The 41,721-nt window shown below is 68.0% G+C and carries 38 protein-coding genes; 22 read left to right on the top strand and 16 right to left on the bottom strand.

What is annotated here, in order from left to right; translation table 11 throughout:
- Positions 1-210, top strand: a 210-nt coding sequence (locus Q7P21_RS03150; RefSeq protein WP_304175691.1) for a hypothetical protein, incomplete at its 5' end; no start/stop codon positions are given.
- Here the strand turns inward: Q7P21_RS03150 and Q7P21_RS03145 are convergent.
- The gene (locus Q7P21_RS03145; protein WP_304175689.1) at positions 191-1,702 is read right to left on the bottom strand and encodes a CoA-acylating methylmalonate-semialdehyde dehydrogenase; all 1,512 of its coding nucleotides are present in this window, start codon (positions 1,700-1,702) and stop codon (positions 191-193) included. The two genes, Q7P21_RS03150 and Q7P21_RS03145, sit on opposite strands and share 20 nt — an antisense overlap.
- Positions 1,703-1,783: 81 nt before the next feature.
- On the opposite strand from Q7P21_RS03145, the gene Q7P21_RS03140 reads away from it, so the two are divergent.
- The 3 genes from Q7P21_RS03140 (at position 1,784) to Q7P21_RS03130 (ending at position 4,286) form a co-directional block, all read left to right on the top strand.
- On the top strand, positions 1,784-2,692 hold the full coding sequence (locus tag Q7P21_RS03140) for a LysR family transcriptional regulator (protein WP_304164511.1): 909 nt from the start codon (positions 1,784-1,786) through the stop codon (positions 2,690-2,692).
- A gap of 62 nt (positions 2,693-2,754) precedes the next feature.
- Complete coding sequence (locus Q7P21_RS03135; RefSeq protein ID WP_304175687.1) at positions 2,755-3,366, top strand: glutathione S-transferase family protein; 612 nt, start codon at positions 2,755-2,757, stop codon at positions 3,364-3,366.
- A 110-nt stretch (positions 3,367-3,476) separates the two neighbouring features.
- Positions 3,477-4,286, top strand: a complete 810-nt coding sequence (locus Q7P21_RS03130; protein WP_304164513.1) for an alpha/beta fold hydrolase — start codon at positions 3,477-3,479, stop codon at positions 4,284-4,286.
- Here Q7P21_RS03130 and Q7P21_RS03125 read toward each other — a convergent pair.
- A complete protein-coding gene (locus tag Q7P21_RS03125; RefSeq protein ID WP_304164514.1) occupies positions 4,283-4,945 on the bottom strand; it encodes a glutathione S-transferase family protein in 663 nt (220 codons plus the stop codon). The genes Q7P21_RS03130 and Q7P21_RS03125 overlap by 4 nt on opposite strands.
- A gap of 181 nt (positions 4,946-5,126) precedes the next feature.
- Here Q7P21_RS03125 and Q7P21_RS03120 point away from each other — a divergent pair, with 181 nt between their 5' ends.
- Complete coding sequence (locus Q7P21_RS03120) at positions 5,127-5,708, top strand: ureidoglycolate lyase (RefSeq protein WP_304164516.1); 582 nt, start codon at positions 5,127-5,129, stop codon at positions 5,706-5,708.
- A 4-nt stretch (positions 5,709-5,712) separates the two neighbouring features.
- On the opposite strand, the gene Q7P21_RS03115 is transcribed toward Q7P21_RS03120, so the two are convergent.
- Positions 5,713-6,240 (bottom strand): hypothetical protein, encoded by a 528-nt coding sequence (locus tag Q7P21_RS03115; RefSeq protein ID WP_304164518.1) that lies wholly within the window; start codon positions 6,238-6,240, stop codon positions 5,713-5,715.
- Between the two features lie 194 nt (positions 6,241-6,434).
- On the opposite strand from Q7P21_RS03115, the gene Q7P21_RS03110 reads away from it, so the two are divergent.
- Positions 6,435-7,670: an MFS transporter gene (locus Q7P21_RS03110; protein WP_304175685.1), complete on the top strand. Its 1,236-nt coding sequence runs from the start codon at positions 6,435-6,437 to the stop codon at positions 7,668-7,670.
- A 94-nt stretch (positions 7,671-7,764) separates the two neighbouring features.
- Positions 7,765-8,616 carry an alpha/beta hydrolase gene (locus Q7P21_RS03105; RefSeq protein WP_304164521.1) on the top strand — a complete coding sequence of 284 codons (852 nt, stop codon included), beginning with the start codon at positions 7,765-7,767 and terminating at the stop codon, positions 8,614-8,616.
- A 7-nt stretch (positions 8,617-8,623) separates the two neighbouring features.
- On the opposite strand, the gene Q7P21_RS03100 is transcribed toward Q7P21_RS03105, so the two are convergent.
- Positions 8,624-8,950, bottom strand: a complete 327-nt coding sequence (locus Q7P21_RS03100; protein ID WP_304164522.1) for a hypothetical protein — start codon at positions 8,948-8,950, stop codon at positions 8,624-8,626.
- Between the two features lie 147 nt (positions 8,951-9,097).
- Here Q7P21_RS03100 and Q7P21_RS03095 point away from each other — a divergent pair, with 147 nt between their 5' ends.
- From Q7P21_RS03095 to Q7P21_RS03060, 8 genes are all read left to right on the top strand, one after another.
- Positions 9,098-10,582 (top strand): tannase/feruloyl esterase family alpha/beta hydrolase, encoded by a 1,485-nt coding sequence (locus Q7P21_RS03095; protein WP_304164523.1) that lies wholly within the window; start codon positions 9,098-9,100, stop codon positions 10,580-10,582.
- Positions 10,569-11,204 (top strand): isochorismatase family protein, encoded by a 636-nt coding sequence (locus tag Q7P21_RS03090; RefSeq protein ID WP_304164524.1) that lies wholly within the window; start codon positions 10,569-10,571, stop codon positions 11,202-11,204. Before Q7P21_RS03095 ends, Q7P21_RS03090 begins: the two co-directional genes overlap by 14 nt.
- A gap of 82 nt (positions 11,205-11,286) precedes the next feature.
- The gene (locus tag Q7P21_RS03085) at positions 11,287-13,071 is read left to right on the top strand and encodes a tannase/feruloyl esterase family alpha/beta hydrolase (RefSeq protein ID WP_304175682.1); all 1,785 of its coding nucleotides are present in this window, start codon (positions 11,287-11,289) and stop codon (positions 13,069-13,071) included.
- Positions 13,072-13,189: 118 nt separating this feature from the next.
- Positions 13,190-13,813 carry a glutathione S-transferase family protein gene (locus tag Q7P21_RS03080; RefSeq protein ID WP_304164527.1) on the top strand — a complete coding sequence of 208 codons (624 nt, stop codon included), beginning with the start codon at positions 13,190-13,192 and terminating at the stop codon, positions 13,811-13,813.
- 10 nt (positions 13,814-13,823) lie between these two features.
- Complete coding sequence (locus Q7P21_RS03075; RefSeq protein ID WP_304164529.1) at positions 13,824-14,705, top strand: hypothetical protein; 882 nt, start codon at positions 13,824-13,826, stop codon at positions 14,703-14,705.
- 124 nt (positions 14,706-14,829) lie between these two features.
- On the top strand, positions 14,830-16,371 hold the full coding sequence (locus tag Q7P21_RS03070; RefSeq protein WP_304164531.1) for an MDR family MFS transporter: 1,542 nt from the start codon (positions 14,830-14,832) through the stop codon (positions 16,369-16,371).
- A gap of 157 nt (positions 16,372-16,528) precedes the next feature.
- Entirely contained in the window at positions 16,529-18,253 is a 1,725-nt protein-coding gene (locus Q7P21_RS03065; protein WP_304175680.1) for a tannase/feruloyl esterase family alpha/beta hydrolase, read from the top strand.
- On the top strand, positions 18,250-19,638 hold the full coding sequence (locus Q7P21_RS03060) for an MFS transporter (RefSeq protein ID WP_304164535.1): 1,389 nt from the start codon (positions 18,250-18,252) through the stop codon (positions 19,636-19,638). The genes Q7P21_RS03065 and Q7P21_RS03060 overlap by 4 nt, the downstream gene beginning before the upstream one ends.
- Before the next feature lie 33 nt (positions 19,639-19,671).
- Here Q7P21_RS03060 and Q7P21_RS03055 read toward each other — a convergent pair whose 3' ends face one another.
- The 11 genes from Q7P21_RS03055 to Q7P21_RS03005 form a co-directional block, all read right to left on the bottom strand.
- Positions 19,672-20,439 (bottom strand): hypothetical protein, encoded by a 768-nt coding sequence (locus Q7P21_RS03055; RefSeq protein ID WP_304175679.1) that lies wholly within the window; start codon positions 20,437-20,439, stop codon positions 19,672-19,674.
- 17 nt (positions 20,440-20,456) lie between these two features.
- Complete coding sequence (locus Q7P21_RS03050; RefSeq protein WP_304175677.1) at positions 20,457-21,962, bottom strand: NAD-dependent succinate-semialdehyde dehydrogenase; 1,506 nt, start codon at positions 21,960-21,962, stop codon at positions 20,457-20,459.
- 2 nt (positions 21,963-21,964) lie between these two features.
- A complete protein-coding gene (locus Q7P21_RS03045) occupies positions 21,965-22,825 on the bottom strand; it encodes an oxaloacetate decarboxylase (protein WP_304164542.1) in 861 nt (286 codons plus the stop codon).
- Positions 22,826-22,837: 12 nt separating this feature from the next.
- Positions 22,838-23,455, bottom strand: a complete 618-nt coding sequence (leuD, locus tag Q7P21_RS03040; protein WP_304175674.1) for a 3-isopropylmalate dehydratase small subunit — start codon at positions 23,453-23,455, stop codon at positions 22,838-22,840.
- A gap of 2 nt (positions 23,456-23,457) precedes the next feature.
- Positions 23,458-24,858 (bottom strand): 3-isopropylmalate dehydratase large subunit, encoded by a 1,401-nt coding sequence (gene leuC / locus Q7P21_RS03035; RefSeq protein WP_304164546.1) that lies wholly within the window; start codon positions 24,856-24,858, stop codon positions 23,458-23,460.
- Between the two features lie 4 nt (positions 24,859-24,862).
- Positions 24,863-26,365: an aldehyde dehydrogenase gene (locus Q7P21_RS03030; protein WP_304164549.1), complete on the bottom strand. Its 1,503-nt coding sequence runs from the start codon at positions 26,363-26,365 to the stop codon at positions 24,863-24,865.
- A gap of 41 nt (positions 26,366-26,406) precedes the next feature.
- The gene (locus Q7P21_RS03025; RefSeq protein WP_304164552.1) at positions 26,407-27,780 is read right to left on the bottom strand and encodes an MFS transporter; all 1,374 of its coding nucleotides are present in this window, start codon (positions 27,778-27,780) and stop codon (positions 26,407-26,409) included.
- A 205-nt stretch (positions 27,781-27,985) separates the two neighbouring features.
- On the bottom strand, positions 27,986-28,735 hold the full coding sequence (locus Q7P21_RS03020) for a hypothetical protein (RefSeq protein ID WP_304164555.1): 750 nt from the start codon (positions 28,733-28,735) through the stop codon (positions 27,986-27,988).
- Positions 28,736-28,772: 37 nt separating this feature from the next.
- On the bottom strand, positions 28,773-29,975 hold the full coding sequence (locus Q7P21_RS03015) for an NAD(P)/FAD-dependent oxidoreductase (RefSeq protein WP_304164558.1): 1,203 nt from the start codon (positions 29,973-29,975) through the stop codon (positions 28,773-28,775).
- Positions 29,976-30,229: 254 nt separating this feature from the next.
- Positions 30,230-32,569, bottom strand: a complete 2,340-nt coding sequence (locus Q7P21_RS03010) for a TonB-dependent receptor (protein WP_304164561.1) — start codon at positions 32,567-32,569, stop codon at positions 30,230-30,232.
- A gap of 534 nt (positions 32,570-33,103) precedes the next feature.
- Positions 33,104-34,264: an iron-containing alcohol dehydrogenase gene (locus Q7P21_RS03005; protein WP_304164563.1), complete on the bottom strand. Its 1,161-nt coding sequence runs from the start codon at positions 34,262-34,264 to the stop codon at positions 33,104-33,106.
- Positions 34,265-34,482: 218 nt separating this feature from the next.
- Between Q7P21_RS03005 and Q7P21_RS03000 the strand changes: the two genes are divergently transcribed.
- On the top strand, positions 34,483-35,406 hold the full coding sequence (locus tag Q7P21_RS03000) for a helix-turn-helix domain-containing protein (RefSeq protein ID WP_304164565.1): 924 nt from the start codon (positions 34,483-34,485) through the stop codon (positions 35,404-35,406).
- Between the two features lie 2 nt (positions 35,407-35,408).
- Here the strand turns inward: Q7P21_RS03000 and Q7P21_RS02995 are convergent, their stop codons facing one another.
- Positions 35,409-36,302: a LysR family transcriptional regulator gene (locus tag Q7P21_RS02995; protein WP_304175672.1), complete on the bottom strand. Its 894-nt coding sequence runs from the start codon at positions 36,300-36,302 to the stop codon at positions 35,409-35,411.
- 233 nt (positions 36,303-36,535) lie between these two features.
- Between Q7P21_RS02995 and Q7P21_RS02990 the strand changes: the two genes are divergently transcribed.
- The 6 genes from Q7P21_RS02990 to Q7P21_RS02965 all read left to right on the top strand — a co-directional run.
- Positions 36,536-37,444: a phytanoyl-CoA dioxygenase family protein gene (locus tag Q7P21_RS02990; protein WP_304164570.1), complete on the top strand. Its 909-nt coding sequence runs from the start codon at positions 36,536-36,538 to the stop codon at positions 37,442-37,444.
- An 87-nt stretch (positions 37,445-37,531) separates the two neighbouring features.
- Entirely contained in the window at positions 37,532-37,999 is a 468-nt protein-coding gene (locus Q7P21_RS02985; protein ID WP_368670078.1) for a (2Fe-2S)-binding protein, read from the top strand.
- Complete coding sequence (locus tag Q7P21_RS02980) at positions 37,989-40,124, top strand: xanthine dehydrogenase family protein molybdopterin-binding subunit (protein WP_304175670.1); 2,136 nt, start codon at positions 37,989-37,991, stop codon at positions 40,122-40,124. Before Q7P21_RS02985 ends, Q7P21_RS02980 begins: the two co-directional genes overlap by 11 nt.
- A gap of 88 nt (positions 40,125-40,212) precedes the next feature.
- Positions 40,213-41,064 carry an alpha/beta fold hydrolase gene (locus tag Q7P21_RS02975; RefSeq protein ID WP_304164577.1) on the top strand — a complete coding sequence of 284 codons (852 nt, stop codon included), beginning with the start codon at positions 40,213-40,215 and terminating at the stop codon, positions 41,062-41,064.
- A 4-nt stretch (positions 41,065-41,068) separates the two neighbouring features.
- Complete coding sequence (locus tag Q7P21_RS02970; RefSeq protein ID WP_304175668.1) at positions 41,069-41,407, top strand: cytochrome c family protein; 339 nt, start codon at positions 41,069-41,071, stop codon at positions 41,405-41,407.
- 111 nt (positions 41,408-41,518) lie between these two features.
- The coding region (locus Q7P21_RS02965) for an acyl-CoA dehydrogenase family protein (RefSeq protein WP_304175666.1) at positions 41,519-41,721 on the top strand (203 nt) is incomplete at its 3' end.

The raw sequence follows: 41,721 nt of genomic DNA, 5'->3' as shown, positions 1-41,721 counted from the left end.
GGGCCGCAGGGCGTCCGGGTGGTCGCGCTCGATGATCCGGCGCTCATCCATCTCGCCCCGGCGCTGATCGCCTGGCTGGATGCGCGAGACGCCCTAGCCGTGCTGGTGCGGCCCGACCGCTATGTGTTCGGAACCGGCGCGCCGGAGGCCCTGCTCGACGCCTATGCGGCCCAGCTGGGCCGCGCGGCCGTCACGACATCGTCGGGATGACGAAGGATGCGTCTGTGACGTCGCCCTCGGGCCATCTTGCGGTGACGGTCTTGACCTTGGTGTAGAAGCGGACGCCCTCCATGCCGTGCTGGTTGGCGTCGCCGAAGGCCGAGCGCTTCCAGCCGCCGAAAGAGTGATAGGCCACCGGCACCGGGATCGGCACATTGATGCCGACCATGCCGACATTGACCCGGGCCGCGAACTCGCGGGCGGCGCGGCCGTTGCGGGTGAAGATGGCCACGCCGTTGCCGTACTGGTGGGCGCTGGGCAGGGCCAGGGCCGCCTCGAAGCTTTCGGCCCGGACGATCTGCAGCACGGGGCCGAAGATCTCCTCCTGATAGGTCTTCATCGTGGGCTTCACCTGGTCGAACAGGCTGGGGCCGATGAAGAAGCCCTTCTCATAGCCCTGCATCGAGAAGCCCCGGCCATCGACCACCAGCTCGGCGCCCTCGTCGACCCCCAGCTGGATGTAGTCGCTGATCTTCTGGCGGTGGGCGGCGGTGACCACCGGGCCATAGTGGGCGGCCGGGTCGGTGGAGATCCCCACCTTCAGGCTGTCGATCTCGGCGATCATCCGCTCGCGCAGGGCCTCGGCGGTCTTGGCGCCCACCGGCACCACCACCGGCAGGGCCATGCAGCGCTCGCCGGCCGAGCCGAAGGCCGCGCCGGACAGGTCCTTGACCACCTGGTCGAGGTCGGCGTCAGGCAGGACGACGCCATGGTTCTTGGCCCCGCCCATGGCCTGGACCCGTTTCCCGTTCGCGGTTCCCGTCAGATAGACATAGTGGGCGATGTCCGAGGAGCCGACGAAGCTGACGGCCTTGATGTCCGGGTGCGCCAGGATCGCGTCGACCGAGACCTTGTCGCCGTGCACGACGTTCAGCACGCCCTTCAGGTCCATGCCCAGATTGGCGCCTGCCTCCATGAACAGCTCCCCCAGACGCACCGGCACGCTCGGATCACGCTCCGAGGGCTTGAGGATGAACGTATTGCCGACCGCGATCGCCACCCCGAACATCCACATCGGGATCATGCCGGGGAAGTTGAACGGAGTGATCCCCGCCGCCACGCCCAGGGGCTGGCGCATCGAATAGACATCGATGCCGGGTCCTGCGCCCTCGGTGTATTCCCCCTTCAGCGCATGCGGTATGCCGCAGGCGAACTCGATCACCTCCAGGCCCCGCTGGATGTCGCCCTTGCTATCGGCGACCACCTTGCCGTGCTCGGACGACAGCAGGTTGGCGAGCGCGTCCATGTGCAGCTCGACCAGCCGCTTGAACTCGAACATCACCCGCGCCCGGCGCTGGGGATTGGTCGCGCCCCAGGCCCCTTGCGCCCGCACCGCCGCCTGGACGGCCAGGTCCAGCTCCCCCGCCGTCGCCAGCTGAACCCTCGCCTGGATCTCACCCGTATTGGGATCGAATACGTCGCCGAAGCGACCCGAAGCACCGGCCAACGCCGCGCCGTCGATGAAATGGTGAATCTCGCGCATGGCCACTGCTAACCGCCACGACGCAGGAGAGAAATGGACAATTGTCTGTTTTAGAGCTGCGAAAATGCAGTACTGAGGGTCATGCTCGATTGGGACGATCTCAGGGTGTTCCTGGCCTGCGCCCGCACCGGCTCCTTCAAGGAAGCCGCCCGCCGCCTGGGCCTGGACCCGACCACGGTGGCGCGGCGCGTGCAGAGGCTGGAGGATGAGTTGCGAACCACCCTGGTGGTCCGCTCGACCCGTGGCATGCAGCTGACGGCCGCCGGCGCCGCCCTGAGCGAGGCCAGCCAATCGGTCGAGACCGCGGTCGAGGCGGTGGGCCGCGTCGAAGGCGGCGAAAGCGGCGTGGTTCGGCTGAGCGCCTCCGAAGGCTTCGGCGCCCATGTCCTGGCGCCTGCTGCGCCGGCCCTGATGAACCGCCACCCCGGCCTGCAGCTCGAACTCGTCGCCAATGCGGGCTTCCTGTCGGCCTCCAGCCGCGAGGTCGACATCGCCGTCACCCTCGCCCCGCCGACCTCCTCAAGGCTCTCGGTGGAACGGCTGACCGACTATGGCCTGGGCCTCTACGCCTCGCCCGCCTACCTGGACGCCGCCGGCTGTCCCGCTGGCCTGGACGACCTGCCCGCCCACCAGTTCGTCGGCTATATCGATGACCTGATCTATGCGGGCGAGCTGCGCTATCTAAGCGATGTCCACCCCGCCTTGCAGGTGCGGACCACCAGCTCGTCCATCCGGGCCCAGCTCGAACTCACGCGAGCGGGGGCCGGCCTTTGCGTGCTGCCGCATTTCATGGCCCGCAATTCCGAAGACCTCTGCGGGGTCCTGCCAGACGTCGTCAGTCTCACCCGGACCTTCTGGATCTCCGTGCACCGCGAACTCCAGGCGACCCGCAGAATCCGGCTGGTCCGCGACTGGCTCATCCGAACCGTGACCCAACAGGCGACCTTGCTGCAGCCCGCCCCACAGGGACCGCCACCGGACATGCGCTGAGCGCATGCGGCTTGGCCAGAACGGCGTTGGACGGACGCGGGGGTCCACGCCATCTCTTCAGCATGCCTCTGACCCTCTATGACACCGTTCATTCCGTCTACGCCCGCCGCGTTCGCCTGTTGGCGGCCGAGCTCGACATCCCGATCACCCGGGTGAGCCTCGACTACGGCAAGGGGGACATGAAGACCCCGGCCTATCTCGCCAAGAACCCCGGCGCGCGGGTCCCGGCCCTGGAAGACGGCGACTTCGTGGTCTGGGAATCCCTGGCGATCCTCAACTACCTGGCGTCCCTGCGGCCCGAGCGCGGCATGTCGCCCGATAACGCCAAGGCACGGGCCGTCATCGATCAGTGGGCGGCGTTCTGGCTCTGCCAGCCAGCCGCGGCGATAGGCGCCCTGGCCCAGGAGAAGATCGTCAAGCCGATGCGCGGCCAACCCAGCCACAACGAGACCATCGTCGCGGGCGCCGAGGCCATGCTGGCCCGTGACCTGCCGGTCATCGAGGGCCAGCTGGCGGGCCGGGACTATCTGCTGGGCGATCTGGGAGTCATCGACTTCCTGATGGCGCCGCAGATGGAGGCGCTGCCCCGCCTGGATATCGACTTGGCGGCCTATCCCAACATCGCCGCTTGGCTGACGCGGATCAGCGCCAAACCCTATTGGGCGACGGCCTAGGGCCTCGACGAGGCTTTCGCAATAGTGCGCGGCCCATGAGAAATCCGCGCGTTTCGGCCTCTCAGCGCGCCCGTAGGGTCTTCTCCTCCCCACGTTCAAGGATGCGAAGCATGGCGACCGTCGACCTGCCCACGGGCGAAACCATCTGGTACCGCAAGCTCGGTTCGGGGGCGCCCCTCCTGCAGATCCATGGCTCCGCCTTTGGTCACCGCAATTTCGAGAAGATGACCCCGCTCATGGAGCCGCACTTCGAGGTCATCGACTTCGACCTGCCCGGCTATGGCGAAAGCAAAGGCCTGCCGGCGCCGGATATCGCCGGGATCGCCGACCAGGTGTTCCATTTCATCCGCGCCGCCGGCTACGAGAAGGTCAGCGTCCACGGCACCTCGTTCGGGGCCATGGTCGGCCTGGCGCTCGCCGCCAAGCATCCCGAGGCTGTCGACAAGCTGATCCTCAGCTGTTTCCTGGCCCGCTACGACAACGCCGCCCGCATGATGCGCGCCACCTGGAAACGCGCGGCGCGCGAGATCGGCATGGACGCGGTCGCCGACCTCACCTCGGTGGCCGGCTTCGCCCGCAGCTTCTATGAGCGGCCGGAAGCCGAGGCGCAGTTCGCCTCCATGCGCGAGGCCTTTTGCAAGAACACCCCGGAGGCCTTCATCGCCGGGACCGAGGCGATCGAGCGCACCGACCTGACGCCCTTCGCCCCCATGGTGAAGGCCAAAACCCTGCTGGTCGCCGGCGCCGACGACAACATGACCCCGTTCAACCCCCCGGCCAGCGGCGCGGGCTTTGAGCAGATCCGCAAGATGATGCCCGACGCCCAGCTGATCATCGTGCCCGACTGCGGCCACTACCTGGTGATCGAGCAGCCCCAGGCGGCCTCTGACGCCATCGTCGCCTTCATGGCCGCGCCCTAGGTCACGATGATGCTGCGGCCGGTCGCCCTGACCAGGGCCGCAGCCCGTGGCGGTTCGGGGACCAGCATGCCGCGCTGAACCGCAGGCCGGGCGGAGAGTTCCGCGAACCAACGCTCCAGGTTCGGATAGTCGGCGAGCGTGATCTCGGTCCACTCATGCTGCGCGACCCAAGGGTAGCAGGCGATGTCGGCGATCGAGTAGTCGCCCGCGACAAAGGCCTCGCGACCCAGCTGCAGATCCAGCACCCCGTAGAGCCGGCGGGTCTCTGCCTGGTAGCGACTGATGACCGACGGAATCGTCTCGGGAAAATAGCGCAGGAAGACGTTGGCCTGACCCTGCATGGGCCCCAGGCCGCCCATCTGCCACATCAGCCACTGCAGGGTCTGAGACCGGGCCTTGGGCGCGGCCGGCAAGAGACACCCCGCCTGCTCGGCCAGATAGATCAGGATCGCGCCGGACTCGAAGATGGCGAAGTCATCGGCCGCCCGGTCGACAATGGCTGGGATGCGGCCATTGGGCGAAATCGCCAGGAACCAGGGCTGCTTCTGCTCCTGCTGGCGCAGCGCCAAGGGGTGGGTCTCATAGGCCAGGCCCAGTTCCTCCAGGGCGATGGAGACCTTGCGGCCATTGGGGGTGCTGGCGGTGTAGAGGTCGATCATGGAGGCTCGCCCCGGGTTGGCCCTGGCCGCCAGTCTGACGCCCCCGGCCGCGCCGTGGCGCCCGCCTTGGGCGCACCGGCCGCATAGCGATCACCGCGCGCGCGACGCGATCACCCTGCGCCCGGCTTGGCTAGGCTGGCCCCAGCCACGCCGCCGCAGGCGCGCGCAGGAGGACCATCCCATGCCCAACCGGATCCTCACTCCCGTCCTCGCCACGCCTGAGAGTCTGGCCGGCTATGGCTGGCTGATCGGCGAGCCCGAGGGGCCTGCCCGCGACCGCATCGACTTCTATGGGAAGGAGGTGGTGGTCCATCAGCCGGCGAGGTTTCACGGCAATGACGACCTGACCCTCAACCTCGTCACCTTCGCCCGGCGGCCCCTGGAGGTGAAGTGGATGGAGTATCACGCCAAGCACACCCAGACCTTCATCCCGCTGGGCGGGCGGCCGTTCTGGATGGTGCTGGGCAAGCCGACCCGGCTGGGCGCCGATGGCGTCATCGACGAGACCCGGGAAGCCCTTCCGGATCCGGACAATGTCCAGGCCTTCTATTTCGACGGCTCCGGCGGCTTGGTCATGGATGTGGGCGTCTGGCACGAGGTGCCCTTCCCTGCCGAAGCGGGCGCCAACTTCGTCGTCATCTGCACCAACGAGACCAACGACAACCTGGAGGCCCAGGGCGCCGACGGTGAATGCGATGGCGGCGACCTGGACAAGAAGAACATGACCAAGCGCCTGGGCTACACCTTCGAAATCCGGCCCTGACCGCTCAGTGCGCGGGAGCTGGCGTGTCGGTCGCCGGGGCCACTGGCGGAGTGGGGGCGATCGACAGGGTGACATAGCCGCAGGGGCCGCTGCGGCCGCCATGCCCGGTCTTGGACGCCTGGTCCTCGAAGACCGCCAGAACGCCCGGCGCGATCTCACGCTCCTCGCCATTGGGCAGGGTGACGAAGGATGATCCCGCCAGGCCCAGGAACATGCCGGGTCCGCCCGGACGCGCTGGCCAGGCCTGATCGGCGGGGCCTGAGACCAGGCTGACCTTGGGCGACGGCCCGAAGATGTTCTGGGCTACCAGCTTGTCGGTCTTGAAGAAGGGATGGGTCACGCCGCGCGTGACCTTGTCCTCGAAGTGGCTCTCGCCGTCGGCGCCGGTATAGACGCGAATGGTCCTGATCACCTCGACGCCCGCGGGAAACAGCGGCGGGGTCGGCGCGTCGCACCGTGCGGCCGCCTGGGCCGCCGACAGGGCCGCCAGGCTCGACGCCACGCCCAGAACCATCGCCTTCAATCGCGCCATGTCCGCCCCCACCCTTGATGGACGCAGCCTGGGCTGGGCGGCCCCGGGTCCGCCAACGGGAAAAGCGCATCGCCCCATGCGGCCTGTGCATACCGACAGCGGGAAAACGTCCGCCATCCGGTCGGCGACGGTCGGCGCATTGCCTCGGGGTCCCCGCCACCCGATGCTCGGCGGAGCCGAGGGGATCGCCGACCATGACACGCGGGGCAGAGTTGCGCGCCAACTGGCGGCTGGTGGTGGCCGGCGCCCTGGGCTTCGGCTTCGGCCTGTCAGGCCTGCCATTCTACACCTTCGGGGTCTTTGTCGAGCCGCTCAGCCACGCCTTCGGCTGGAAGATCGCTGCGATCCAGGCCGGACTGACGGTCTCCTATCTGACCACCATGCTGCTGCTGCCGACCATCGGCGGCCTGGTCGACCGGCTGGGACCACGACGGGTGGCCCTCACCTCGGTCTGCCTGTTCAGCCTGGCCTTCATGCTGCTGGCCGTTCAGACCGGCAGCCTGTGGCAGTTCTATCTGACCTGGTTCCTGATCGCGCTCAGCGGCACCGGAACCCTGGCCGTCACCTGGAGCCGGGTGACCAACGGGGCGTTCAAGTCCGCGCGCGGTCTGGCGCTTGGGCTCGCCCTGTTGGGCAGCGGCGTCATGGGCGTGGTCGGCCCGCCGGTCGCGGCCGCCCTGGTCGCCGCCCTGGGATGGCGGGCGGCCTATGCGATACTGGGCCTGTCGCCCCTGCTGATCGCCTTCCCGGTCATCCATGCGTTCCTGCGGCCGGTTCACACCGCAGGAACGGCGACAGTGGCGCAAGCCGAGGGACTGACCCTGGCCCAGGCCCTGCGCACCCCACAGCTGTGGATCATCGGGGTGTCGTTCCTGTTCATCGCTGGTGGCGTGGCCGGCCTGATCCCCAACCTGATCAAGATCCAGACCAGCGCCGGCGGCAGCCGCGCGACCGCGACCTTCGCCGCCAGCCTGGTGGGGGTGTTCGTGATCCTGGGCCGCGTGAGTTGCGGGGCCTTGATGGACCGGGTCTGGGCGCCGGTCGTGGCCGCGATCTATCTGTGCCTGCCGGCCGGGGCCTGCCTGCTGCTCACCCAACCCGGCCTCGGCCCTGGCGGCTCGGCCCTGGCGGCCGCCTGCATAGGCCTGGCGGCGGGCGCGGAAATGGACCTGCTGCCCTATCTGGTCAGCCGCTATTTCGGCCTGGGCCGGTTCGGCGCGATCCTCGGCTTCGCCAGCGCCTTTTTCTATCTCGGCGCCAGCGCCGGCGGCCTGAGCCTCGGCGCGGTCTATGACATCACCGGCAGCTACCGGCCGGCCCTGATGACCTGCGCGGTGCTGTTCCTGATCAGTGTCGGAGGCCTGTTGGCGCTGGGCCCCTATCCAAACCTGCCCCGCCTGGCGGAAGAGCCGGCGCCCGTCGACCTGTGACCGGCGCGCATAGCAGCATGAGGAAGAGTGTCTGTCGCCCGCGCGCGTCGTGACTATGCTGCGGAGACCTCGCCCAGCGATGCGAAAGGTCCCCATGCCGCACCCGAACGATCTGCTCATCGATGGTCCGATTGGCCGCCTCTCGGTTCGCACCAAGGGGCTTGAGCCGCGCCCACGACAGGTGGTGGTCCTGGTCCAGGGTTCGAACCTGACCGGCCAGTCGATGTTCGATTTCAGCTTCCCGGGTGGCGAGGACTATTCGGTGATGGACGCCCTGGTCGCCGAGGGCTTCGGGGCGATCGCCTTCGCCATTCGCGGCTATGGCCGGTCAGATCCGCCGGAGGACGGCTTCTCGGTCACCACCGAGACCGCCATGGAGGACCTGGATGCGGTCATCGCCTGGACGACGGCTCAGGGCTGGCCCAAGCCCCACGTCCTGGCCTTCTCCTGGGGCGGGCGCATCGCCGGCCGCTGGGCAGAGACCCATGGCGGCCGCATCGGCCGGCTGGTGCTCTATGATCCGGCGCGCGGCGGCGGCAATGTCATCCTGCCCGCCCCCACCGAGCCCTGGTGGACCAACACCAGGGAACATTACGCCGAAAAGCTGGAGCCGGAATTCACCTCGGCGGAGCTGCGCAACGCCCTGGGCGACCACGTGGTGGGCTACGAGTCCCGGTCGCCCAACGGCATTCGCCTGGAGAACGCAACGCCGGTGACGCCGATCAATCCGGCGAAGATCACCAATCCAACCCTGCTGATCTATGGGGTCGAGGCCGCCAAGGCGACCTACATGAAGGGCGGGCTGGAGCGCGCCGAGTTCTTCGAGCAGCTGGCCAGCGACGACAAGGCGTTCGTGATCCTGCCGGGCGGCGGCGACTTCATCCACTTCCAGCAGGGACGCCACAGGTTCTTCAAGGCGGTGGCCGAGTTCCTGCGGGCCGGTTGAACTGAGCCTATTCGCTCATCTCGCGCTCGATGATCGCCAGCGCCTGCTGGGCCTGGGTCGAGAGCGTCGGGGTCTTGGCCAGAGCCAGGGCCTTGAGGATCAGGGCGGGCTTCTCGCCGCTCGACCAGACCACGTCGCGCACCGCCTTGCTGATCTCGAAGACCACATATTGCGAGGGTTGGCCGCTGTTGTTGGCCATGGTCTCGGCGTCATGGATCGCGCCATCGACCGATTGGGCCAACACCTGCTCGCGCGGCGCCTGAGCGCTGGCCGGCGCAACCGCCAGCAGGCTCGAGGCCAACAGCACGCCCCAGATCCAGTTCGGTCGCAGCATTTGGGCCTCCAGCTTTCGTCGACGATCTGGCGCTGAATTCTCTGCGTGAGCGAGTGAGTTTCGGTCACACCGGGATGACAGGAATGCATTCCCTTGCGCGCCCTCGGCCCCGCTAGTGTCGCGGTCTCGCACCTGCGGAGTGACACCATGCGGCGACTGTGCGCGGCCCTTGGCCTGATCCTGATCTTCGCCGCCGCCTCGGGCGCCCGGGCCGCCGAGCCGACCGACACCGGCGCGCGCGAGGAACAGGTCCGCTGCGAGAGCCTGGCCGGCGGGCGTTTCACCAATCTGCCCAGCGCGCCCACCTGGGTGGTCAAGGCGACCTACAAGGCCGCCACCGCCAAGACCCGGGCCTATTGCGCCGTCGAAGGCTATGTGAACCCGACCGTCAATTTCGGCCTGTGGCTGCCGGCCTCCAACTGGAACGGCAAGTACATCGTTCGTGGCTGCGGCGGCTCCTGCGGCATGGTGGTGATGGATCTCGCCTGCCCGCAGCATCTGCGCGAAGGCTATGCCTGTCTGCACACCGACATGGGCCACCGCTCCACCCTGTCGGACAACAACTGGGCCGCCGACAACCTGCAGGGCATGGTCGATTTCGGCTATCGCGCGACCCATGTGGCCACGGTCGCCGGCAAGGCCATCGCCTCGGCCTATTACGGGGCCGACCCAAAGATCTCCTACTATTTCGGCTGTTCCACCGGCGGCCGTCAGGGGCTGGTGGAGGCCCAGCGCTTCGCCGACGACTTCGACGCCATGGTGATCATCGCCGCCGCCCCTGGATCGTCCGGCGACTATCAGAAGGCGCGCGACAGGATGGCGACCCTGAACCTCCGTGCCGACGGAACCTCGATCCTGGGCGCCCGCGACGCCTATCTGCTGCACCAGGGCGTGCTGGCCGCCTGTGACATGAACGACGGGGTGCGCGACGGTCTGGTCGGCGACCCGCGCCTGTGCCGCTTCGATCCCCTGGTGCTTCAATGCGTCAAGGGCCAGGCCGCCGACTGCCTGACGCCCGAGAAGGTCCTCGCCGCCCGCGCGGTCTACGCCTTCGGCGCCCTGCCCGGGACCGAGCGCGACTGGATGGGCAAGTACATCAAGAACCCGCCGATCAATGGCGTCGTTCCGCCGGCGAGCTACAGCCAGTCGCGCGGCGATCCCGTGGTGATCGACAGCCTGAACGACGCCTCCAATCCGGACCTGCGCCGCTTCAAGGCCCATGGCGGCAAGCTGATCGCCGTCCAGGGCTGGGACGATCCGCAGATCGATCCGACCCGGCTGATCGACTATTACGAGGTGGTGACCAACACCATGGGCGGCCCGGCGACAACGCGGGACTTCTTCCGCCTGTTCATGGTGCCGGGCATGGAGCATTGCTCGACCGGCTCGGGCGCCTACGCCATCGACTATATGGGCGCGATCACCGCCTGGTTCGAAAAGGGCCTGGCGCCGGACAAGCTCGTCGGCGTTCACCCAAAGCCCGGCGCGCCGCTCGATTTCTTCAACATCGACCTGCCCTATCTGGACAAGGCCTTCTACGCCTTCAGCCGGCCGCACTTCGCCTATCCCAAGCGGGCGGTCTATTCCGGCAAGGGCGACCCCAATCTGGAGTCCAGCTTTGTCGCCCGCTGACCTCGACGACGACTATCAGAGGGCCGGCTTCGGCGGCCGGCTGGCCTTCGGCAAGCGCCCCGTCCTGCTGGTGATCGACGTGGTCCGCGCCTATCTCGACAAGGCCTCGCCGCTCTATGCGGGGGTCGAGGATGCGCTCGCTTCCATGGCCCGGCTGGTGGCCGCCGCGCGCATCGCCGCCGTGCCGGTGATCTATACCCAGGTGGTCTACCAACCCGGCGGCGCCGACGGGGGGATCTTCTATCGCAAGGTCCCGGCGCTCAGCGCCTATGTGGTCGGCAGCCCGATGGGCGAGATCGCCCCAGAGGTCGCGCCCCTAGCCGGTGAGGTGATCGTCACCAAGCAATATGCCTCGGCCTTCTTCGGCACCTCCCTGGCCGCCACCCTGACCAGCCTGGGGATCGACACGGTCATGATGGGCGGCTTCTCGACCTCCGGCTGCGTGCGGGCCTCGGCGCTCGACGCCATGCAGCATGGCTTCATCCCCTATGTCGTGCGCGACGCCTGCGGCGACCGCGACAGCCGCCCGCACGAGGCCAATCTCTTCGACCTCCAGGCCAAATACGCCGAGGTGGTCGGCGAGGCCGAGGCTCTGGCGCTGCTGGCTGCGCGATCCGCATAGAGGTCGGACGAAGCCGCATTTTCCGCCGAGGCCCGCGCCTGCCAGAGTTCCCGTGACGATCCACGTCCGGGGGCGAACTTCCATGTCGCGACAAGGCTTCTGGCCGTTGATCGGCCTGACCCTGCTGATGGCGCTGTCGTTCAGCCGACCCGCCGTTGCGGCCCCGACCGTCACTCCAGGAGCGGTGATCGAGGCGGGCCGTTGCGAGGGCCTGACCGGCGGCCGCTTCACCGGCCTGCCCGGCGCCGCGACCTGGGTGATCAAGGCGACCTATCGCCCGGCCACGGCCCAGGCCCGCGCCGCCTGCGCCGTGGACGCCTATGTGAACCCGACCATCAATATCGGCCTGCTGCTGCCGGCGTCGGACTGGAACGGCAAGTTCGTGGTGCGCGGTTGTGGCGGCTCGTGCGGCTCGGTCTGGCTCGATCCGGCCTGCGGAAAACATCTGCGGGACGGCTATGCCTGCCTGCACACCGACATGGGCCACAGGTCCGACCAGATCGACAACAACTGGGTCGCCGGAAATCTCCAGGGTCTGGTCGACTTCGGCTATCGCGCCACCCATGTGGCGACCGTGGCCGGCAAGGCGATCGTCGAGGCCTATTACGGGACCGGCCCGATCAAGTCCTACTTCTTCGCCTGCTCCACCGGCGGGCGCCAGGCGATGATCGAGGCGGAGCGGTTCCCCACCGACTTCGACGGCATTGTCGCGGTGGCCCCGGTCAATATCGGCCCCTTCGGCGTCTCCAACTATGTGGCGCCGGGCGAGATGAACCAGGACGCCCAGGGCCGCCCGCTGCTCACCGATCTGCACGTCCCGATGATCTACAAGGCGGTCATGGCCCAGTGCGACCTCAAGGACGGGGTCGCCGACGGTCTGGTCGATCCCCGCGACTGCCAGTTCGATCCGGTCCGCCTGGTCTGCAAGCCGGGCCAGACCGCCGGGCCGCGCACCTGCCTGACGCCCGAACAGGCTGATCTGGTGCGCCGCTTCTACGCCCGCGGCGCCTTCGCCGGGTCGGAGCTCAACTGGATCAACAACTTCACCCGCCAACCCGGGCCGCCCGTGGAGTTCGCCCAGTCCCGGGGCGACCCGGCCGTGATCGAGACCCTGAACAACGCCGGCAATCCGGACCTGCGTGGCTTCAAGGCCCACGGCGGCAAGCTGATCCTCGCGCACGGGACCACAGACCTGATCGTCCTGCCGGGTCTGACCCTGGACTATTACCAGATGGCCGAGCGGACCATGGGCGGGCCCGAGACCACCCGCGACTTCTTCCGCTTCTTCCTGATCCCCGGCATGGACCATTGCAGTGGCGGTGACGGCGCCTGGGGCGTGAACTATCTGGCCGCCCTGGATCGCTGGGCGGACAAGGGCCAGGCGCCGGACCGGTTGGTGGGCGTCCATCCCAAGCCGGGCGTCGAGCTCGACTATTTCGGCGTCGACGCCGATCGGCTGACGCCGGACCAGATCGCTTTCAGCCGCCCCTACTACCCCTATCCGCTCAAGGCCTATTATGCCGGCAAGGGCGATCCCAACAGCGCCGCCAGCTTCAGGCCCGGCCTGATCCCCCTGGGCAAAATCGCCAGGCTGTCCCCCGACGACCTGCCACCGGCCGACGCTGACGCCTTGTTCAAGCGCCTGACCACGATCGCCACCTCGACGGAGAACGTCTATGTCGCCATCGGCCTGCCGCCCAAGAACGTCACCGACCGGATCGCCAAGGGTCTGCGCCGGGTGGTCTATCAGACCCGTCTGTCGCCCCAGGACATCAGCCAGACCCTTGTCCGGATGCAGGCCGCCGGCCCCACGCCCATCGCCCGGCCGGCGCTGGACTCCATCCAGGCCGAATACCCGCCGACCTGACCCTGCTTGCGGAAACCGCATGGGAAGGCGCGCAACCGGAACTACCCAGGGCGACGCGGGACGATCAGGCTTGGGGCGTCGCCGCGCCGAGTGGGCGCGCGCCTGAAAGGCCCACGCCATGATCACCCTGTTCACCGCCCCGACCGGCAACGGCCATCGCGCCTCGATCATGCTGGAGGAGGTCGGCCTCCCCTATGAAGCGCGGCGGGTCAATTTCACCGAAGGCGAACATCTGAAACCGGAATTCCTGGCGATCAATCCGGCTGGCAAGATTCCGGCGATCATCGATCCGGATGCGCCGGGGGGTCCGCTGGCCGTGGCCGAGACCCTGGCGATCGCGGTCTATCTGGCGGAGAAGACCGGCAAGCTCATTCCCACCGACCTGGCCGGTCGCTCACGCGCCCTGCAGTGGGGCGCGGCCCTCGTGTCGGGACCGAGCGCCGTCTACACCTCGATGTTCTTCGCCCGCCAGCTCGGCGAGGAGCAGCACGCCCCCTACATGGACAAGTGCCGAGCGGACATCACCCGCTTCTTCACGGCCATGGACAAGACCCTGGGCGAGAGCCGCTATCTGGCCGGCGACAGCTACAGCTATGCCGACGTGCTGGCGATCACCCTGGTGATCGGCACGGCGACCGTCTTCAACACCGACCTGACCGGCTTCGCCAATGTCGCCCGCTGGCGCGACGAGGTCGCCGCCCGCCCGGCGGTGATCGCCGGCCGCCTGGTTCCGGCGGCGTGAGGGCGGCCCGATGACTGACGCAACCCCGCATCGCCGTGACCTGCTGGCCCTGACCCTGCTGGCCGCGACCGGCGTCCTGCCCGCGACGGCCGGAGCGGCCGCGGTCGCGGCGGATCACTTCGCCCCGCCCGGAGGCGACGCCGAGGCCCGCCGCATCTGGGCCCGGCTCAACGCCGACCTGTCCGGCCGCACGGTGTTCTTCCACACCCATGGCGCGGTCTGGGGCTTCAAGCCCCAGGCCGACGACCTGCCGCTCGCGGACTTCGCCCGGCGCCACTACGGCTACACCAGCCTGATCGCCCGCAAGGCCCTGAAGGGCGCCGACGGGGCGATCGTCATCCGCCAGAAATCCTGGGTCTTCTATCGTGATCCCGAGACCGACGAGATCACCGACCAGGTCCCCAATCCCTATACCGGGGCGATCGACCACGCCGCGCCCATGTCCGGCCCGGTTGGCGAACGGTCTCTGGCGCCCGGCGCGCCCTCCCCGGGAACACCGGCCTATCCCGTCGAAACCTCAGCGCCCAAGGTCGCCTATGACATGCGCATCCGCCGGATCGGCGGCCGGGCCTGGGTGACCACCTCCAGCTTCACGCGGTTGAAACCGGGCGGCATCGGCTGGTGGAAGCTGGAAGGCGAGCTCGGCAGCTTTGCCTGTCGGGCGGCGGACCTCGACAATCCCAAGCTCACCCACCTGCCCTCCACCTGGTCGCAAAACCTGGTGGCCGAGTGGCAGACCTGGACCGGCATGCACGGCCAGCCGGGCCATATCCTGTTCAAGGGTGACGGCGCCGCTCTGGCCGGACCAGAGGAGATTCCAACCGATCTGATGGCCGCCATCGCGCGCTTCTTTCCCGGCACCTTCGCGCCCGTGGTCGCCTGGGACCGCTGAACGCTGGCCGCATTCCGGTCGGTCCCGGGGCGCGGTTTGACTTGAATCCCCCGCTACCGCTGGCTGCGGCGACAGGTCGGCCGCCCATTCCGGCGACGCCGCCAAGCCGTATGCATAGGATCCCATGGTCGCCAGCCTGACCGACGCGCCGCTCGACGCGGCCGAGGAAAAGACGCGCCGCTTCAAGCAGCTGTTCCCCCTCCTGCTGATGACCATGGGGGTGGCGGCGCTGGATCAGCAGATCGTCAACACCGCCCTGCCGCGCATCTCCGCCGACCTCGGCCAGTTGCAGCATCTGTCCTGGGTGCTCACCGCCTTCATGCTGGCCCAGACCGTGACCATGCCGCTCTATGGCAAGCTCAGCGACCTCTATGGGCGCAAGCGGCTGCTGATCATCTCGATCAGCATCTTCCTGGCCGGTTCGGCGCTTTGCAGCCTGTCGCAGAGCATGGTCCAGCTGATCCTGTTCCGGGCCATCCAGGGCCTGGGCGGCGGCGGGCTGTTCACCCTGGTCAGCGCCATCATCGGCGACTTCCTGTCGCCCCGCGAACGCGGCCGCTATTCCGGCTACACCACCGCCGTCTTCGCGGTCTGCACCATCGCCGGGCCGCTGGCCGGTGGCCTTCTGACGTCGACCCTCGGCTGGCGGGCGGTGTTCTGGATCAATCTGCCCCTGGCGGGCGGGGTGCTGGCCATGCTGATCGCCAAACTGCCCTCTGGCGGAACCCGGGTGTCGCACAAGGTCGACATCCTGGGGGCGGGCCTGGTGGCGGTTGGCGCCGTTCCCCTCCTGCTCGCCCTGAGCTGGGGCGGCGTCGATCACGCCTGGAGCTCGCCTCTGATCCTGGGCCTGCTGACCCTCGCCGTGCTGGCCACGGTGGCCCTGATCGCCCAGGAGCGCCGCGCACCCGAACCGATCCTGGCGCTGGACCTGTTCGAGGACCGCACCATGCGCTGGGGCGGCGCCACCGGCGCCATCATCGGCTTCGCCTATTTCGGCTCGATCGTCTTCCTGCCGCTGTTCTTCCAGGTGGTCGCCGGCTTCAGCCCCACCCAGGCGGGCATGATGATCGTGCCGCAGATCGCCGGCAATCTGATCGCCTCGATCTATGGCGGCCGCCGGATCAGCAATACCGGCCGCTATCGCAACGCCATCGTCGCGGGCGGGATCGGGCTGGCGGCCTTCTTCCTGATCCTCGGAATGCTGGCGCGCCAGGCTGCGCCGATCTGGGCCGTCGAGGTCTGCCTGTTCTTCCTGGGGCTCAGCGGCAACACCTGCATCCTGGCGATCAATCTGGGGGTCCAGAACGCTGTGCCGCTCAAGCGACTGGGCGCCGCGATCTCCTCCACCAGCTTCCTCAACGCCCTGGCGGGCTCGGCCGGCATCGCCATGGCCGGGGCGATCATGAACCGCCGTCTGCAGGCGGCGCTCACCGACCAGGGGGTCGATCCAGACTTCGCCCGCCACGCCATCGGCAAGCTCGCCGCCGGCGCCCATGGCGGCATCGATCCGCACATGCTGGAGCAGGCCTATCGCATGGCGATCTCCTCGGCCTTCCTGGTCAGCGGTCTGGTCGCCGGCCTGGCGATCGTCACCGCCCTGCTCACTCCCGACCACGCCCTGCGCTCCGGCGAGGCGCCGGGAGAGCCCGCCGCCGCGCACTGACCCATCGTTCTATGCGCCCGACGCAAGGCGCGAAGAGAAACGCGAAGTTTCGCCTGACCCGGCCCTCACCCAAGCTCGGCGTCCGAAGATCCGTCCACGGTGCGGGCGGGCGACGATGGGGGTTCCGATGAAGACGCGCGCGTTCATAGGCGGCCTGATGGCCACCACCCTGGGGGTCGCCAGCGCGATCGGCCAGACGGCTCCAGGGATCACCGACTGGGGCGGCGGCTTCAAGACCGGGGTCGACCCGATCCTCAACACCGCAGCCAAGAGCGGCAATGGCCAGGACCCCACCACCCTCGCCGCCGCCCAGACCCCGATGCAGCAGAAGTGCGCCGGGCTCGCGGCTTATGCCGCCGCCCGGACCTCGGCCACCACCAGCCGCGAACGCTTCGCCCGCATCCCCGACGCTCCGACCCAGGTGCTGAAGGCCGAGGTGGTCCCGGCCGGCGGCGGATTGCCGGAAATCTGCCGGGTGTCCGGCGTCGTCGCCCCCAGCATCAATTTCGAACTCAGCCTGCCGACCAGCGGCTGGAACGGCAAGTTCATGCATTATGGCTGTGGCGGCGCCTGCGGGGTGGTCTACCGGCCTCAGCTCGAGGAGCCGCTGGCCCGCGGCTACGCCGTGATCGCCAGCGACATGGGCCATGCCGGCGCGCCGAACAGTTCGGCCTATCGCTGGGCGAACCTGCAGGCGATCATCGACTTCGGCTATCGCGCCACCCACGTGGTGACCCTGGCCGGCAAGGAGATCGTCGACGAGTTCTACGGTCAGGTCCCGGCCAAGTCCTACTATATGGGCTGCTCGACGGGCGGGGTGCAGGGCGTCATCGAGGCCCAGCGCTATCCCTATGACTTCGACGGCATTCTGGTCGGGGCCCCGGCCTATTCCAGCGGTCCCAGCTATCTGGAATGGAACGCCCGGGCCAATCTGGACACCAACGGCGACCCGATCCTGACCCCGGACAAGCTGCCAATGATCCGCAAGGCCGTGCTGGCCGATTGCGACAAGCTGGACGGCCTGGCCGACGGCCTGATCCAGAATCCCCTGGCCTGCAAATGGGATCCGGCCAAGATCCAGTGCGCGCCGGGCGCCGACACAGCCGCCTGCCTGACCGCCGCCCAGGTCGCCGTGATCCGCAAGATCTACACCGGCCCCACCGACTCCAGGGGCCACAGCCTGTCCTATGGCCCGGCCGGCATGTCCCGGGGCTCCGAGTGGGGCTGGACTTCCGGCTTCATCGTGCCGAAGTCGAACCCCTCCCAGTGGCTTGCCAATCCCGACAGTTCCTACGGCGACGGGGTCTATCCCCAGGTCGGCGCCAATGCCGCCCATGTCTATGACTATGACAAGGACCCGCAGCGCGGTGACATCTACTTCGGCGGGGCGATCCTCGGCTGGATGCGCTACGCCGGAAATCCCGACCTTCGCCGCTTCCGCGACAACGGCGGCAAGATGATCATGTACCACGGTTGGGACGACAACGAGGTCAGCCCCGGCGCCTCGGTCGACTATGACCAGCTGGCCACGGCGACCATGGGCGGCGAGGCCGCCACCCAGAAGTTCTTCCGCCTGTTCATGATGCCCGGCATGGGCCATTGCCGGCGCGGGCCCGGCGGCGACGCCGTGGACTACATCACCTATCTCGAGAACTGGGTGGAGAAGGGCCAGGCGCCGGACCAGGTGATCATCCACCACCTGGCCAAGGAGCAGAACTATCTGGGCCTGCCGCGGCCCCGCTATCCCCTTGCCGCCGGCGCCTTCGATAAGACCCGCCCCGCCTATCCGTTCCCCGATGTGGCGGTCTATTCCGGCAAGGGTGACCCGAACCAGGCGTCCAGCTGGAAGAAGGCGCCGCGCGCAGCCGGCGCGGGCTCATGACCGACGCCGTCCTGGACGAGGTCTCACCGATCGAGGACGTCACGACCCCCACGGTCCTGTCGCAAATTCACAAGGCGGGCTGGGGCGTGGGCTCCCTGGGCGCCACCTCGCTGATCTATCTGCAGTCGCTGTTCGTCCTCTACTTCTTCACGGTGATCCTGGGTATCGAGCCGGGCATCGCCGGGACCGCGATCCTGCTCTCCAAGGTCTCGGACATCGTCTGTGGCCTGTTGATCGGCCGGGCCAGCGACGGCCTGCGCACCCGCTGGGGCCGCAGGCGTCCGTTCCTGGCGGCGGGCGCCCTGGTCGCCACGGCGGGCACGATCCTGGTGTTCAATCCGCCGGTGGTGAATCCCATCGTGCAGTGCGCCAGCCTGATGGTCATGGGCCTGGGCTACTGCCTGTTCACCGTGCCCTATCTGGCCCTGCCGTCGGAAGTGACCTCCTCGGCCGATGAGCGGGTGCAGATGATGTCGTGGCGGGTGATCTTCGTCTCCACCGCCGAGTTGATCGCCAAGAGCGCCCTGCCCCTGGTGGTCGCCGCCTATGCCGGCAAGCCGGCCGGCTACAGCGTCATGAGCCTGGTCGCCGCCGCCGCGATCGGCGGCTCGATGATGGTCGCCTTCTTCCTGTCGCCCAAGGAGCCGACGCTTCCCGCCAGGCTCCCCAAGGCGGAGCGCCTGCCACCGGGGTCCTGGGCCCAGGTCGCCGCCAACCGGCCCTTCGTGCTGCTGATGCTGACCAAGATTCCCCAGGCCTTCGGGCTCTATGTCAGCCTGGCGACCCTGTTGTTCTTCTTCACCAGCGTGCTGGGCGGCACCGGCAAGCTGGTGGCGCTGTGGGGCCTGTGCAGCAACCTCGCCTCCATGGCCGCCATCCCCTTCTGGTTCTGGATGTCACGCCGGGTGAGCAAGCGCTCGATCTTCGTGGTCGGCGTGCTGGGCTATGTGACGGTCAGCTTCTCCTGGCTACTGGCGCACCACGGTGATCCCGCCTGGATGGTGGCCTTGCGCGCGGTGATCACCGGCCCCTTCGCCGCCGGCCTGCTGCTCTCCAGCCAGTCCATGCTGCCCGAGGCCATCGCCTATTCCACCGCCGCCACCGGCGTGCGCCAGGAAGGGACCTATGCCGCCGCCTATAGCCTGACCGAAAAGACCTGCAGCGCCCTGGCCCCCTTCGCGGTCGGCTGGATCCTTCAGTTCGTCGGACTGAACGGCAAGACCGCCATCGCCGGCCATCTGAGCCACCAGGCGCTCTCGGCGCTCTACATCACGGTCGGGGTGATCCCGGGCGTCGCCTATCTGGTCGGCCTGATCCCCATGGCCTTCTATGCGCTGAAGACCTGGGGCGGCGTCGGTCTGGACATGGAAAAGCCGGCCGGGTGATCCCCGGCCGGCCCCGTTGCTCTCACCGCCCCGTCATCCCCAGACGGGGCGAATTTCCTCGCCTTCGAAGCGGTCTGGGAAGATCGCCTTCAGTCGGTCCCAGGCGATGGGGTTGAGCTTCTCATTGACCGGCGCCTTGTGCATCACGCCGCGCACCAGGCTCGAACCCTTGCGGTCGCCAAAGCCCATCCAGGCCGGAGGCGATGCCAGGCGGAAGGTGTAGGCGCCCGTCCCCGGCGCTTCGTCCGCGCCACCGTCGAGTTCGGCGCGGGAGCCAAACATGATCAGCTGGGTCTCGGCGGCCGAGGCGTCCGACGAGTCCGGATCGGGAAGGCTGCCGTCGGCGCGGGGAAAGCCCCTGACCTTGACTTCGGTCTGCAGGATCTGGACCTGGCCATCAGCCTCGGTGATCTCGACCGTCAGGCTGCGGACCTTGGCCTGGGCCTGAACCAGATCGACCTCGACCACCGTGTCGCTCTTGGCGGTGACCGTGTAATAGGCCGGCCCCTCCTCGAATTTCTGCGGCGCCTTGACCCTCTGGCCGGTGATCGGATTCAGCCAGGTCGCCGACGGCTGACCCGTGATCGGGTCGCGGAAATAGCCGATCTCCCACCAGGAGATCTTGCAGCTGTCTGGCCCGAGCGTCTCGGTCTTGTAGGCCATGATGGTCTCGGCCTGGGTCACCGGGACTTCCGGGAAACCCTCGACCTCGACGAAGGCCGTGCCGAGGTACCACCAGCAGACCACCCCGTCCGAGGCCGAGGTGAACAGCTTGCGATAGGTGTCATAGGCTTTGGACATGGGTGTCTCCTGGGGCCTCAGTCGAGGCCGCCTTCACAGATGTATTTGAGGGTCTGGTATTCGATCAGGCCGTGGCGGGAGCCTTCGCGGCCGTATCCGGACTGCTTGACCCCACCGAAGGGGGCGACCTCCGAGGAGATGGCGCCCTCATTGACCCCGACCATGCCGCTCTCCAGCGCCGCCCCGACCCGGGCGATCCGCTTGCGGTCGGCGGTGAACAGATAGGCGGCCAGGCCGAAGGGCGTGGCGTTGGCCAGGGTGACGGCCTCTGCCTCGGTCTCGAAGCGGGTGACCGAGACCACAGGGCCAAAGGTCTCCTCGCACGAGGCGCGCATGTCTGGGTCCATGCCGACCAGGACCGTGGGCTGGAAGAAGCTTCCGCCGAGCGGATGGCGGGCGCCGCCCTGGACCACCCGGGCCCCGCGGGCGATGGCGTCCTGGATGTGGGCCTCGACCTTCTGCACCGCCTTGTCATTGATCAGCGGGCCGATCTGGACGCCGGCCTCGTCGGCCGTGCCGACCTTGAGGCTGGCGGCGGCGTCCGCCAGCCGGGCGACGAAGGCGTCATGCACGCCGGCCTGGACCAGGAAGCGGTTGGGCGAAACGCAGGTCTGGCCCGCATTGCGGAACTTGGCCGCCAGGGCGCCCCTGATCGCCACGTCGAGATCGGCGTCGTCGAACACCAGGAATGGGGCGTTGCCGCCCAGCTCCAGGGACAGGCGCTTGAGGGTCGGCGCGCTGCGCTCGGCCAGGAACTTGCCCGTGGCGGTCGAGCCGGTGAAGGAGAGCTTGCGGACGCACTCCTCGTCCAGCCAGACCCCGACCAGGGCCGCACCCCGCAAGCGGGAGGCCGGCAGCATGTTCAGCACCCCGTCGGGGACGCCAGCCTCCTGGGCCAGACGCGCGATGGCCAAGGCCGAAAGCGGTGTGTCCTCAGCCGGCTTGCCCACCACCGTGCAGCCCGCCGCCAGCGCCGGAGCGATCTTGCGAGCGATCATGGCGATCGGGAAATTCCAGGGGGTGACCACGGCGACCACGCCAATCGGCTCACGCACCGCCGTCATCTGGCGGTCGAGGGCCGGCGAGGCCAGGATCTCTCCGTCTCCCCGAATGGCCTCGTCGGCGAACCAGTCGACATAGGCCGCGCCATAGGCGACCTCGCCGGCCGCCTCGGCCAGCGGCTTGCCCTGTTCGAGGGAGATCAGCCGCGCCAGGTCATCCTGGTTGGCCATCAACAGCCCATGCCAGCGCTTGAGGATCTGACGACGCGCCTGGGGCGTGGTCCGCCGCCAGGCCGGGCCAGCCTTGACTGCGGCGTCGAGGGCGGCGATCGCCTCGGCCGGGCCGCAGTCGGCGACCTGAGCCAGGCGCGCACCGTCGGCCGGGTTGGTGACCGCGAAGCGTGCGTCGTCCTGGGCGCCGATCCAGGCGCCGCCGATCAGGGCGTCCTCCAACAGCAGGTCGCGGCGCTGGAAGCCGTCCAGCAGACGGAAGGTGCAGGTCGAGGCGGGTTGCAGGGTCATGGCTATTTCGCCCACTGGCGTTCGAAGGCCCAGACCTCCTCGAAGCCGACCAGGCTGCAGAATTCGCCGAAGTCGAACATCGGAATCTCCGGGGTCTGGCTGAGCCCCTCGACCTTCAGCTTGGTCAGGGCCGCGACCATGGCCGCCGCGCCCACCAGGCTGGTCATGGAGGGATAGATGGCGAAGGCGTAGCCGATCTCCTCCAGCGTCTTGGCCGGCAGGATCGGCGTCTTGCCGCCGTCGGCCATGTTGGCCAGCATCGGCTTGTCGAGCACGGCGCAGGCCTTGGCCATCTCCTCCTCGCTCTGCGGCGCCTCGACGAACAGGATGTCGGCGCCGGCCTTGGAATAGGCCTCGGCGCGCTTCAGGGCGGCGTCCAGACCGTCGGCGGCGCGGGCGTCGGTGCGGGCGATGATCAGGGTGTTGGGGTCCTGGCGCGCCTGGCACGCGACCTTGATTTTCTCGACCATGTCCTCGGTGGGGATCACCCGCTTGAAGGGGGTGTGGCCGCACTTCTTCGGGAACTCCTGGTCCTCGAGCTGGATCGCCGAAATCCCCGCCGCCTCATAGCCCCGCACGGTGTGATGGACGTTGAGCAGCCCGCCATAGCCGGTGTCAGCGTCGGCGATCAGCGCGGCCTTCGACGTCTTGGCCACCGTCGCCATGCGGTCGAGCATCTGGGTGAAGGTGGCGATGCCGGCGTCGGGCAGGCCATAGGCCGAGGCCGTCAGCCAATAGCCGCTGCCATAGACGATCTCGAAGCCGACCTTGTCGACCATGAGGGCGGAGATCATGTCCTGGACGCCGGGCGCGACAAAGAACTCCTTGCGCGCCAGCTTCTCGCGGATGATCGGGTTGGCCATGGGAATAGGTCCTTACTGTTCGCCGGCGTAGAGCCAGGCCATGCGGGCGCGCTGGCCCGCTTCGAACCGCGCGACGGCGGTCATGTTGGAATTCAGGATCACCGCCACCTCGTCCCAGCCGTTGAGCAGGGCGTCGCGCCGCCAGGGATCGATCTCGAAGCTGAGCGCCTGACCGTCCTCTGAGACGATCTGACAGGTCGCGAGATCGACTGAGAGCTGGGCGCCGGACTGGGTCTCGGCCTGGAGCCGGACGATGTCCGCCTCCGCCGCCACGATCGGCAGCATCCCGTTACGGAAACAGTTGGAGAAGAAGATCTCGCCAAAGCTCGGGGCGATGACGCAACGAATCCCGAGGTCGTGGAGGGCCCAGGGCGCCTGCTCCCGGCTGGAGCCGCAGCCGAAATTGGGACCCGCGATCAGGATCCGGGCGCCTGCGAAGGCGGGCTGGTTGAGCACGAACTCAGGGCGGGGCGCGCCATCCGGCTGATAGCGCCACTCATAGAAGGCATAGCGCCCCAGCCCGGCCTTGGCGGTGATCAGCAGGAATCGGGCCGGAAAGATGATGTCGGTGTCGATGTCCGCCGCCGGCAGGCTGGCGGCGACAGAGGTCAGGCGCGTGAAGGGTTCCATGCTCAGCTGCGACCCTCCCGCGGATCGGCGAGCCGGCCCTCGATCGCCGCCGTCGCGGCCATGACCGGGCTCATCAGATGGGTGCGGGCGCCCACGCCCTGGCGGCCCTCGAAATTGCGGTTGGAGGTCGAGGCGCAACGCTCGCCCGGCGCCAGGCGGTCGTCGTTCATCGCCACACAGAGCGAACAGCCCGGCTCTCGCCATTCGAAGCCGGCGGCCCTGAACAGCACATCCAGACCCTCGGCCTCGGCCTGGCGCTTCACCGCCATGGAGCCCGGCACGACCATGGCCTTGACCCGCCCCGCGACCTTGCGGCCGCGGATCACGCCTGCGGCGGCGCGCAGATCCTCGATCCGGCTGTTGGTGCAGGAGCCGATGAACACCCGGTCGATGGCGATGTCGGTCAGCGGGGCGCCCGGCTCAAGGCCCATATAGGCCAGCGCCCGGCGGATGCGTTCCGCCTCGGCCGGAGTGGCGGCGGCGGAGGGATCGGGAACCCGGCCGGACACGCCGGCCCCCTGGTCAGGGCTGGTGCCCCAGGTGACGCGGGGCTCCAGCCGGGCAGCGTCGATCACCACCAGGCGGTCAAAGGCCGCGTCCAGGTCGCTGGGCAGGGTCTTCCAATAGGCCAGGGCGGCGTCCCAGTCAGCGGCCTTGGGCGCCATGGGCCGGTCGCGCAGCCAGGCGAAAGTGGTCTCGTCCGGGGCCACCAGGCCGGTTCGCGAACCGGCCTCGATGCTCATGTTGCAGAGCGTCATGCGGCCGGCCATGTCGAGGGCGGAAATCGCTTCACCGCGATACTCCACCGCGTATCCCACCGCGCCCGAGGCCCCGACCTGGGCGATGAAGGCCAGGGCGATGTCCTTGGCGGTGACGCCTGGCGCTAGGTCGCCGACCACCTCGACGGCCATGTTGCGGGCCCGCCTCTGGCGCAGGGTCTGGGTGGCGAGCACGCACTCGCATTCGCTGGCCCCGATGCCGAAGGCCAGCGCCCCGAAGGCGCCATGGGTCGAGGTGTGGCTGTCGCCACAGACCAGCGTGATCCCCGGCTGAGTGAAGCCCAGTTCCGGACCGATCACGTGGACAATGCCATGGCGATCCCCGGCCAGGGCGACGTAGGGCACGCCAAATGCGGTGGTGTTGGCCTCTAACAGGGCGACCTGATCGCGGGCCTGGGGGTCGGCGATTGGGCGGCCCCGCGAATGGGTCGGCACGGCGTGATCGGCCACGGCCAATTGTGCGGCCGGCCGCCGAACCGTGGCTCCCCTCAGCCGCAGCCCCTCGAAGGCCTGCGGGCTGGAGACCTCGTGCAGCATCTGGCGGTCGATATAGAGCAGCGTCGAGCCATCCGGCTCCTGGCTGACCACATGGCTGTCCCAGAGCTTGTCATAGAGGGTCGGCATGGCTTCAGGCCCCGCGCCCCAGGCCCGGCAGCTTCAGCGGGACGATGGGGATCGAGGTGGTCTTGGCCTCGGTGAAGAACTCGGCCGAGGTGGTGGCGCCGTCGCGGCCGAAGCCCGACTCCTTATAACCGCCGAACGGCGCGCGCAGTTCGCGCATCATCGGCGTGTTCACCCAGATCACCCCGGCGCGGATGTCGCGGCTGCAGCGCATGGTGGTCGGCAGGTCGTTGGACCACACGTAGGACACCAGGCCGAAGGGGCTGTCATTGGCGATGGCGATCGCCTCGTCGAGGGTGTCGAAGATGATGAAGGTGGCGAAGGGACCGAAGATCTCCTCCTGGGCCACCTTGGACCGGTTGCTCGGGGCCAGGACGGCCGTCGGCTCCATGTAGAAGCCCTTGTCGAAGCCCGCCGCCTTCTTGCCGCCGGTCAGCAGGGTCGCGCCGTCAGCCTTGGCCACGTCGACGAAGCCCAGCACCCGCTCCATGTGGGCGCGGTAGGCGAGCGGCCCGATCTCGGTGGTCTCGGCGCGCGGATCGCCGATGCGGATATTCCGGGTGCGGGCGACGAACTTCTCGATGAAGGCGTCGGCGATCGAGCGCTGCAAGAGGATGCGTGAGCCGGCCAGGCACTGCTGGCCATTGTTGGCGTAGATGCCGAGCAGGGTCCCGTCGAGCGCCTGGTCGAGGTCGGCGCTCTCGAAGACCAGACTGGCCGATTTACCGCCCAGTTCCAGGATGCAGGGCTTGAGGTTCTGGCCGGCGGCGGAGGCGATGGCCCGCCCCGTGCCGGTGCCGCCCACGAAGCTGACCATGTCGATGTCGGGGTTGGAGACCAGCGAGACGCCCGTCACCGCGCCACGCCCATTGACCAGATTGACCACCCCGTCCGGCAGTCCGGCCTCATGGAACAGCTCGACCATGCGCAACATGGACACCGGGGTGAATTCCGAGGGCTTGAGGACGCAAGTGTTGCCAAAGGCGATGCAGGTGGCGACCCGCATGGAGGCCAGGGCCAGGGGCGCGTTCCACGGCGCAATCAGGGCGCCGACGCCCTTGGGCTCGCGGGTGACATAGGTCAGGTAGTTGTCGGTCTGGGTATAGGTCTGGCCGGCCTGCAGGCTGGCGACGTCGGCGAACATCTCGAAATTGGCGGCGGCGCGGGCGATGTGGTGGCGCACGCCGGTGATCGGCAGGCCGGTGTGCTGGACCTCAAGGTCCGCCAGCTCCGCCGCGTGGGCGCTGAGCGTGCGGGAGATGTCGTAGAGGACGGCCTTGCGCCGGTCGTGGGTCAACTTCGACCAGCGGCCGTCGTCGAACGCTGTGCGGGCCGCCGAGACCGCCAGCCCCACCTCCTCCGCATCGGCCTCGCGCAGCTGGGAGATCACGGCCTCGGAGGCCGGGTCGATCACCGGGATGTCGAAACCGCCGGCGCGCGGCGCGCGCGGCGCGCCGTTGATGAAGCTGCCGATCTGCGCGGGCGCCTGGGCGGGGGATTGGACAGACATGACGTGCTCCAGGCGGCCGGGCCACTGGGGCCCGCCCGCGATCAGATTTCGGCGGCGGGATCGGGGGCCAGGGCCGCGGCGGGCGCCGGGTCCCGCTTCTTCTGGTTCCGCACGACCAGGAAGGCGGCGATGCAGAACATCAGGTTCAGCAGGCCCTCCATGACGAAGGGCGCGGTGAAGCCGGCTTTGTCGAACAGGTAGCCGCCGACCATGTTGATGACGAGGACGCTGGAGGTCCCCAGTATGGCGAACAGACCCATGGCCGATCCGCGCAGGTGGACGGGCGCCTCCTCGGCGAACAGGGACTGGGCCGACACAGTCTGGGCGCCTTCGCAAAGGCCGATGAACACCACGACCGCGATCATGGCCGGCCCGAACACGTCATGGATCAGGCCGGTGGCGCAGAAGGCGATGGAGGTCATGCCCAGGGCGCAGATCAGCATGGTCTGGCGATTGACCTTGTCGGCCAGGAACCCGAACACAGGCGGGGCCACGAAGCCGGCCATGCTGCTGATCGCGGTCAGCGAGCCGATGGTCTTGGTGGCGTCGATGGCCGACACGCCGTGCAGCTTGGCGGCGTTGACCACCCACAGGCCCAGGAACGAACCCATGATCGCGTAGTCGGTGCGGATGACGAACCCGATCAGCAGGATCACCGCGAACTTCGGGTGCTTGCGGGCGTGGGCCAGGACCTCGCCGGCATTGGCCACCGCCTCGGCGAAGGTCGCCGACTTGGCGCGCGGGCCGCCGGCCGCCAGGGCGGGGCGGTCGTCCTTCATGAACAGGAAGGCGAAGATCAGGCCGGCCAGGGCCAGGACGGCGATGATCCAGAAGGAATAGCGGGTGGCCTCCTCGGCTGAGAAGCCGGCGGACTTGAACCAGCCCGGCAGCCGCGAGGCGACGAAGGCGGTGAACAGCGCGCCTGCGCCGGCCTGGACCACCAGCATGAAACTGAGGAATTTCCCGCGCGACCCATTGTCCGGCAGGTCCATCATCTTGGTCGCGCCGCCCGAGGTGTGGCCGGTCGAGGCCATGCCGAACATGAAGCGCAACAGAAACAGGGCGGCGATCGACGAGACCAGGGGGAACAGGAAGGCCGCGAGCGCGAAGCCGGCCAGGGCGAACATCAGCACGGCGCGGCGGCCCAGCCGATCGGCGAAGGCGCCGGTGAAGCCTATGAACAGCAGCACCGCCCCCTGCTGGGTGGTGCCCAGCATGCCGGCCAGCATGCCCTGCTGGCCGGTGGGCACATGCAGCTGGCTGTTGATGATCAACGGCTGCATCAGGGTGACGAAGGTGGTGGTGAAGGCCGCGCTGAGGATCACCACCAGGAAGATGAAGACCTGGGCGGGGGTGACGCCGGGCGCCAGTTTGATCGGCCCCATCATGCGCTGGGCGGGGATGGCTACAGTCATCGGCTCGAGCTCCGCGAACGACGATCCCGCAGGCCGCGATGGCCGGCGTCCGGCAGATCGCCCTGCCCCTTACGATCCTTATTTCGCGCGATGGGGCCAGCAACCAGGCCGCGACATCCGCCCGCATTGCGGCCAACTTGGACCACCCCCCGCCGCCCGGACCGTCCGGCGCCCGCCAGGGACGCGATGAGGGGTGCGCGCCGCCTCATTTCTCGGCCAACAGCTTGCCAAGACCGTCGATCTTGTCGGCGATGCCGTTGGCGCGCAGGGCATGCCAATAGGTGGCGGCGTTGATGGCGATCACCGGCTTCTCCAGCCAGACCTCGGCCTGGGCGGCCAGCCTGACCATGGAGAGATTGGTGCCGACCTGGACGATGGCGTCGATGTCGTCGCCATCGAGGTCCTTCAGCACCCCGCGCAGCCGCGCCTCGCCCTGCTGGGCGATGTCGCGCCAGGAGGTGCAGCGCAGGCAGACATCGCGGACCACCTCATAGCCATAGTCCTCGAAGAACCTCCGCACATGGGCGTTGGCCGCCGGATAGTAGGGCGAGACGAAGGCGATGCGCTTGATGTTGGGGCTGTAGGCCTTGAGCGCTTCGACGCAGGAGATCGAGCCGACGCTGATGTCCAGGCCGGTGAAGTCATTCACTTCGGTGACGAACCGGTCGCAGGCCTGAGCGCCGCCGATGAAGGCGATGGCCGAGACGCCCAGCACCAGATAGTCCGGCCCCATGGTCATGGCGGTGCGCAGCGCGTCCTTGAAACCCTCGGCGATCTTGCCGGCCCCGGCCATGAAGTCGGCGTCGGACAGCGCGCTGGGGTTCTCGACATAGATGTCTCGGTACTGATTGGTGACGCCCGCCGGCCGCATGGCCTCCATGTCCGGCTGCACGATCGTATTGGTGGAGGGGCCGAGAACGGCGAACACCTTACGCCAGCCCAGTACGTCAACCATCTGTCATCTCTCAGGAAACGAGCGCCGGTCGAGCCGGCTATTGGATCGCGGCGGCGTCCTCGAGACTGGTGAACATGGCCTGGCGCAGCAGGTATTCGCGCCGCGCGGCGGGGTCTTGGGCCAGGTTGAGCATCTGGGCGCGGCGACCTTCGCGCGCCGAGGCCCAGCCCTCGCTCATGGCCTTGGTGTTGTCGATCGTCTGGGTCTGGACGAAGCTGTTGGTGACCGTCCGGCGCTGGCGGTCATAGAGCGCCAGCAGTTCGGGATCGCCACCCCGGCGCAGAATCTCGACCAGCTTGTCGCCCAGGTTCAGGGCGTCATGAATGCCGCTGTTCATGCCGAATCCGCCCATCGGGCTGTTCAGGTGGGCGGCGTCGCCGACCAGGCCGATCCGACCCTGGACGAAGCTTTCGCAGACCCGCTGATGCACCCGATAGATGGTGCGGTGGTTGGTCTCCACCTGGGCCTTGTCGCCCAGCATCCGATGGAAGACCTCGTCCTTGTTCTGGTCCGACAGCAGCATGCCGTCGTCGTCCCCCTCAGCGGCGGGGACCAGGATGCGCCACAGATTGGGCACCCGCAGCAGCACCATCCACTCCTTCGGGTCGGAGATGTAGTTGACGTATTCCAGGCCCGACAGAGCGTCCTCGATCGGATAGCGGGTCGAATAGCAGAGGAACTTCTCGGAGTAGGTGAAGCCCGGGAAGCCCAGGCCCAGCACCTTGCGGGTGACGCTGTTGGAGCCGTCAGCAGCCATCAGGTAGCGGGCGACATAGCGCTCCACCGAGGTCGGGGTCTCGACATAGGCGGTGACCTTGTCTGCGTCCTGCTCGACGAACAGCAGGCGGTGGCCGTAGGCGACTTTGGCGGTGGACTGCTCCGCCAGCTTGGCGGCCACGTCCTGGGACATCAGGTGCTGCTCGCACTGGATGCGGAAGGGGAAGCGGGTGCGGTCGGCGATCTCGGCCATGTCGAAGGCGAAGGTCTCGCCCGACTTGCGGTCGCGGTACTGGTAGACGGGCGCCTTGAGGCCCTTTTCCAGCAGGACATCGGCGGCGCCGAGCTTGTCCAGCATCTCGATGGTGGGGGCGTGAAAGGTCGAGGCGCGCAGGTCGGTGGCGCCGTTGGTCGTCGCCTCGATGGCCGCGACCTGCACGCCCTGGCGGGCCAGATTCAGCGCGCCGACCGATCCCACGGGGCCAAGGCCGGCGACCAGAACTTCTACTTCGTGGGTGATCATGAGCGAATCCGCAAGTTCAACAGCGGGCGTGGCCAGTAATACTGAACCCATGGATCAATTTTGATCCGCACCTTCGACAACTGATCTAGCAATTGCCCCGGGCCGCTTACATCGCATTTCAGTCAGGCCGGCATGCGTAACAGTCAGGTCACGTGCGGGCGTCACAAAAAGTGGCCGCTCGACATCAGTCGAGCGGCCAGTCATTGCGCCAACCGGAAATGAAAAAGGGGACGGTTGGCGATCCTTGGGGAGGATTAGTACTTGTAGGTCAGGCTGACGCCGTACTGGCGACCGTCCGGAAGCGGCGCCACCAGGTGGGCCTGGAAGTCCGACAGGCGGGTGTTCGGCGAGGCGGTGACCGGCGTGTCGTCATCGGTCAGGTTCTCGACATAGGCGCCGATCGTGATGTGGTCCTTCTCGACCGAGGCATGGAGGTCTGCGGTCGTGCGGTTCGGCACCCAGTTGTAGTTCAGGGCGTTGATGTAGCGCTTGGATTCGTAGCGCCCATCGAGCCGCACCATCCAGGTCCACTCACCGGGCAGATCGCCCCGGAACTCGGCGCCCAGATTGGCCAGCACCTTGCTGGTGCCAGGAACCTGATTGCCTTCGAGCTTGATGACCGTCCGCGTGCCCTGCGGCACGGTGATGGTCGTCAACCGGCCCGGACCGCAGGCCGCGATGGCGAGGCAAACCGCGTTCGAGGTCGAGAAGTCATAGGCCCCGGCGTCGAAGATCGGGTCAACATAGGCCAGGCCGAAGTTCAGCTTCACCCCGGTCATGGGGATGGCGATGATTTCGAGTTCGCCGCCCTTGTTGGTGTTGGCCCCGAAGTTCTTGGTGACCAGACCGACGTTCTTCGGGTCGTCCGAAACGCCCTGCACCTGCAGGCCGCGCGCCTTGATCTCATAGAGCGCCAGGTTCGCCTGCAGGCGGCCGTCCAGGAAGGTGCCCTTCACGCCGGCTTCGTAGGTGGTGTTGAACTCAGGCTGATAGGCGATTTCCGAGGCGATGGTGGCCCGGGTGTTGAAGCCGCCGGCCTTGGCCCCAGTGGCCACGGCCACATAGGTCATCAGGTGGTCGCTGAACTTGTAGCGAAGGTTGGTGCGGTAGGTCGTGAAGTTGAAGTCCGCCGCGGTCGTCCCGATCGCGCCGTAGGGGCGCAGGGTGTTGGCGATGAACGAGTTGCGCAGGATGTCCTGGGACTTGGTCTGGTGGACGTAGCGGGTCTCGGCCGTCAGGGTCAGGTTCGGCATGAAGTCGTAGTCGAAGCTGCCGAACAGCGCGTATTGCTTGTCGGTCGAGTCCACCAGGGTCTTGTTGGTGGTGCTGGGGCTGCCGTCGGCGGTCAGGAACAGGGTCGCCGAGCTGTTGATCGACTGGCCGGCCGGAAGCTTCGAGCGGTCCAGACCGATGATGGTCGAGGTGGCGCTCTGTTGCGACGAGGCGTAGACGCCCGCGATCCAGCGCAGTTGCTGATCCTGCTTCGAGGTCAGCTTGGCCTCGATGCTCTTGTCTTCGTTGTTGTTGTCCGAACCGAACAGCTCGAACAGGTTGACGATATTGCCGCTCGGCGACAGGCGGAACGGGATGCCGGTGCGGAAATAGGTGAAGTCGGCGAAGCCGCGCTGCATCGTGCGGGTGTAGCCGGCCGTCGCCTGCAGGTCGGCCCAACCCAGATCATAGCCGCCCGTGATGTTGGCGATCGTGACCTTGCGATTGTTGCCGGTCTGGCCCGAGGTCGATGAGATCGGCGCGACTTCCAGGGCGCGGGTGACCTTGATCGCCCCGCAATACTGATTGAAGGTCGACAGGCCGATCACCGGATCGGCGTTCGGCAGGCCGCAATTGTTGGTCAGGGTGACGTTGGGGCTGAGGTCGAAGAAGTCCTCGCCGTAATAGTAGCCGCCGCGCACATAGGCCTTGTCGTTCGGCGTGTAGCTGAAGGAAATCCGGCCGTCCTTCTTCTCGTGGCCGCCGGCCTTCAGGCCATTGACGTCGTCCTTATAGGTGCCGTCGAACTTGTCCCAGTTCAGCGACAGGCCCATCGACAGGGTGTCGCCGATGACCGGACCGCTGACCGAGCCGGAGATGGACGTCTTGCCGCCGTTGCCGACCGTGGCCGTGACGTGGCCCATCAGGTCCTTGCCCGGCGTCTGGGTCACATAGTTGATCGCGCCGGCATAGCCCGCGCGGCCGTAGAGGGCGCTGACCGGGCCTTTGACCACTTCGATCCGGGCCATGTCCATGACGCCCAGCGACACCGAGGTCGGGTTGCCAAGATAGACGCCGTCCATGAACACCGCGACGGTGGGATCGCCGCCGCCCAGGCTGTTGACCCCGCGGATGACGCCAGCGCCGCCGGTTTCGGTCGAGCTGCGCGGCAGCACCAGACCCGGGGTCTGGGCCGCGATATCGGCCAGGTTCTCGACCCGGCTCTCCTGGAGATCCTTGGCGGTGACCGCCGTGATGGCCAGAGGCACATCCTGCAGCTTCTCTTCACGCTTCCGAGCGGTGACGACGATCTCCTCGATCACCGTGCCGTCGTTCGCGGCCGCCAGAACGGGCGTGGCGACGCCCAAGGCGATCGCGGACACACCCGCGATCAACGCGGCCTGGCTCAATCGCACCCGCGACGAAACACCCTGCTTGGATGATGATTTGAAGTTCATATCGAATAACCCCCTCGACGTTTGTCTGTAGAAATACGGTACTATCCGACCGAATTTCAGCTTTCGCGATCTAAGCTACGCATCTCTTCAGATTTTGCGCGTCGTCGTTTTGTCGTTATTAACGTTCATAACCTGAAGCTGGCATTCACGCTGAACCAGGGTGGGGCCAGCGAAAAGATCATCTTTGTCATCTTGGAATGAGCTTTGCGCATATCCGCGTTTCGCATAGCGCAACGACCCCCGAAAACGCAGCACGTTCTCGCCGCCATCTCGCGGCAGTCGCCACATTCATGCTCATTTTTCGCGGGATTCGGGCAATTTACGCTCATCCCGCGAGATTCGCCCTCTCGGCCCCGCGGCCCGAGGGATCACGCCCGGACGGGTTGGCGCGGCCTCACTCCATCGCGCTGGAACCGCGAGACGCCTTTGTGGGCGCCTCTGTCCAGAAATTGTCCGACCTCAGGCCTGGACCAGGACCGCCCCATAGATCCCCAGGGCGTCGTCATAGGTCACGTCACGGGGGTTGTTGATCAACAACCGCTGCACATTCATCGCATCGCGCGCCAGGCGCTCCAGGTCCTGGCGGCCGACCCCGACCTCCTCCAGGCGTTGCGCCATGGGCATATCCGCCACCAGGGCGCTCATGAAGGCCACGAAGCGACGCGCGCCCTCGGCCTCGCTCACCACGGGGGCGTCCGGCGAGACCACCCGATCCAGTTCGGCATAGAGGCGCCCGGCCGCCGGCAGATTGAATTCCAGCACCGGCGTGAGGACGAGCGCATTGCTCAGGCCATGTGGCACGTGGAACAGGCCGCCCAGGGGATAGGCCAGGGCATGGACCGCCCCGACCGGCGAATTGGCGAAGGCCATGCCGGCCAGCAGCGAACCCACCAGCATGTCCCGCCGGGCGTCCAGATTGGCCCCGTCGGCGATCACCGCGCGAATGGCGCCGGCCAGCAGTTCCAGCGCCTTGAGCGCCAGGCTGTCGGAAATCGGGTTCTTCTTGATGCGGCTCGTATAGGCCTCGATGGCGTGGACCATGGCGTCAATGCCGGTCATGGCGGTGACCGCAGGCGGCAGACCCAGGGTCAGGGTGGCGTCCAGCAGGGCGACATCGGGCAGCAGGTGGGGCGAAACCACCCCCATCTTCTGGTCGTCAGGCGTGGTGACGATGGCGACGGCCGTGGCCTCCGACCCGGTGCCGGCGGTGGTGGGAACCTGGATCAAGGGCAGGCGCGGGCCCTTGGCCTTGTCGACCCCATAGACCTCGGTCAGCGCCTCGCCGCCGCCGACCAGCAGGGCCGCGAGCTTGGCGGTGTCCATGGAGCTGCCGCCCCCGAACCCGATGACGCCATCGACGCCGGCGGCCTTGGCCTCGGCCGCGCAGGCCAGGACCACGGCCTGCGGAGGATCGGCCTGAACGTCCCGATAGAGGGTGATCTGGACTCCGGCCGCCGCGCAACTGGCCAGGGCCGGCGCCAGCAGACCGGAATCGGCCAACCAGGGATCGGTCACCATCAGGGCGTGGCGCACGCCCAGACCCCGGGCGATCTCGCCCAACCGGGCCGCGCCCGCATCCTCGACGATGATCTTCGGCGCGGTCTCGAAGACAAAGCCCATGAGGATTCTCCAGCGATGGCGAACGACGCGAAGGGCGCCTCCGCCCAGGCGATAGGCGCACCGCCCGGGAGGGGTCAAATCACGCCCCCGAAACGGTCGCTATGCGGACAGCGCATGCCCCTGCGACGGGCTCGCATTAGCTTCCGCCGCGATTGTTCGGCAAGACTTCAGGATCGGCGGCCCCAGGACGCGGTGCGCGCCGATCCGAGGTGACAGCCATGACCGCCATCGAGATCGCTCACGATCGCCCCTCCCGACGCCCGGCCGCCAGCCCGGCAGGGGTCAAGCCCGCCGCCGACACCCGCGACCGCAATGAGCTCCAGACCCTCAAACGCGGTCTCCAGGCCCTGGCCTTCCTGAACGCGGCCGGGCCGACCACCCTGGCCAAGCTGGCGCGACATCTGGATGTGCCGCGCCCCAACGCCTACCGCATCCTCCAGACCCTGATCACCGAAGGCTATTGCGATCGGGTGCCCAACAGCCGGCTCTATATGGTCAGCCCCTGCGTGCGGAAGCTGTCCTCCGGCCTGGGCGAGGGCGAGGTTCTGACCAATGTGGCCATGGACGTGGTCGAGGCCCTGGGGAAAGCGGTCAAGTGGCCGGTGGCGCTCGCCACCCCGTTTGGCGGCGAGATGCTGGTGCGGCTGACCACTGACGCCTCCACCCCGCTGGCGCTCGCCAAGATCAGCCCTGGCCATCGGACGCCCATGCTGCTGACCACCACCGGGGTGCTCTACATGGCCTTCACGCCGCCGGCCCATCAGAAGGAGACCATCGAGGCCTCGCTCGGCGGCCGCGACATCAAGCAGTTCTTCCACAGCCGCGAACAGCTCCAGGCCCTGATCGAGGAATCCCGCGAGCAGGGCTATATGATCCTCGACAGCCGCTTTGCGGAGGGCTGCATCGGCGTGCCGCTGATGCGCCACGGCCGCCCGCTGGGCGGACTGGTCATGCGCTACATCAAGTCGGCCATGCCCAGGACCAAGGTGATCGCCGACTATCTGCCCCGGCTGCGCGAAGCCGCCGCCGAGATCATGGCGCGCTATGGCGCCTGTGAGGCGGCGCCCTGCCCGGTCCGCAGCGCCTGCATGAACCCGGCGGTCGGCATGGACGACGGAGAGGATCTCAGGCCGGACGCATAGGCTCAGAGCGCCTGGGCCTCGCGGTAGTTGGCGCGGATCAGGTTGACCACCTCATTGGCGTGGATCGACAGGCGGCCGCGGAAAATCAGGCCCGCGCGGGAATGATCCGCGGGGGTCTCGCTCTGGATCACCTTGAATTCGCCAGAGGCCAGCTCGGCCTCCACCATATCCGCCGGCAGCACGGTCAGGGCGTCCATGCCCAGCACCAGCTTCTTCAACAGCACGATGGAATTGGTCTTCAACACCTGGCGGGGGGTGGCCTCCTGACGGGCGTCGAAAAAGGCCTCGAACTTCTGCTGCAGGCTCTGGCTGTCGAGCATGGCCCAGCGCGCCGCCGCCAGTTCCGCATTGGAGACCCTGACGGACTCGACCAGGGGGTGGCCGGCGCGGGCCACGACCCTGGCCTCGGACTCCCCCAGTTCCTCGACCGACAGCTCGCTGCCGCGTTCCAGCGGCCCCAGCAGCACCAGGGCGAAATCCAGCTGTCCCAGCTTCAGCCGCTCGACCAGGTCAGGAAAGGACGAGGTCGTGACATTGATGCGCACACCCGGACGCCTGGCGTTGAAGGCCGCGATCACCTGGGGCAGGACGCGGAAGGCGTAGTTGTGAGTGGCGCCCAGCGTGACCTCTCCCACGTCGCCCGCATTGATCTCGCGGATCAGGGTCTGGGCGCGCGCGACCTCGTTCAGGATGATCTGGGCGCGGTCGACCAGGGCCAGACCGAAGGCCGTGGGCTCCACCCCGTGCGGTCCCCGGATCAGCAGGTTCACCCCCAGGCGGGTCTCGAGACTCTTGATGCTCCGGCTCAGGCCGGACTGGGAGATGTAGGTCTCCTCGGCGGCCCGGGCGATGTTGCCGAACCGGACCGCGGCCAGGAAATGCCGAAGCTGTTGCACTTCCATTCGCGCAAGCCTTGTCCCAGAGACGCTCGCCGGACCAGTCCGATCGGATTCAGCGCTCCGAGAGCCTAGCACGCATTGCAAGCTCTCCTCAAAATCCAGCCGCAATGCGTGCGAAACTGACTTACGGGATGAACCCAAACCCGTCCGGGTGGAACCTCTCCCCGTGATCGACGGCGACCTCGCTGCACGATCAAACCAATCGATCGCCCAGCATGGGGAGCCACCCAATGGTCAAGAAGTACACCGACGCCGAGATCGCCGATCTGCGCGCCTATTACGAAGAGCATGGCGTCGTGAAGCTGACCGGCTTCATCGAGCCGGAATGGGTCGACAAGGTGCTGGGCGCCATCGACGACGCCGCGGCGCGGTCCGACGAGCCGATCCCGGCCGGCGCGGGCCTGTCCTTTGGCAAGGCCGACGGCCGCATGACCATACGCCACCAGTGGCGAGAGAACCCCACCATCCGCGAGTTCCTGCTGAACCCGGAAATGGCCCGCGTGGTCGCCAAGATCGTCGGATCCAAGACCCTGCGCTTCTGGTTCGACCTGACCTTCATGCACGACGGCGCCCCCGACGGCGGCAAGGGCGCGGGCACCGATTGGCACCACGACATCGCCGCCTTCGCCTTCAAGGGCGAGCAGCTGCCCTCGCTGTGGATGGCCATGACCCAGGCCAACGCCGAGCGCAGCCGGTTGATGTTCGTCGACGGCAGCAACAAGTCGGTGCCCGGCTATTACCGCACCCCGGGCCACATCCCGCCCGCCGACGGCTCGGACGATGGCTATCTGACCATTCCGGACATCGACGCCGAAGCGGCCGCCGGCAATCTGAACATCATCACCTGGGACTGCGAACCCGGCGACGCCATCATCCTGCACCCCTATGTGGTGCACGGGGCGAGCGGCAACACCGGCAAGGGCTTTGCGGGTCGCCGGGTGGCGATCACCACCCGCTGGTTCGGCGACGACGTGCGCTACCTGCCGACCCACATCCCGACCGGCAACGGCCTGAGCGTGCCGCGCCAGGTGCCGGGCGTGGACTATAATCCGGTGAAGGTCGGCGGCCGGCCGGACGGGGAATATTTCCCGCTGGTCTGGACCGAGGACATGGAAAAGTCCGTCCTGGCGGCGGAATAGGGTTTAGCGGCGAGGCGTTCCGGCCAACGTCTCGCCGATCCTTCCCTGGCCGGTGCGCGGCGTGCGCGCGGGAGACCTAGCGTGCCCATGGCGCTCTCGATCAACGGCCAGCTCCACGCCGTCGACGCCCCCGCCGACATGCCCCTGCTCTGGGCCCTGCGCGACATACTGGGCCTGACCGGGACCAAGTACGGCTGCGGCGTCGCCCAATGCGGCGCCTGCACGGTCAGCGCCGACGGCAGCCCCATCCGGTCCTGCTCGGTCACCCTGGGCGACCTCGCCGACGTGAAGATCACCACCATTGAAGGCCTGACAGGGTCGACTGCAAAGGCGGTTCAGGACGCCTGGACCGCGCTCGATGTCGCCCAGTGCGGCTATTGCCAGTCCGGCCAGGTGATGGCGGCCACAGCCCTGCTGGAGGCCACGCCCAAGCCGACCGATGACGAGATCGAGGCGGCCATGAACGGCAACCTCTGCCGCTGCGCCACCTATGTTCGCATCCGCGCCGCGATCCGCGCCGCCGCCGCCAGCCTCGGAGCGCCGCATGGCGCATGAGGTCGAGCTCCATCGCCGAGGCTTCATCGTCCTGGCCGGCGCCGGCCTGATCCTGGGCTGGGCCCCCGCCGCCCGGGCGAGCGCGCCGGAGGCCGCCGCCTTCACCCAGACCTTCCTGCGCATCGACACTGACGGGACCGTCACGGTCCTGGCCAAGCACCTGGACATGGGCCAGGGCGTCTGGTCGGGCCTGGCCTCGATCGTCGCCGAGGAGCTCGACGCCGACTGGAGCCAGATGAAGGTCGAGGGCGCGCCCGCCGCCCCGGAATACAAGAACCTGGTCCTGGGCGCCCAGGTGACCGGCGGCTCGACCTCTATCGCCAACAGCTGGACCCAGTTGCGCACCGCCGGGGCCACGGCGCGCGCCATGCTCATCGCCGCCGCCGCTCAGCGCTGGAAGGTCCCGGCTTCGGCGATCGTGATCAAGAAGGGCGTGGTCCGTGACGCCTCGGGCCACCAGGCCGGGTTCGGCGAGCTGGCGGCGGCGGCCGCCGCCCTGCCCGTGCCCACGGAGGTCAAGCTCAAGGACCCCAAGGACTTCGTGTTCCTGGGCAAGGGCTTCCAGCGCCTGGACACCGCCGCCAAGGCCCGGGGGACGGCCCTGTTCGGCATCGACGTCCGCCTGCCGGGCATGAAGATCGCCGTCCTCGCCCGGCCGCCGCGCTTTGGCGGCAAGCTGAAGACCTTCGACGCCGCCGAGACCCGCCAGGTCGCCGGCGTCACCGAGGTGGTCCAGACCCCGCAGGGCGTGGCGGTGATCGCCGACAACAGCTGGGCGGCCATCAAGGGCCGCACGGCTCTCAAGCTCAGCTGGGACGACGCCGACGCGGAGCTGCGATCTTCCGCTGCGATCCTGGAGACCTACAAGGCGCTGGCCGGAACCCGGGGCGGCATGATCTCTCTGCAGCGCGGCGACGCTGACCAGGCCATGGCCCGCGCCCATCGCATCGTCGAGGCCGACTACGCCTTTCCCTATCTGGCGCACGCGCCGATGGAGACCCCGACGGCGGTCTGCCGGGTCACCGACGGCCTCTGCGAGATCTGGGGCGGCATCCAGAGCCAGACCGCCAACCAGAAGGCCGCGGCCGCCATTCTGGGCCTGCCGATCGAGAAGGTGCTTATCCACACCCTGCTGGCCGGGGGCAGCTTTGGCCGGCGCGCGACCCTGGATTCCGACTGGATCGTCGAGCTGGCCGAAATCGTCAAGGCGACGAAGGCCGCCTATCCGGTCAAGCTCCTGCGCACCCGCGAGGACGACATCACCGGCGGCTACTACCGCCCCATGGCCTATCACCGGCTGCGGGCCGGCCTGACCTCGGGCGGCGAGATATCCGGACTGACCCAGACCCTGGTCACCCAGTCGATCCTCTATGGCTATCCGTTCGGGGCCGAGGCGCCGCCGAAGTCCGATCCCACCGCCACCGAGGGCAATCTCGTCGATCGCTACGACGTCGACGACGCCACCCTGCGCTGGATTCCGGGCCAGGCCCATGTGCCGATCACCCTCTATCGCTCGGTCGGCAACACCCACACCACCTTCGCCAAGGAGGTGTTCATGGATGAGCTGGCGCGCGCCGCCGGCCGCGACCCCCTCGCCTTCCGCCTCGCCCACCTCGGCAGCCGGCGACGCCAGGCGGCGGTGCTGAAACTGGCGGCGGAAAAGTTCGGCTGGGGCGGAAAGCCCGCGCCCGGTCGGGCCTGGGGCATGGCCGTCCAGGAGGCCTTCAACACCCATGTCGCCCAGATGGTCGAGGTGTCGGTGGCCGGCGGTGAGTTCCGGGTCGAGCGGGTGGTCTGCGCCGTGGACTGCGGCTTCGCGCTCAACCCCGACAATGTCGCCGCCCAGATGGAGGGGGGTGTCGGGTTCGGACTGAGCGCCGCCCTGCATGGAGAGATCACCCTGAGCGGCGGCATCCCTGACCAGACCAATTTCGACACCTACCCCATCCTCAGGATGAGCGAGACGCCGCGCGGCATCGAGACCTACATCCTCAATTCCGGCGCGCCGCCGACCGGCGTGGGAGAGCCCGGGGCCACGCCGATCGCCGCCGCCGTCGCCAATGCGCTCTCCGCCGCCACGGGGACCGCGTTCCACCAGTTGCCCCTGAAATTCCCCGCCGCCTGACCGGATAGCGGCCCCTTGGGGATGGCGCGTTGTCGGGTCGTGGCGCGGGTCGCACCTTGCCCGCAACCCACCCGCTCAGAGACCCGCCATGGCCGAAGCCCGCAACCACCTGATCCCTGGCCCCGAGGGCCGCCTGTCCGTGCGGACCAAGGGCCTGGATGCGCGGCCTGAGCAGGTGGTGATCATGGTCCAGGGGACCAACCTGTCAGGCCAGACCGGCTATGACTTCCAGTATGGCGAGGGAACCACCTATTCGCTGCTGGACGCCATGGTCGCGCGTGGGATCGGGGCGGTGACCTTCGCTCTGTCCGGCTATGAACTGTCCGACCCGCCGGCGGACCCACTGAAGGTCGACACCGAACACGCCATCGCCGACTTCACCGCCGTCATGGACTGGCTGGCGGCCGAGGGCTACGCCAAGCCCTCCGTGCTGGGCTGGTCCTGGGGCGGGCGGATCTCCGGCCACTTCACGGCGCGCAATCCCGAGCGGGTGAACCGGCTGGTGCTGCTCGACCCGGCGCTCGGCGGCGGCAATCTGATTATCCCCGGCCCGACCGAGCCCTGGTGGGTCAATACCCGCGAGGACTATCTGAAGCGCCTGGAGCCGGACTTCATCGACCCGGCGGCGCACCGGGCCTTCATCGACCACATGCTGATCCATGACATCCGTGCGCCCAACGGCGTCCGGGTTGAGAACGCCATCGGCTCCAAGCCGGTCGATCCGACCCAGATCCAATGCCCGACCCTGATGATCTATGGCTCGGCCGCCGCGCGGCAGGCCTATATGCAGGGCGGCGTGGTGCGGGCCGCCTTCTTCGAGACGCTGCCGACCAAGGACAAGCGGTTCTTCATCATCCCGGACGGCGGCGACTATGGCCACCTCCAGAACCCGCGCGGCCAGTTCCACAAGGCCATCGCCGACTTCCTGCTGGACAGCTGAACCCATGCCGATCACCGCCCTCGCCGCCGCCCTGGCCCTGGCCACGGCCCCCGCGCCCGACGGGGCCAAGACCTTCACCTTGCAGTGCGCCAGCTGCCACGGCGCCAAGACCACCCCCATGGCCCCCGCGCTCGCCGGCGTGGCCGGGCGGCCCGTGGCCAGCGCCCCGGGGTTCGCCTATTCGGCCGGTCTCAAGGCCAAGGGCGGGGTCTGGTCCGACGACCGGCTCGACGCCTTCCTGACCTCACCCATGGCCTTCGCGCCTGGGACCCGGATGCCGACCGCCGTGGCCGATCCCGCCCGGCGGGCCGCGATCGTCGACTATCTGAAGACCCTCAAATAGGCCGCGCCCTTGATGTTTGGTCATAGCCCCAAGACTCGCGGGGTGTGGCGCGCGCGCGCGTCCTCGGCGACAAGACGGGCGGCAAGCTGAGGGACGGACATGGACGGCACGATGACGAGCGCTTTGGACCTGGAGCCGATCCTGGAGACGGTTCGCAGGCTGTGCGCGGGGTTCCCGGGGGAGTACTGGCGGGAGCGCGACCGTGAGCGGACCTATCCCACCGCCTTTGTCGAGGCCCTGACCGAGGCGGGCCTGCTGGGGGTGCTGATCCCGGAGGCCTATGGCGGATCGGGCCTGGGGCTGACGGCGGCCTG

Origin of the sequence: Phenylobacterium aquaticum (genome assembly GCF_947378715.1) — a bacterium.
GTDB lineage: Bacteria > Pseudomonadota > Alphaproteobacteria > Caulobacterales > Caulobacteraceae > Phenylobacterium > Phenylobacterium aquaticum_A.
The sequence above is the reverse complement of the archived record's forward strand: the minus strand, read 5'-3'. Positions and strand labels throughout refer to the sequence as shown.

Bases quoted from the DNA above. Each gene is read 5' to 3' on its own strand.
- Q7P21_RS03145 (WP_304175689.1), bottom strand. From the start codon at position 1,702: ATGCGCGAGATTCACCATTTCATCGACGGCGCGGCGTTGGCCGGTGCT.
- Q7P21_RS03140 (WP_304164511.1), top strand. From the start codon at position 1,784: ATGCTCGATTGGGACGATCTCAGGGTGTTCCTGGCCTGCGCCCGCACC.
- Q7P21_RS03135 (WP_304175687.1), top strand. From the start codon at position 2,755: ATGCCTCTGACCCTCTATGACACCGTTCATTCCGTCTACGCCCGCCGC.
- Q7P21_RS03130 (WP_304164513.1), top strand. From the start codon at position 3,477: ATGGCGACCGTCGACCTGCCCACGGGCGAAACCATCTGGTACCGCAAG.
- Q7P21_RS03125 (WP_304164514.1), bottom strand. From the start codon at position 4,945: ATGATCGACCTCTACACCGCCAGCACCCCCAATGGCCGCAAGGTCTCC.
- Q7P21_RS03120 (WP_304164516.1), top strand. From the start codon at position 5,127: ATGCCCAACCGGATCCTCACTCCCGTCCTCGCCACGCCTGAGAGTCTG.
- Q7P21_RS03115 (WP_304164518.1), bottom strand. From the start codon at position 6,240: ATGGCGCGATTGAAGGCGATGGTTCTGGGCGTGGCGTCGAGCCTGGCG.
- Q7P21_RS03110 (WP_304175685.1), top strand. From the start codon at position 6,435: ATGACACGCGGGGCAGAGTTGCGCGCCAACTGGCGGCTGGTGGTGGCC.
- Q7P21_RS03105 (WP_304164521.1), top strand. From the start codon at position 7,765: ATGCCGCACCCGAACGATCTGCTCATCGATGGTCCGATTGGCCGCCTC.
- Q7P21_RS03100 (WP_304164522.1), bottom strand. From the start codon at position 8,950: ATGCTGCGACCGAACTGGATCTGGGGCGTGCTGTTGGCCTCGAGCCTG.
- Q7P21_RS03095 (WP_304164523.1), top strand. From the start codon at position 9,098: ATGCGGCGACTGTGCGCGGCCCTTGGCCTGATCCTGATCTTCGCCGCC.
- Q7P21_RS03085 (WP_304175682.1), top strand. From the start codon at position 11,287: ATGTCGCGACAAGGCTTCTGGCCGTTGATCGGCCTGACCCTGCTGATG.
- Q7P21_RS03080 (WP_304164527.1), top strand. From the start codon at position 13,190: ATGATCACCCTGTTCACCGCCCCGACCGGCAACGGCCATCGCGCCTCG.
- Q7P21_RS03075 (WP_304164529.1), top strand. From the start codon at position 13,824: ATGACTGACGCAACCCCGCATCGCCGTGACCTGCTGGCCCTGACCCTG.
- Q7P21_RS03070 (WP_304164531.1), top strand. From the start codon at position 14,830: ATGGTCGCCAGCCTGACCGACGCGCCGCTCGACGCGGCCGAGGAAAAG.
- Q7P21_RS03065 (WP_304175680.1), top strand. From the start codon at position 16,529: ATGGCCACCACCCTGGGGGTCGCCAGCGCGATCGGCCAGACGGCTCCA.
- Q7P21_RS03060 (WP_304164535.1), top strand. From the start codon at position 18,250: ATGACCGACGCCGTCCTGGACGAGGTCTCACCGATCGAGGACGTCACG.
- Q7P21_RS03055 (WP_304175679.1), bottom strand. From the start codon at position 20,439: ATGTCCAAAGCCTATGACACCTATCGCAAGCTGTTCACCTCGGCCTCG.
- Q7P21_RS03050 (WP_304175677.1), bottom strand. From the start codon at position 21,962: ATGACCCTGCAACCCGCCTCGACCTGCACCTTCCGTCTGCTGGACGGC.
- Q7P21_RS03045 (WP_304164542.1), bottom strand. From the start codon at position 22,825: ATGGCCAACCCGATCATCCGCGAGAAGCTGGCGCGCAAGGAGTTCTTT.
- leuD (WP_304175674.1), bottom strand. From the start codon at position 23,455: ATGGAACCCTTCACGCGCCTGACCTCTGTCGCCGCCAGCCTGCCGGCG.
- leuC (WP_304164546.1), bottom strand. From the start codon at position 24,858: ATGCCGACCCTCTATGACAAGCTCTGGGACAGCCATGTGGTCAGCCAG.
- Q7P21_RS03030 (WP_304164549.1), bottom strand. From the start codon at position 26,365: ATGTCTGTCCAATCCCCCGCCCAGGCGCCCGCGCAGATCGGCAGCTTC.
- Q7P21_RS03025 (WP_304164552.1), bottom strand. From the start codon at position 27,780: ATGACTGTAGCCATCCCCGCCCAGCGCATGATGGGGCCGATCAAACTG.
- Q7P21_RS03020 (WP_304164555.1), bottom strand. From the start codon at position 28,735: ATGGTTGACGTACTGGGCTGGCGTAAGGTGTTCGCCGTTCTCGGCCCC.
- Q7P21_RS03015 (WP_304164558.1), bottom strand. From the start codon at position 29,975: ATGATCACCCACGAAGTAGAAGTTCTGGTCGCCGGCCTTGGCCCCGTG.
- Q7P21_RS03005 (WP_304164563.1), bottom strand. From the start codon at position 34,264: ATGGGCTTTGTCTTCGAGACCGCGCCGAAGATCATCGTCGAGGATGCG.
- Q7P21_RS03000 (WP_304164565.1), top strand. From the start codon at position 34,483: ATGACCGCCATCGAGATCGCTCACGATCGCCCCTCCCGACGCCCGGCC.
- Q7P21_RS02990 (WP_304164570.1), top strand. From the start codon at position 36,536: ATGGTCAAGAAGTACACCGACGCCGAGATCGCCGATCTGCGCGCCTAT.
- Q7P21_RS02985 (WP_368670078.1), top strand. From the start codon at position 37,532: ATGGCGCTCTCGATCAACGGCCAGCTCCACGCCGTCGACGCCCCCGCC.
- Q7P21_RS02980 (WP_304175670.1), top strand. From the start codon at position 37,989: ATGGCGCATGAGGTCGAGCTCCATCGCCGAGGCTTCATCGTCCTGGCC.
- Q7P21_RS02975 (WP_304164577.1), top strand. From the start codon at position 40,213: ATGGCCGAAGCCCGCAACCACCTGATCCCTGGCCCCGAGGGCCGCCTG.
- Q7P21_RS02970 (WP_304175668.1), top strand. From the start codon at position 41,069: ATGCCGATCACCGCCCTCGCCGCCGCCCTGGCCCTGGCCACGGCCCCC.